Below are 56,881 nucleotides of genomic sequence, written 5' to 3'. Positions count from 1 at the left end.
TCGAGCATCACGTCCGCGCCGAAGCGGGTGGCGCCGACGCCCAGCCCGGTGTAGCCCAGCGCGTAGGCCACCCGCCCGCCGTGGGCGGTGCCGAAGAAGGCCGAGAAGCGGGAGCAGGTGTCGATGGCGCCGCCCCAGGCGTGGCTGAAGCGGAGCCCTTCGAGCTGCGGGAAGCAGCGGAAGAAGTGGTGGGCGAGCTTGCGGTAGGTGGCCGGGTGGTGGTCGTACTCGGCCCGTACGCCGCCGCCGTAGCGGTGGATGATGTCGTAGCCGCCCCACAGGATGCGGTGGTCGGCGGTGATGCGGAAGTAGTGGAAGTGGTTGGCGCTGTCGCTGAGGCCCTGCCGGTTCTTCCAGCCGATGGCGGCGAGCTGTTCGGCGCTGAGCGGCTCGGTCATCAGGGCGTGGTCGTAGACCGGCGCGATGTACGGGCGCACCCGCCTGACCAGCGACGGGAAGGCGTTGGTGCCCAGTGCCGCATGCCGGGCGAAGACCCGGCCGTACGGGGTGCGGACGGCGATGCCCGCGCCGCGCGAGGAGAGTCGGGTGCCCGGCGTGTGCTCGTAGATGCGGACGCCCAGGGAGAGGCAGGCCCGCTTGAGGCCCCAGGCGAGCTTGGCCGGGTGGAGCATCGCGACGCCCGTGCGGTCCCACAGGCCGGCGAGGAAGGTGGGCGAGTCGACCTCGGCGCGGACCGCCTCGCGGTCGAGGAACTCCCGTCCCTCCAGGCCGAGTTGCGCAGCCTCCTCGGCCATCTCGCGGAGTTCGGCGACCTGGTGCGGGGCGGTGGCGACGTCGATCTCGCCGGTGCGCTCGAAGTCGCAGTCGATGCCGTGGCGGGCGACGGCGTCCTCGATCCCGTCGAGGTTGCGGGCGCCCAGCTCCTCCAGCTCGGCGAGTTCGCCGGGCCAGCGGGACAGGCCGTTGCCCAGGCCGTGGGTGAGCGAGGCGGCGCAGAAGCCGCCGTTGCGCCCGGAGGCGGCCCAGCCGACTTCCTGGCCCTCGATGAGGACGACATCGCGCTGCGGGTCGCGCTCCTTGGCGAGCAGCGCGGTCCACAGCCCGGAGTAGCCGCCGCCGACGACCAGCAGATCGCAGCGCTCGTCGCCGACGAGGGCGGGCAGGGCGTGGGGGCGGGCAGGGTCCTCCAGCCAGAACGGCCGGGGGGTGGCGTCGGCCAGCGCGTGGACGGGGGACGCTTCGGACGGATACGGCACGTCAGCTCGTGCCATGGTTCTCAGCTCCTCTGGCGGCGTTTCTTGCCGGCCGTCCGGCCGACGAAGACGCAGAGCACGGCGACCAGGAACATCGCCGTACCGATGACGTTGATCTGAACAGGAGTGCCCCGCTGCGCCGATCCCCAGACGAACATGGGGAAGGTCACGGTGGAGCCCGCATTGAAGTTGGTGATGATGAAGTCGTCGAAGGACAGCGCGAAGGAGAGCAGCGCGCCGGCCGCGATCCCGGGCGCCGCGATCGGCAGCGTGACCCGCAGGAACGTCTGCACCGGTGTGGCGTAGAGGTCCTGGGCGGCCTGCTCCAGCCGCGGGTCCATGCTCATCACCCGGGCCTTGACGGCGGTGACGACGAAGCTCAGGCAGAACGTGATGTGCGCGATGAGGATCGTCCAGAAGCCGAACTGGATGCCCATGTTGAGGAAGAGGGTCGCCAGGGAGGCGGCCATGACGACCTCGGGCATGGCCATCGGCAGGAAGATCAGGGTGCCCACGCCTCCGCGGGCGCGGAAGCGGTAGCGGGCCAGCGCGAACGCGATCATGGTGCCGAGGACGGTCGCCCCGACGGTGGCCCAGACGGCGATCTCCAGGCTGAGCCCGAGCGAGCCGCACATGTCGGCGACGCCGCACGGATCGGTCCAGGCGTCCGTGGAGAACCGCGTCCACTGGTAGTTGAAGCGGCCGTTGGGCTTGTTGAAGGAGAAGACCATCACGACGAGGTTGGGCAGGATCAGATAGCCCAGCGTGCCCAGGCCCGCGATCGTGACGATGTGGCGGCGCAGCCACCGCAGGGCCCGGTTCGGGGGGCGGACCGCGGTGGCTCGGGTGGTCTCGTGGACGGCCATCAGACCAGGTCCTCCGTCCCCGACTTGCGGATGTAGAGCGTGACCATGGCGAGGATGGCCGCCATGAGGATGAAGGAGAGGGCGGCGGCGGTCGGGTAGTCCAGGACGCGCAGGAACTGCGACTGGATGACGTTGCCGATCATCTTCTGGTCCGTGGAGCCCAGCAGTTCGGCGTTGATGTAGTCGCCGGCGGCCGGGATGAAGGTCAGCAGGGTGCCGGCGACGACGCCGGGCATGGACAGCGGGAAGGTGACCCGGCGGAACGTCGTCGCCGGGCGGGCGTAGAGGTCGCCGGCGGCCTCGTGCAGCCGCGGGTCGATGCGCTCCAGCGAGGTGTAGAGCGGCAGGACCATGAACGGCAGGAAGTTGTACGTCAGTCCGCAGACCACCGCGAGCGGGGTGGCCAGCACCCGGTGCCCCTCGGTGATGCCGAGGGCGCTGGTGACGTCCAGGACGTGGAGGTGATTGAGGGCGCCGACGACCGGTCCGCCGTCGGCCAGGATCGTCTTCCAGGCCAGCGTGCGGATCAGGAAGCTGGTGAAGAACGGGGCGATCACCAGGATCATCACCACGTTCCGCCAGCGCCCGGCCTTGAAGGCGATCAGATACGCCAGCGGGTAGCCCAGCGCCAGGCAGAGCACGGTGGCGACGGCGGCGTACGCCACCGAGCGGACGAACTGCGGCCAGTATTCGGCGAGGGCGTCCCAGTAGGTGGCGACGTGCCAGGTGACCTTGAAGCCCTCTTCGAGGGAGCCGGTCTGGAGGGAGGTCGACGCCTGGTAGACCAGCGGCGCGGCGAAGAAGACGATCAGCCACAGGATGCCGGGCAGCAGCAGCCAGTAGGGGATCAGCCGCTTGCGGACCGGGGTCGTGCGGATCTCCAGGGAGTCGGCGGTATCTGGGCGCTCCGGTGGCGCGGGGGTTTCGGTGGTCGTCACGCGGCCTCCTCGTCGAGGTCCGCGCCGGCGTCGATATCCTGGTCCGCGTCCAGCGCGAAGGTGTGCGCCGGGTTCCAGTGCAGCACGATCTCCGCGCCGGGCACGAGCCGGCCGTCGCGCTCGATGTTCTGCTCGTAGACGGCGAGTTCGCCCAGCCCCGGCACGTCGACGACGTACTGGGTGGAGACGCCGATGAAGCTGGCGTCCTTGATGCGGCCGGGCAGCCGGTTGCGGCCCTCGGCGAGGGTCCCGGCGGCGTCGGCGTGCGCCAGGGACACCTTCTCGGGCCGGACGCCGGCCAGCACCTTGTCGCCGCTGCGGGCCGGGGCGCTGCACCGCCGGGCGGGCAGCCGGAGCTTGGCGTCGCCGGCCCTGAGGAGCAGTTCCTCGCCGCCCGCCTCGACGACCTCGGCCTGGATGAGGTTGGAGGTGCCCAGGAAGTTGGCGACGAAGGTGGTGGCGGGGTTCTCGTACAACTCGGCGGGGGCGCCGAGCTGTTCGACCCGGCCGCCGTTCATCACGGCCACGGTGTCGGCCATCGTCATGGCCTCCTCCTGGTCGTGGGTGACATGGACGAAGGTGATGCCGACCTCGGTCTGGATGCGCTTGAGCTCCAGCTGCATCTGTCGGCGCAGCTTGAGGTCGAGGGCGCCCAGCGGCTCGTCCAGCAGCAGCACCTCGGGGTGGTTGATCAGCGCCCGCGCGACCGCCACCCGCTGCTGCTGGCCGCCGGAGAGCTGCTGCGGCCTGCGGCGCGCCATCGGGCCGAGCTGGACGAGGTCGAGCATCTCCTCGACCTGCTTCTTGACGGACTTGATGCCGCGGCGGCGCAGTCCGAAGGCGACGTTCTCGTAGATGTCCAGGTGCGGGAAGAGCGCGTAGTTCTGGAAGACGGTGTTGACCTGGCGCTTGTAGGGCGGCAGGACGGTGACGTCCCGGCCGGAGAGTTCGACGGTCCCGGTGGTGGGCTCCTCCAACCCGGCGATCATGCGCAGAGTGGTCGTCTTGCCGCAGCCCGAGGCGCCCAGGAGGGCGAAGAAGGACCCGGCGGGGACGGTGAGGTCGAGCGGGTGGACGGCGGTGAAGGAACCGTAGGTCTTGCTGATCCCGCGGAGGCGGACGTCGCCGCCGCTGCTCCGGGGGGTCTCGGTGTGGGTCATGTGGGTCGTCCCGTGGGTCGGAGGGCAGAACGGCTCGGGCCGGGCCTGGTGCGCGGCTCAGGCGCCGGTGAGGTCGGAGAACTTCTGGTTGAACGCCCGGTTCTCCTGAGGGGTCAGCGCGCGGAAGGAGTGGGATCGGGCGATCATCTCCTGGTCCGGCAGGATCAGCGGGTTCTCCGCCAGCTCCTTGTCGATCTTGGCGAGTTCGCCGCGTACGCCGTCGACGGGGCAGGCGTAGTTGATGAACGCGGCGAGCCGGGCCGCCACCGCCGGCTCGTAGAAGTAGTCGATGAGCCGTTCGGCGTTCTCCTTGTGGCGCGCCTTGCCGGGCACCATCAGGTTGTCGGTCGACGTCATGTAGCCGGCCTTGGGGACGGCATAGCCGATGGCGGGGTTGTCGCTCTGGAGCTGGACGACGTCGCCGGCCCAGGCCACGCACGCGGCGAGGTCGCCCTTTTCCAGGTCGCTGGTGTAGTCGTTGCCGGTGAAGCGGCGGATCTGCTTGCGGTCGACGGCTTTCTGGAGCCGGGCGAGGGCCGCGTCGAAGTCGTCGGCGGTGGCGTCCTCGGGCCGCTTGCCCATGTCCAGCAGGGTCAGCCCGATGGTGTCGCGCATCTCGGAGAGGAAGCCGACCCGGCCGGCGAGCTGCGGGTCCTCCAGCAGCTGGCCGACCGAGTCGACCGTGCGTCCGCCGGTGGCCCTCTTGTTGTACGCGATGATCGCGGGGATGCCCTGCCAGACGTAGGAGTGCTTGCGGCCCGGGTCCCAGGACGGATTGCGGTACTGGGCCGCCAGGTTGGCCGAGGCGTGCGGCAGTTGCGACCGGTCGAGCGGCTGGATCCAGCCGAGGGAGATCATCCGGGCGCACATCCAGTCGGTGAGCACGATCAGATCGCGGCCGGTGTCCTGCCCGTTGGCGAGCTGCGCCTGGACCTTGCCGAAGAACTCGTCGTTGTCGTTGATGTCCTCGGTGTAGTCGACGGTGATCCCGGTCCGCCGCCGGAACGCGTCCAGCGTCGGATGGTGCTTCCCGTCGTCGCTGACGTCCATGTACTGCGTCCAGCTGGAGAAGTGGATCCGCTTCTCCGCCGCCGAGTGGTCCACGGTGAGCGCCGCGTCGGTACGGCCCGCGGGGGCGATTCCACAGGCCGACAGGGCGGCGGCGCCGCCCGCCACGGCCGCCAGGGCGCCGCCCGCGCGCAGCAGCGAGCGGCGGGTCACGGCCAGCCGGCCGTCGGTGAGACTGCGGCGCATGGCGGTGAGCTCGACCGCGGAGAGGGGGGCGGGAGGCACCAGGGGTGCGGGCTGCTCGTGGTGGTCCATGCGCGGTGCCCTTTCAGGGGTTGTGCCCGGCGCTCGGCCGGTGGGGACGGTGCCGCACGGCGCCGGCCGCGGGCGGTGCGGGCGCCCGGGAGGGGCGCCCGCCGGCGAGGCGGCTACCCGCGGTCCCCGAAGATCGTGCGGTGCCAGTCCTTCCTGGCCACCGCGGTGTTGTCGTACATGACGTGCTTGACCTGCGTGTACTCCTCGAAGGAGTACGCCGACATGTCCTTGCCGAAGCCGGACGCCTTGGCGCCGCCGTGCGGCATCTCGCTGATGATCGGGATGTGGTCGTTGACCCAGACGCAGCCCGCGTTGATCTCGCGGGTGGCCCGGCCGGTGCGGTAGACGTCGCGGCTCCAGGCGGAGGCGGCCAGTCCGTAGGGGGTGTCGTTGGCGAGCGCGATGCCCTCGTCGTCGCTGTCGAAGGGCAGCACGGCCAGCACCGGCCCGAAGATCTCGGACTGCACGATCTCGCTGTCCTGGGCGGCCCCGGCGATCAGCGTCGGCCGGTAGTACGCCCCCTTGGACAGCGCACTGCCGCTGCCGAAGTCGGGCGCCCCGCCGCCGGTGACGACGGTGGCGTACCCCCGGGCGCGCTCGACGAAGCCGGCCACCCGGTCCCGTTGGGCGTGCGAGATCAGCGGCCCGAGGTCGGTCGACGGGTCGAACGGGTCGCCCAGCCGTACGGTCGCCATCAGATCGGCGACCCCGCTCACGAACGCGTCGTAGAGCGGGCGTTGGACATAGGCCCGGGTGGCGGCGGTGCAGTCCTGGCCCGTGTTGATCAGCGCCCCGGCGACCGCGCCGTGGACCGCGGCCTCCAGGTCCGCGTCGTCGAAGACCACGAACGGGGCCTTGCCGCCCAGTTCCAGGTGGATCCGCTTGACCGTCCCGGTGGCGATCTCGGCGACGCGCCTGCCGACCCCGGTCGAGCCGGTGAAAGAGGTCATGGCGACGCCGGCGTGGCCGACCAGGTGCTCGCCGGCGTCCCGGCCCGCCCCCGAGACGATGTTGAGCACCCCGTCCGGGAGCCCCGCGCGCTGTGCGGCCTGGGCGAACAGCAGCGAGGTCAGCGGGGTGATCTCGGCGGGCTTGAGGACGATCGTGTTGCCCGCCGCGACGGCCGGCAGCACCTTCCAGGCGGCCATCTGGAGCGGGTAGTTCCAGGGCGCGACGGAGCCGACGACGCCGATGGGTTCCCGGCGGATCACCGAGGTGTGGTCGCCGCTGTATTCCCCGGCCGCCTTGCCTTCGAGGTGGCGTGCGGCACCGGCGAAGAACGCGGCGTTGTCGATCGACCCCGGGACGTCGAACTCCTTGCTGAGCCTGATCGGCTTTCCGCAGTTCAGCGATTCGGCGGCGGCGAGGTCCTCGGCGTCCTCGGCGAGCGCCGCGGCGAAGCGGTGCAGGGTGTCGGAACGCTCGCCCGGCGTGGCCCGCGACCATCCGGGAAACGCCTCCCGCGCAGCCGCCACGGCGGCGTCCACATCGCCCGTGCCTGCGAGTTCGTAGTGGAGGACGGTCTCTCCGGTGGCCGGGTCCACGACGTCCTGCATGCGGCCGGAAGTGCCGCCGCAAAGACGGCCGGCGATGAATTGCGCGCCCTCGGCGAATCGCTCGGTCACATCGAATCGCTGGTCCATGGTGCTCTCCTCCGCCGGGCGCCGGGGCCGCGCAGCGGCACAGCCAGGCGTAGCTATTTCCGGATTCGATGGCCGATCTTGACAGAGCTGAAGGCGACCAACAAGTGATTCCGTTGTTGCCTTTTGGTTACGCGACGAATTCTGCGAATTCAGGGGTCCGGGACCCCGACACGTTGTCAGTGCCCGCTGACAGAATCTCGGCATGCTGCACGACACCACGGGGATCATGGCCGGGCGCACCGCGGACGGACCGCGCTCGGTCGAAGAACTGAGCGCACTGTCCGCCGCCGGCAAGCGCGTCAGATATGTCCACTTCTGGGGTCATCGCCCGCTGCGCGACGGCCGTATCGGGGCGAGCTGTTTCAGCCAGTGGTGGCCCTCCCCCTTCACCGTCGACGGGGTCCGCTATGCGACCGCCGAGCACTGGATGATGGCCGGCAAGGCCCGTCTGTTCGGCGACGCGGAGGCGGAGCGGCGCGCGATAGCCGCCCGCCATCCCAAGGAGGCCAAGGACGCCGGGCGGAGCGTGGGCGGTTTCGACGAGGCGCGCTGGCAGCGCCACCGCTTCGCCCTCGTCCTCGAAGGCAGCCTGCACAAATTCGGCCACCACGCCGATCTGCGGGAGTTCCTGCTGGGCACCGGCTCCCGGGTCCTGGTGGAGGCCAGCCCTCTGGACCGCGTCTGGGGCATCGGCCTCGCCGCCGACGACGAGCGCGCCGGCGACCCGGCCCGCTGGCGCGGTCACAACCTCCTCGGCTTCGCCCTCATGGAGGCGCGCCAGAGGCTGGCGGAAGGGGAAACCACCGCCCCCATACGATGACCGGACCGCACTGTCCGCGCCGCCCCTCATCCAGGAGGAACCGTTGTCCGACCTCGACGCCTTCATCGCGGGCCTGCCCAAGGCGGAGCTGCATGTCCACCACGTCGGCTCGGCCTCGCCGCGCATCGTCGCCGAGCTGGCCGCCCGGCACCCCGACTCCGCCGTGCCCAGCGACCCCGAGGCGCTCGCGGACTACTTCACCTTCCGCGACTTCGCGCACTTCATCGAGGTCTACCTCTCCGTCGTGGACCTGATCCGCGACGCCGAGGACGTGCGGCTGCTGACGTACGAGGTCGCCCGCGACATGGCCCGCCAGCAGATCCGCTACGCCGAGCTGACCATCACCCCGTTCAGCTCGGTCCGCCGCGGCATCCCGGACGCCGCGTTCGTCGAGGCCATCGAGGACGCCAGGAAGTCGGCCGAGGCCGAGCTGGGAGTGGTGCTGCGCTGGTGCTTCGACATCCCCGGCGAGGCCGGCCTGGAGGCCGCCGAGGAGACCGCCCGCATCGCCTGCGAGCTCCAGCCCGAGGGGCTGGTCTCGTTCGGCCTCGGCGGACCCGAAATCGGCGTACCGCGGCCCCAGTTCAAGCCGTACTTCGACCGGGCCATCGCCGCCGGGCTGCGCTCCGTCCCGCACGCCGGCGAGACCACCGGCCCCGGCACGATCTGGGACGCCCTCCGCGACCTGCGCGCCGAGCGCATCGGCCACGGCATCAGCGCCGCCCAGGACCCGCAGCTGCTGGCCCATCTCGCCGAGCGCCGCATCGCGTTGGAGGTCTGCCCGACGTCCAACATCGCCACCCGCGCCGTCCGCACACTCGACGAGCACCCCCTCAAGGAGCTGGTCGACGCCGGCGTCCTGGTCACCGTCAACAGCGACGACCCGCCGATGTTCGGCACCGACCTGAACACCGAATACGCCGTCGCCGCCCGCCTCCTGGAGCTGGACACCACGGGCCTGACCGCCCTCGCCAAGAACGCCGTGACCGCCTCGTTCATGGACGACGCGGCCAAGGCCCGGCTGGCGGCCGAGATCGACGCCTACGCGCGCAGCTGGCGCGGCTAGGGCTTGTCGGGTGGGTCATCGCCGGTGCCGCGCGGGCGGGGCAACCCCCCTCTGCGCGGCGCCGGTTGGGGCGGCGACCGGTGCGCGGGTCAGTTCCGGACCAGCCGCCGTGCCACCCCGTGCGAGACGACCGTGGCCGCGCCCGCGGCGGCCACGCCCCGGACGGCACTGGCGACGGTCGTCGGGCGCAGCCGGCCGGCACGCCGCAGCCGGCCGCGCGCCCAGAGCGTGAAGGGGATGACGAGCACGGGCGAGGTGGCGGAGCCCGGGGTGTAGCCGCGGGTGGCCGCCGCCTGTGCGAGATGCATCAGGCCGTGCAGCCCGAAGCCGTCCAGCGTGCTCTGGAAGAACGCGGACCGGCCGCCCGTGCGGTGTCCGCGGACGGCCGCGGCGGCCACGATGACCGCCATCACACCGACCGCCGCCGCGAACTCCCGCTCGGTGACGCCCTCCATGGCCTGCCAGACCCGCTCCGGCACCCGGGGGAAGCGCTTCCGCAGGGCCGGTACGTTCTCCCGGACCCAGCGCGGCCCGAACGCCACCTCCTCCGCGTCGTGCAGCGCCCATGCGGCGAACAGCCCCAGCGTGACGGCGGGCGCAATCCCGTCGACCGGTATCCCGTCGACGGGCGGCGCGGACGGTTCGGGGACCTTCGGCTTGACCACAGAGATCGGCATAACCGCCAAGTCTGGCACGCCGGTTGGCCCCCGCGGCCACCGGCCCGCCCCCCGGCGACGGGCTCCTACAGCCCCACGATCGCGTTCCACTCCTTCGCGAACTCGGTCCGCTCCCCGGCCGTGATGTCCCGTGCGATGGCCAGCCGCCTGCGCAACTGCGCGCCCGGGAAGATCAGCGGGTCCTCGGCGAGCTTGGCCCGGTCCTTGTCCTTCGACGAGGCCAGCACCTCCCGCGCGGCCGGCACCGGGCACACGTAGTTGACCCAGGCGGCCAGCTCCGCCGCGACCTCGGGCCGGTAGTAGTAGTCGATCAGCCGCTCCGCGTTCCGCTTGTGGGCCGCGAGGTTGGGGATCATCATGCTCTCCGCCCACAGCTCGGCCCCCTCCTCCGGCACCACGAACTCGATGTCCGGGTTGTCCGCCTGCAACTGGATCACATCGCCGGAGTACGCCTGCGCGGCCAGCACATCACCGGAGTCCAGGTCCTTGATGTAGTCGTTGCCGGTGAAGCGGCGGACCTGGCCCCTGCGGACCAGGCCGCGGACCTGGTCGATCATCCGGTGGAAGTCGTCGGCGGTCCAGCGGGTGATGTCGACGCCGTTGCCCTGGAGCAGCATCGCGAACGCCTCGTCGAGCCCGGACAGCAGGGTGACCCGGCCGCGGAGGTCGTCCTTCCACAGGTCGGAGGTGTGCTTGATCTCCCGGCCGAGCTTCCTGCGGTTGTAGGCGATGCCGGTGATCCCGGACTGCCAGGGCACCGAGTGCATCCGGCCGGGGTCGAAGTGCGGCGTGCGCAGCAGCGGATCGAGGTACTTCGCGACGTTCGGCTGGGCCTTCCGGTCCATCGTCTCGACCCATCCCAGCCGGACGAACCGGGCGCACATCCAGTCGCTGACGACGATGAGATCGCGGCCGGTGGCCTGGTGGTTCATCAACGCGGGGCTGATCTTCCCGAAGAACTCGTCGTTGTCGTTGATCTCCTCGGTGTACGTCACCGAGGTCCCGGTGCTCTTCTGGAACGCGTCCAGGGTGGGCCGGCGCTGCTTGTCGTGGTCGTCGACGTCGATGTAGAGCGGCCAGTTGGCGAAGACCAGCCTGCGGTCCTGCGCGGAGCGGTCCGGGCTCTCGCGGTCGGCCGCGTCGACATACGCCGGCGGCACCCCGCACCCCGTCATGGCGGCCAGCGCCCCGGTCACACCGATTCCGCCCATGCCCCGAAGCAGCGAACGCCGCGAAAGATCAGCCATGGCGAGCACTCTCACGTGCCACGGGCGGAGGCGGCAAGAGACAGAGCGTCAGTTGCCGGGCCTCCGCCCGCGACGGTGTGTCGAGCGTCCCGTGCCGCCCGACGGCGGGGATCCCCCGGGTCCGCCGGCGGCTCAGCCGCCCAGCGAGGTCATCACGTGCTTGATCCGGGTGTAGTCGTCGAAGCCGTAGGACGAGAGGTCCTTGCCGTAGCCGGACTTCTTGAACCCGCCGTGCGGCATCTCGGCGACCAGCGGGATGTGGGTGTTGATCCACACGCAGCCGAAGTCGAGGCCCTTGGACATCCGCATCGCCCGGGCGTGGTCCTTGGTCCACACCGAGGACGCCAGCGCGTACTCGACGCCGTTGGCCCACTCCAGCGCCTGCGCCTCGTCGCGGAAGGACTGGACGGTGATGACCGGCCCGAAGACCTCGTTCTGGACGATCTCGTCGTCCTGCTTGAGGCCCGAGACGACGGTGGGCGCGAAGAAGTAGCCCTTCTCGCCGACCTGTTCGCCGCCCGCCTCGATCTTGGCGTGCGCGGGCAGCCGCTCGATGAAGCCCTTGACCTGCGCGAGCTGGTTGGCGTTGTTCAGCGGGCCGTACAGCACGTCCTCGTCGTCGACCGCACCGGTCCTGGTCTCCGAGGCGGCCTTGGCCAGCGCGGCGACGAACTCGTCGTGGATGGACTCCTGGACGAGCACGCGGGTGGCGGCCGTACAGTCCTGGCCGGCGTTGAAGTAGCCGGCGATGGCGATGTCCTCGACGGCCTTGGCGATGTCGGTGTCCTCGAAGACCACGACCGGCGCCTTGCCGCCCAGCTCCAGGTGGACCCGCTTGAGGTCCTTGGAGGCTGACTCGGCGACCTGCATACCGGCGCGCACCGAGCCGGTGATCGAGGCCATCGCCGGCACCTTGTGCTCGACCATCAGGCGGCCGGTCTCCCGGTCGCCGCAGATCACGTTGAACACGCCGCGGGAGTGGCCCAGTTCGTCCAGCACACCGCCGATGATGTCGGCGATCAGCACCGTCGAGGCGGGGGTGGTGTCGGAGGGCTTGATGACCACGGTGTTGCCCGCGGCGAGTGCCGGGGCGAACTTCCACACGGCCATCATCATCGGGTAGTTCCACGGCGCGACCTGGGCGCAGACACCGACCGGCTCCCGCCGGATGATGGAGGTGAAGCCGTCCATGTACTCGCCGGCCGAGCGGCCTTCGAGCATCCGGGCGGCACCCGCGAAGAAGCGGATCTGGTCCACCATCGGCGGGATCTCCTCGGAGCGTACGAGGGCGATCGGCTTGCCGCAGTTCTCGGACTCGGCGGCGATCAGCTCCTCGGCGCGCTCCTCGAAGCGGTCGGCGATCTTGAGGAGGACCTTCTGGCGCTCGGCGGGGATCAGGTCGCGCCAGGCGGGGAATGCCGCCTCGGCAGCCGCCATGGCCGCGTCCACGTCCGCGGAGCCCGACAGAGGGGCAGTGGCGTAGGGCTCGCCCGTCGCGGGGTTGACCACCTCCGTGGTCCGGCCGTCGGCGGCGTCCCGGAACTCCCCGTCGATGTAGTTGCGCAGACGACGCAGTGCGGTGGTCACTGTGCGCCCCCTTCAGTCAGATATCCGGTGGTTGGATACCCACCCTAGCCGCGACGGCGACGTTTTCAACACACCCAGGCCGATCGAACAACGGAATCAGTGAAATCTCGATCGCTACACAACTGATTTCATCGATTTGGGGTTGCCATACAGTCGAACCTCGTGCACAGTGAACGACGTGGCCACTCGTGACAGAAACGGCACCCCGTCGATCGACTCCGTCTCCCTGGCGATCATCGAGCAGCTCCAGGAGGACGGGCGCCGTCCGTACGCCGCGATCGGCAAGGCCGTCGGCCTGTCCGAGGCGGCGGTACGCCAACGCGTACAGAAACTGCTCGACCAAGGCGTGATGCAGATCGTCGCGGTCACCGACCCCCTCACGGTCGGTTTCCGTCGGCAGGCAATGGTCGGCATCAATGTCGAGGGTGACCTCGACCCTGTGGCCGACGCCCTGACGACCATGGAGGAAGTCGAGTACGTCGTCATGACGGCAGGCTCCTTCGATCTCATCATCGAGATCGTCTGCGAGGACGACGACCACCTCCTGGAAATGATCAACAAGAGGATCCGCACGCTTCCCGGCGTTCGATCCACCGAGAGCTTCGTGTACCTCAAGCTCCGGAAGCAGACCTACACCTGGGGAACGAGATAGCACATGAGCGAGCACAGCGAGCGAATCATCAAGAGGTGCGCGCTGCACGAATGCCAGCCCGCCGAGCGAAGCGAGGCTTGCGCATGAGCGCCGACCTCTCCAAGACGGCGTACGACCACCTGTGGATGCACTTCACCCGCATGTCGTCGTACGAGAACGCCCCCGTGCCCACGATCGTGCGCGGTGAGGGCACCAACATCTACGACGACAAGGGCAAGCGCTACATCGACGGCCTCGCCGGCCTCTTCGTGGTCAACGCCGGCCACGGCCGGGTCGAGCTCGCCGAGACCGCCTACAAGCAGGCCCAGGAACTGGCCTTCTTCCCGGTGTGGTCGTACGCGCACCCCAAGGCCGTGGAGCTGGCCGAGCGCCTGGCGAACTACGCCCCGGGCGACCTCAACAAGGTCTTCTTCACCACCGGCGGCGGCGAGGCGGTCGAGACCGCCTGGAAGCTGGCCAAGCAGTACTTCAAGCTCACCGGCAAGCCGATGAAGCACAAGGTCATATCCCGTGCGGTCGCCTACCACGGCACCCCGCAGGGCGCCCTGTCGATCACCGGCCTGCCGGGCCTGAAGGCCCCCTTCGAGCCGCTGGTCCCCGGCGCGCACAAGGTCCCGAACACCAACATCTACCGCGCTCCGATCCACGGCGACGACCCCGAGGCCTTCGGCCGCTGGGCCGCCGACCAGATCGAGCAGCAGATCCTCTTCGAGGGTCCGGAGACCGTCGCCGCGGTCTTCCTGGAGCCGGTCCAGAACGCCGGTGGCTGCTTCCCCCCGCCCCCCGGCTACTTCCAGCGGGTCCGCGAGATCTGCGACCAGTACGACGTGCTGCTCGTCTCCGACGAGGTCATCTGCGCCTTCGGCCGCCTCGGCACGATCTTCGCCTGTGACAAGTTCGGCTACGTCCCGGACATGATCACCTGCGCCAAGGGCATGACCTCGGGCTACTCCCCGATCGGCGCCTGCATCGTCTCCGACCGCCTGGCCGAGCCGTTCTACAAGGGCGACAACACCTTCCTGCACGGCTACACCTTCGGTGGCCACCCGGTCTCCGCCGCCGTCGGCATCGCCAACCTCGACATCTTCGAGCGCGAGGGCCTCAACCAGCACGTCCTCGACAACGAGGGCAACTTCCTCAGCACGCTCCAGAAGCTGCACGACCTGCCGATCGTCGGCGACGTCCGCGGCAACGGCTTCTTCTACGGCATCGAGCTCGTCAAGGACAAGGCCACCAAGGAGTCCTTCAACGACGAGGAGACCGAGCGCGTCCTCTACGGCTTCCTCTCGAAGGCCCTGTACGACAACGGCCTCTACTGCCGCGCCGACGACCGCGGCGACCCCGTCATCCAGCTGGCCCCGCCGCTGATCGCCGACCAGAGCGTCTTCGACGAGATCGAGCAGATCCTGCGCTCCGTCCTCACCGAGGCGTGGACCAGGCTCTGACCTTCGCGCCACCCCTTGGTTCGCTACTACACAACTGAGCATCTGGCGGCCCAGATTCACTCACTTCAAGCCATACGAGTGAATCTGGGCCGTTGTGCCTGCCGAGCACCGAATGTCGAGGGTCGCGAGTCCTTACCGTGCCAGTGACCGATACCCTCCGTGGTCGTTCACCCGGCCGGGGGAAGGACCAGCGAACAAGCAAGAGGTGCGCAGATGGTGGCCCCGCCTGACAACGACGTGCTCTGGGCTCGCGACCTGCACCACATGCACGGCGGCACCACCGCCCTCACCGGAGTCTCCCTCGGCGTCCGGGAGGGCGAGATCGTCGCCGTCACCGGCCCCCGCGGCAGCGGCAAGACCACCCTCCTTCACTGCCTGTCCGGACAGATCGTCCCCACCGAGGGCGAGGTCTGGTTCAACGGCGCCTCCGTGCACACCCTCTCCTCCCCCAGCCGCGAACGGCTGCGGCTCGACCGGTTCGGCTGGATCGACACCGAACCCCACCTCGTCCCCGAACTCACCGCCTGGGAGAACGCTGCCCTCCCCCTCCTGCTGCGCGGCGCCGGCCACCGCTCTGCCAAGAACACCGCCGTCGAATGGCTGGACCGCCTCGACGTCGGCATGTGCGCCCGCCGCCGCCCCGCACGGCTCGACCAGTCCCAGCTCCAGCGCGTCGCCATCGCCCGCGCCCTCGCCACCACCCCGCAGGTGCTCTTCGCCGACGAGCCGACCGCCCCGCTCCACAGCGCCGACGGCACCCAGGTGCTGCGCACCCTGACGACCGCGGCCCGCTCGCACCAGATCACCGTGATCCTGGCGACCTACGACCCCCAGGTCGCCGCCCTCGCCGACCGCGCCCTCTCCCTCCTCGACGGCCGCCTCTCGGGCGCCGTGCCCGCCACCGCCGACTCCTCCGATGAGGAAAGCAGGGCAGCGTGCTCGCTCTCCGTCTAGCCCGCGGCTCCCACCCCCTCGTCCTGCTGCGCCGTCTCTTCGTCACCGCCGCCTCCGCCGGCACCGGATTCCTGCTGCTGTCCGCCCTCGGCCACGCCGCCGGCCACCCCACCACCGCCGGCGATTCCCTGACCCGCCTGCTGTGGTGCGCCGCCCCACTCGCCGCCACCGCACAGCTCGCGGTCTCCGTCGCCCGTACGGACCCGGCCGCCCGCCTCCAGCGCGGCATGACCGCCGCCGGCCTGGGCCCGTTGCGGCTCACCCTGCTCGCCGCGGCCTCCACCGCACTGTCCTGCGTCCTCGGCGTCCTCCTCTCTCTGCTCGTCTTCCTCCACCTCCGCGGCGACCTCGGCGGCTCCACCGCCGACAGCGCCCACTCCGACCTGCTCGGCTCCGGCCACCCGGTGCCGCTCGCCGGATCCGTCATGCTGCTGGCGGCCGTCCCGCTCGCCGCCGCCGCGGCGACCGCCGTCTCGCTGCGCCCCCGCAACGACGCCGGCTACGCCGACAGCGAGGCACACTCCACCGCAGCCCCCACCGGCCTCCCGTGGGGCGTCGCCCTGACCGCGGCGGGCCTGGCGATCGAGGCGTACACCAGCCCCGCCACCGACACCCACGGCGGGAAGCTCCCCCTCCCGGGCCAGCTGATCGGCAGCGCCCCGGGCGTCCTGGCCGGCTGGGCGCTTGCCTCCTTCGGACTCGTCCTGGCCGGCCCCGGCCTGGTGCATCTGTCCGGACAACTGCTGTGCGCGGGGCGCCCCGGCGCGCTGCGACTGCTGTCCGGACGCGTACTCCAGGAGGAGTCGCACCGCCTGGGCCGCCCGCTCGGTGTCCTGTGCGCGGTGGCCTCAGGGACCTACGCCGCCGTCACCGTGTACGGAACTGCTCCCTCCCATCCCGTCGGACCGCTGACCACCATCGGCACATCGGTCATCTTTGCCTGCGTCACCGCCAGCGCACTGGCCGCCGCACTGGAGTCCCGGTCGGCCCGCGCCCGCACCACCGCCGCCCTGCGCCGCCTCGGCGCACCCGTTTCCGTCCTCCACCGCGCCACAGCACTGCGCGCCCTCGCGCTCACGCTGGTGCTGGGCCCGCTGACGTGGACCGTCGCCGAGATGGCCACCTTTCCGCTGGTGCACTGAGGGCACTGCGGGCACTGCGGGCACTGCGGGGCACCGAAGGCCGTCCGGCTCAGCCGGTGGCGGATCGGTCAGGACGGTGGGGCGACAGTCCGGCAGGGGAACGGCGCTGCGGTTCGGTCGTGGCGCTGCATGCACATCGGTGCGCTGCGGGCCACCGCGTGCGGTGTCGTAGGGGGCGGTGCGGTGCGAAGTGACCGCCGGTCGGCGTCTACGCAGCCTGAAGCATCGGCCTCAGCGGGCGAGGGCGGTGACCTCGACCTCTATTCGCCAGTCCGGCTGGGCCAACGACGACACTTCCAGGAGGGTGTCGGCAGGATAGGGCTCGGACAGGAACTCCTCGCGCAGGGCGATGACTTGGTCGAGGCCGGCTGCCATGTCCGTCACGAAGATGCCCACCTTCACCACATCGGCGAACGAGGCGCCGGCCGCCGCGAGCACCCGCTCGACATTCGCGAACGCCTGCCGTCCCTGAGCCAGGAAGTCGTCCGAGACGGTCCGCCCCTGCTCGTCGATCCCCGTCTGCCCGGAGACGTGGATCAGGCCGCCCGCTTTGATGGCCTGCGAGATCTTGTACGGCTCATACCAGTCCGGCGTGGTGGCGATCCGCTCGATCTCCTGCGCACTCCCGGCCGCAGCGACACCGGTCGTCGACATGACTCTCCCCCTCAACGATCCATGCGCAAGCATCCCTTGCATGCACATACATAATTTTCTGCTGCATGTACGCTGCTGTCAAGAGCTCGGCGAAGAACGCACAGCAGGAAGACCACACGGCAGCCCGGCAACGGGAGAAGGCAGAAGGCGATGGACGCGGAGCACTGGGACCGGTTCGGCGCGCTGCACACGCGTGTCGAGCAGGAGCTGGCGAAGGCCCTTCAGCAGCACCACAGCCTCGGCCTCTCCGAGTACCGCGCACTGGCCCGGCTCGCGGAGGCCGACGAGGGCGAGCTGCGCATGCAGGAGCTCGCCGACCTCATCGGCCTCAATCAGAGCTCGGTCAGCCGGCTGGCCTCGCGTCTGGAGTCGTCCGGCCTGACCCGCCGGGACCTGTGCGCCGACGACCGGCGCGGCGTCTACAGCGTGATCACCGACGAGGGCCGGGACGTACAGAACAGAGCGCGCCCGACGTACGACAGCGCCTTGCGCTCCGCACTCGATGCCGCGGCCGAAGACGGGCTGCTCGCACCCCTGGTGCAGTCACTGCGGACCTAACATGGCGGGCGTGCGGTCGAATTCAGAGCCCCCGGTGTCCCGCAGCCCCCGCGAGCGGGGCCAGGAGATCGACTCCATCACGGCGTTCGACCGGGTCGCCGCTTCGGGCAGCCTCGCCGGATACCGCGTTCGGTCCCTCGATCTGACGGACCGCACCTTCGCGCTGCTCAGTACGGATACCGCGGAGTCCGTCTTCCTCGGCTGCGCCATGGAGCCGGACGCCGCCGCGAAGGTACGTGCCGGGGGCGCACTGGTCTTCCCGCCGGTACCGGGCCTGCCGGTCGATCCGTATCGCGGCAGCCTGTACGCACCGGACGAGCTCTTCGAGGGGCTGGTCGACGCCGGTTACGACGCGACCCCGGACGCCCGTGCGTACCACTGGTACCAGGAGACCAAGGCGGGCGGCGATGTGTTCGCCTCCATACTGCGGAGCATCCACGACGATGCGGTGTCGGACGCCCTGGACGAGCATCTCGCGGGTTCGCGCGTGGTCGGGATCATGGGCGGCCACTCCCTGGAGCGCGGCTCCGCCGCCTATGCGGGCGCGGCCCGGCTCGGCCGCCGGCTCACCCGAGACGGCCTGACCGTCGCGACCGGCGGCGGCCCGGGCGCCATGGAGGCGGCGAACCTCGGCGCCTACGCCGCGCCCTTCGAGGACGGCATGCTCGACTCGGCGCTGGAGCTCCTGTCCAAGGCGCCGTACTTCAGGCCCTCCGTCACCGACTGGGCGCGGGCCGCCTTCGACGTGCGCCGGAGCCGGCCGGGCGGCGGCGCCTCCGTCGGCATCCCCACCTGGTTCTACGGCCATGAACCGCCGAACCCCTTCGCGTCGCATATCGCGAAGTACTTCGTCAACGCGCTCCGTGAGGACGGCTTGCTGGCCCGGTCCCATGCCGGCGTGGTGTTCCTTCCGGGTGCGGCGGGGACCGTTCAGGAGATCTTCGACAACGCGACCCCGAACTACTACCGGTCGCGCGGCGAACCGACCCCCATGGTGCTGGTGAACCGCGAGCACTGGACCGAGGAGCTGCCGACGTGGCCGCTGCTCCGGGCGCTGGCGGCCGACCGCCCCATGGCGGCACGGATCGCCCTGGTGGATTCGGTGGACGACGTCCCGGAGGCGTTGGCACGCCTCGCGGCGGAGGCCGGTCCCTGACGGCGACCTGTTCCTGATCCTTCGACCGTCGAGAGATCTATTTGCCCGCCGAGGCAACTCCCGTCCCGAAATGCGCGTCTGCCAGGCCAGGTAATGAACAGGTAATGCAGTGCGCGAACGGAGCTCTTGGTGATCATCGGCCTTCTGACGGCCGTAGCGGCATCCGCCTGCTACGGCACGGGTTCGGTCCTACAGGCGGTGGGGTCGCGTAAGTCCGCCCGCCGGGAGGCGGCCAAGGCGTCCACCACCGGTGTCACCCAGCACGGCGGCCCCAGCCTGTCGTCCACCGCGAAGGCCGCTGTGACCTGGGAGTTCATGGTCGGTACGGTGCTGGACTTCATAGGCTTCGGGCTCGGCGCACTCGCCGCCCGGCTGCTGCCCCTCTTCCTCTCGCAGACCGTGATCAGCGCGAACCTCGTGATCACGGCCGTCCTGAGCATCAGGCTCCTCAACATCCGGCTCACCCGCCCCGAATGGGCCTCCATCGGCGTCGTCTGCTCGGCACTGGTGCTGCTGGCCACCGCCGCGGGGCCGGAGGGCAGCGGCGACACCCCGATTGCGACGCACTGGTGGCTGCTGGTCGCGTCCGTCGTGATCATCGGCGGCGGCACCCTGGTCGTGCGACTGCTCGGCGGGCGGGCCGCGATCCTCGCAGGCCTGCTCTCCGGCCTGGGCTTCGGCGCCCTCGGCGTCGGCGTGCGGGTGCTGAACGGTATCGATCCGTTCCATCTGCCCTCCCTCCTCGGCGACCCCGCGCTGTACGCGATCCTCGTCGCGGGCATCGGCGGGATGTACCTGCACACCGTCGCGCTCCAGATCGGTTCGGTGAACGGAGCGACGGCGGCGCTGGTGGTGGGCGAGACCGTGGTCCCCGGCATCCTCGGGGTGCTGTGGCTCGGCGACTCCTCCCGTCCGGGCTTCGCCTGGGTCGCCGTCCTCGGATTCGTGGTCGCGGTGGCCGGGGCCGTCGGGGTCGCGTGGTTCGGCGAGCCGGAAACGGAGCCCGGCGCGACCGAGGCCGACGGTGCGGTCGCGGAGGTCGCCGCCACTCCGGCGGACAGCACGAGTCGAGCAGCTGCCTGACGCGGTGAACGACGGCCGGGGTGGCGGCGAGCCGGCCCGGCCTTGCCCCGCACCCGGCGAGCAGGCGCGCCGACACGGTCATCCCGCCGAGGCGTCCAGCACCACCACGTCCTCGGCGGCGAAGGAAACCCCTACCCGCGCTCCCGTCTCCGGCGCCTCGCGGAGCGGGCAGGCCGCCTCCATCTGCGGCCCGCCCGCCGGCTGAAGCAGCAGTGCCACATGGGTGCCGCGGAACGTGCGGGCCGCGACCGTGCAGGGCAGTCCGTTCTCCGCGGACGTCAGCCGTACGCCGGCGGGGCGTACGAGCAGGCGGCACGGACCGTCCGAAGTGCCCTCCGGCACCGGCACCTTGCCCCAGGGCGTGACCGCGGCTTCGCCCTGCACCGTCGCCTCGACCACGTTGTCGAAGCCGAGGAACCGGGCGACGAATTCCGTGGCGGGCCGCTGCCAGACGTCGAGGGGGCTGCCGCTCTGCGCGATCCTGCCGTCCTGCATCACCACGACCCGGTCGGCGAGCGCGAAAGCCTCGCCCTGGTCGTGGGTGACGGCGAGCACCGTGGTACCCAACTCCCGGAAGAGCCGCCGCAGTTCGACGACCAGCCGTTCACGCAGTCCGCGGTCCAGCTGGCCGAGCGGCTCGTCGAGCATCAGCAGCCGGGGGCGGGGGGCGAGGGCACGGGCCAGCGCGACCCGCTGCTGTTCACCACCGGACAGCGAGGCGACGGCCCGCCGCTGGGCGCCGGGGAGCCCGACGAGGTCGAGCAGTTCGGCGACCGTACGCTCCTGCTCGGCGCGCGCGGAGCGCCGCATCCGCAGCCCGAAGGCGACGTTCCCCGCGACATCCCGCTGCGGGAAGAGCTGGTGGTCCTGGAACATCAGGCCGACCCCGCGCCGGTGCGTCGGCACCCCCGCCTGGTCCCGCCCCTCCAGCAGCACGTCGCCCGCATCGGCCTGCTGGAGACCGGCCACCACGCGCAGCAGTGTCGACTTGCCGCTGCCGCTGGGCCCGAGGACGCACACGATTTCCTGCGCGGCGACATCCAGGTCCACCGCGTCGAGCGCCGGGCGCCCGCCGGGTGCGCCGAAGCGGACGGTCACCCCGCCCAGCCGCAGCAGTTCCCGTGCCGTGCTTCCGGCCTGCGCCGTCATCTAGAACTCCCCGGAGTGGTCGATGGGGGTCCCCCCGGCCGAGCCTGTTCGAGGCTGGGGGCGGATGCGCTCCAGGGCCAGCAGGGCGCCGGCGCACACCACCATCAGGATGGTCGACAGGGCCATCGCCTGCCCGTAGTTGAGTTCCCCGGCACGCCCCAGCAGCCGTGCCACGGCCACCGGCAGCGTGGGGTGGTCCGGCCGCGCGATGAAGACGGTCGCGCCGAACTCCCCGAGCGAGACGGCGAAGGCGAAGCCCGCCGCGATCAGCAGCGCCCGCCGCACCATCGGCAGGTCCACCTCGCGCCAGACCCGCCACGGCGAGGCGCCGAGAACGGCCGCCGCCTCCCGCAGCCGCCCGTCGACCGCCCGCAGCACGGGCAGCATCGTCCGGACCACGAACGGCACGCCCACCAGCGCCTGTGCGAGCGGCACCAGCCACCAGGAGTCGCGCAGATCCAGGGGAGGCTTGTCGAGGGTGATCAGAAAGCCGAAGCCGACGGTCACCGCGGAGACTCCCAGCGGCAGCATCAGCAGCGCGTCGAAGCCGCGGACGAGCCGGCCGGCCATCGAGGTCCGCCGGGCGGGGCCGGTACGCGGCGCGGGACGCGTCAGGGCCGCTGCGGCCAGCCCGCCCACCAGCACGGCGATCACGGTGGCCGCCGCGGCGTAGGCAAGGGAGTTCCCCACGGCGTCGAGCGGCGCGACGGCGAAGGTGCTGTCGGCGGCTGCCGCGGAGCGGAGCGTCCGGTAGAAGACCAGCCCGTAGCCGCCGGGCCCGGCGAAGGACCGCTCGACGAGGACGGCCAGCGGCAGGACGAGCAGCACGGCGATGACCACGAGCGTGCTCCACAGGAGCGCCCACTGTCCCCGCCCGCGCGGTCGGCGTGCGGTCTGCGACGCGTCCACCAGCCGCAGCGCGGATTCCCGCCGGCGCACGGTCCAGGCGTGCAGCGCCAACAGCCCCAGCACCGCCGCGAACTGGACCAGCGTCAGGACGGCGGCCGTCGGCAGATCCAGGAAGTCGGCGGTCTGCCGGTAGATCTCCACCTCCAGCGTCGAGAAGGTGGGCCCGCCCAGAATCTGCACGACGCCGAACGAGGTGAAGGTGAAGAGGAAGACCATCAGCGCAGCCGCCGCGACGGCGGGCCCCAGAGCGGGCAGTGTCACCCGCCGCCAGGCCGCGAACCGTCCGGCGCCGAGCACGCGCGCCGCCTCTTCCTGCCGTGGATCGAGCTGGCTCCAGAGCCCGCCGACGGTGCGGACGACCACCGCGTAGTTGAAGAAGACATGTGCCAGCAGGATCGCCCACACCGAGGTGTCCAGCCGCACGCCCCACAGGTCGTCCAGCAGCCCGCCCCTGCCGACCAGCGCGAGGAACGCCGCGCCGACGACGACGGTCGGCAGCACGAACGGCACTGCCACCACCGCCCGGAGCAGCTGTTTGCCGGGGAAGTCGAAGCGCGCGAAGACATAGGCGCCGGGCAGCGCGATCAGCAGGGTCAGACCGGTCGAGGCGGCTGCCTGCCAGAGGGTGAACCACAGCACATGGAGGACGTCCGGGTCGCTCAGTACGGTGCCGAGCCGGCCGAGTTGCCACTGTCCGCCGTCCTTCAGCCCCCGTCCGACGATCGCGACGACGGGGTAGGCGAAGAACAGCGCGAAGAAGGCGAGCGGCACGGCCATCAGGCCGAGCCGCACCGCCGTTCCCCGCGCGGGCCTCCGGAGGCGGGCGCGGGCTACTTCAGGACGAGCGAGGACCACTGCTTGATCCACTGTTCACGGTTCTTGGTGATCGTCTCCGGGGCCAGCGTCGTCGGCTTGTCGATCGTCGCGCCGTACTTGGTGAACAGCTCCGGCACCTTGGCGTCCTTGCGCGCCGGGTTGACGAACATCTGGAGCGGCATGTCCTCCTGGAACTGCTTCGACAGCAGGAAGTCCAGCAGCGCCTTGCCGCCCTTCTCGTTCTTGGCGCCCTTGAGCAGACCGCCGAATTCGATCTGCCGGAAGCAGGTGCCGGTCGCGACACCGGTCGGGGCCTCCTTGGGCGCCGGGTTCTTGTCCATCACCTCGGCGGGCGGGCTGGAGGCGTAGGAGACGACCAGGGGCTTGTCCCCCTTGCCCTTGCCGGCCGCGGAGCCCGAGAACCGCTCGTTGTACGCCTGCTCCCAGCTGTCGACGACCTCGACGCCGTTGGCCTTGAGCTTCTTCCAGTAGTCCGGCCAGCCGGCGTCGCCGTACGTCGCGGCGGTCCCGAGCTGGAAGGCGAGCCCCGGAGAGGACGTCGCGGAATTCTCCGTGACGAGCAGCCCCTTGTACTGGGGCTTGAGCAGATCGTCGAAGGTCTGCGGCGGCGCGATCTTGTGCTGGGCGAAGTAGGCGCGGTCGTAGTTGACGCAGATGTCGCCGTAGTCGAGGGGCGTGACGCGGTGCGCGTCCTTGTCGAGCTGGAGGTCGGCCGGGACGCTGTCCAGCCCCTTCGCCTGGTACGGGCTGAAGATGCCCGCCTTCAGGCCGCGCGAGAGCAGGGTGTTGTCGATGCCGAAGAAGACATCGCCCTGCGGGTTGTCCTTGGACAGGATCGCCTGGTTGACGGCCTTGCCGGCATCCCCGCCCTTGAGCACCTTGACCTTGTAGCCGCTCTCCTTCTCGAACGCGGCCAGTACGGACTTCGAGGCGTTGAACGAGTCATGGCTGACGAGCGTGACGGTCTTGGCGTCCGCGCCACCGGCACCGCCTCCTGAGGTGCCGCATGCGGCGAGTGCGGTCATGCCGGCCGCGGCGGCGAGCGCTGCCGCGGTGATCCTGCTGGTGGTGCTCACTGATTTCCTCCTGGCTGGCCAGGAAGAGACGCGGCCCTGCCCGGTGTCCGCCGCTCGTGACGTCGGGTGACGTACGGCAACGCACGGTGGGCAGGGCGCAACAGCATGAGTGACGACCGAACTTCCTACCCGGAATGACCCGGGCGAGGTTCAAGGGTCTGCGGGCGCCGTACGACTACGACGTTTCCGCACTCTCAGCGCTGTGGCGCTCCCCTGTCGGAATGTGCATTTGTTCGAGCACACCGTACCAGCGGGCGTTCAGCGCTCCGAGGCGGCGAGCTGCCCGCAGGCGCCGTCGATCTCCTGGCCGCGGGTGTCCCGGACGGTCACCGGAACGCCATGCGCCTCGATGGCCCGTACGAACGCCAGCTCGTCCTCGGGCCGCGAGGCGGTCCACTTCGAACCCGGCGTCGGATTGAGCGGAATGAGGTTCACATGGACGCGCTTGCCCTTGAGCAGCCGCCCCAGCAGGTCACCGCGCCACGCCTGGTCGTTGATGTCGCGGATCAGCGCGTACTCGATCGAGATGCGGCGGCCGGACTTCTCGGCGTACTCCCACGCCGCGTCCAGCACCTCGCGCACCTTCCAGCGGGTGTTGACCGGCACGAGGGTGTCGCGCAGCTCGTCGTCGGGCGCGTGCAGCGACACCGCGAGCCGGCACTTGAAGCCCTCGTCGGCGAACCGCAGCATCGCCGGGACCAGCCCGACGGTCGAGACCGTGATGCCGCGCTGGGACAGCCCCAGCCCGTCCGGCTCGGGGTCGGTCAGCCGCCGGATCGCGCCGACCACCCGCTTGTAGTTGGCGAGCGGCTCGCCCATCCCCATGAAGACGATGTTGGAGAGCCGCGCCGGACCACCCGGCACCTCGCCGTCGCGCAGTGCCCGCATCCCGTCGACGATCTGGTGCACGATCTCGGCGGTGGAGAGGTTGCGGTCCAGGCCCGCCTGTCCGGTGGCGCAGAACGGGCAGTTCATTCCGCAGCCGGCCTGCGAGGAGATGCACATGGTGACCCGGTCCGGGTAGCGCATCAGCACCGACTCGACGAGCGTGCCGTCGTGCAGCCGCCACAGGGTCTTGCGGGTGGTGTCGTCGTCGCACGAGATGTGCCGCACCACGTTCATCAGATCCGGCAGCAGCTCCGCCGCCAGCTTCTCGCGCGCCGCCGCCGGGATGTCGGTCCACTCCGCCGGGTCGTGCGCGTAGCGCGCGAAGTAGTGCTGCGACAGCTGCTTCGCCCGGAACGGCTTCTCGCCGATCGCGGCCACCGCCTCGCGGCGCTCGACGGGGCTGAGGTCGGCGAGGTGCCGGGGCGGCTTCTTGGCCCCTCGGGGGGCGACGAATGTCAGTTCTCCCGGGGCCGGGCGTGCCATGGGTGGAATCTCCTCTGTACGACGAGGCCGGGCGTCCTCCGCTGTCGCGGAGCCAGGGGCCGGACGGAGCCGGAGCCGGAAGACCTCACGGATCACCCCCCGCGGTCGCGGGGCGCAAAGGGCGCATCGCCCGCGAGCGACGCGCCCTTCAAGGGTAACCGGCGCCGGTCAGCCCGATCCCACGAAGATCACGAACAGCAGCCAGACCACCGGCGCGGTCGGCAGCAGGGAGTCCAGGCGGTCCATGATGCCGCCGTGGCCGGGCAGCAGGGTGCCCATGTCCTTGATCCCGAGATCGCGCTTGATCATGGATTCGCCGAGGTCGCCGAGGGTCGCGCTGGCCGCGACCGCGAGACCGAGCAGCAGCCCCTGCCACCAGGCACCGCCCTTGATCAGGAACTCCATGCACAGCGCGCCCGCCACCATCGCGAACAGCACCGCACCGACGAGCCCTTCACGGGTCTTGCCGGGGCTGATGCGCGGCGCGAGCTTCTTCCTGCCGAACCGCCAGCCGACCGCGTAGGCCCCGGTGTCGCTGACGACCGTCAGCAGCAGGAACGTCAGCACCCGCTGCGGCCCGTCGTCCCCGGCCGCGAGCATCAGCGCCACGAACGTCGCCAGGAACGGCACGTAGAACGCCGCGAAGACGCCCGCCGTGACATCCCGCAGATAGTTCTCGGGCGCCTCGGTCATCCGCCACACGAGGACGGCCAGCGCGGTCAGCGCCATCGCCACCCACGCCCCCTCGGCCCCGCGGACGTATCCGGCGACCACCATGGCGGTGCCGCCGACCGCGAGCGGCACCAGCGGCACCCGGATGTCCTTGCGCTCCGACAGCCGCGAGGTCAGCTCCCACAGCCCCACGACGACAGCGATCGCTATCACGCCGATGAACACCGGCTTGTAGACGAAGAGCGAGGCGAGGATGACCGCGCCGAGGCCGGCGCCGACCCCTATGGCGGCGCGCAGATTGCGCCCCGCGCTCTTCTTCTTCGGTTTCTCGGGGTTCGGCGCGCTGTCGGACCCGGGGAGAGAGGTGGGCATGGGCTCCTGCGGCCTGTCGTCGCGGAACGGGGGGCCGCTCAGCCGAGCAGCCCCCCGGTCGTCCCGGATGTCCCGATGGTCGTCCTGGTGTCCGCCCGGCTCGGGCACGATGGGCATGGGCCGAGTCTGCGCCGCGTCGCCCCGGTCGTGCACGGGACCCGCCGGGACGGGGGGCGCCACCCCGCGCAGCGAGGCGGCCGGTCCGTGATCGGGCGGTCCCCATTGGCCGGTTCCGGGCGGGGCCCCCCAGGATGACTCGTTCATCAGACCTCTAGGAGCTCGGATTCCTTGTGCTTGAGGAGCTCGTCCACCTGCGCGACGTACTTCGCGGTGACGTCGTCGAGCTCCTTCTCGGCGCGGCGTACCTCGTCCTCGCCGGACTCCTTGTCCTTGACGAGCTTGTCGAGCGCTTCCTTGGCCTTGCGACGCACGCTGCGGATCGAGATCTTCGAGTCCTCGGCCTTGTTCTTGGCGACCTTGATGAACTCGCGGCGGCGCTCCTCGGTGAGCTCCGGGAACGTCACACGGATGATGTTGCCGTCGTTGCTCGGGTTGACACCGAGGTCCGAGTCACGGATCGCCTGCTCGATGTTGCGCAGCGCGCTCTTGTCGAACGGGGTCACCACGGCCATCCGCGGCTCCGGCACCGAGAACGACGCCAGCTGGTTGATCGGCGTCATGGCGCCGTAGTAGTCCGCCACGATCTTGTTGAACATGGCCGGGTGCGCACGCCCGGTGCGGATCGCGGCGAAGTCCTCCTTGGCGACCACGACGGCCTTCTCCATCTTCTCCTCGGCTTCGAGGAGGATCTCTTCGATCACCACTTGCTCCTGGTCTTTTCGGTAAGAAGCAGAGCCTCGCCCCTGCCGCGCGTCTTCTCCTGCACGGTGTCCGACCGGCAGGCGGTTGTCCATCCCCGTACCGAGGTCTTCCCACGGCCGGGAGTTGCCGCCCGTGCGGGCCGATGCCCGTACGGAATCACGGCAGTTGGGGCCGTCAGGCCCGGGTGTTCTGATCGCTGACGAGCGTGCCGATCTTCTCACCCTTCACCGCACGCGCGATGTTGCCCTCGGCGAGCAGCTCGAACACGAGAATCGGGAGCTTGTTGTCCCGGCACAGCGTGACGGCGGTGGCATCGGCGACCTTCAGATCGCGGGTGATCACCTCGCCGTATTCGAGGGCGTCGAACTTGACCGCGTCCGGGTTCTGCTTCGGATCGGAGTCGTAGACACCGTCCACACCGTTCTTGCCCATCAGCATGGCCTCGGCGTCGATCTCCAGGGCGCGCTGGGCGGCGGTGGTGTCGGTGGAGAAGTACGGCATGCCCATACCGGCGCCGAAGATGACGACCCGGCCCTTCTCCAGGTGGCGCACCGCGCGCAGCGGAATGTACGGCTCCGCGACCTGGCCCATGGTGATGGCGGTCTGGACGCGGGAGTCGATGCCCTCCTTCTCCAGGAAGTCCTGGAGGGCCAGGCAGTTCATGACCGTACCCAGCATGCCCATGTAGTCGGAGCGGGCCCGGTCCATGCCGCGCTGCTGGAGTTCGGCGCCGCGGAAGAAGTTGCCGCCGCCGATCACGATGGCGATCTCGTAGCCGTCGCGGACCACCGCGGCGATCTCGCGGGCGATGGCGTGCACGACATCGGGGTCGACACCCAGTCCTCCGCCACCGGCGAACGCCTCGCCCGACAGCTTCAGAAGGAAGCGCCGCCTGCCGCCGTTACCGGCTTTGTGTGTGTCCGCGCCGTCGGCACCGTGATTCATTGAGCTCTCCTCGTGCACATACGAAGAAGGCCACTGCCGTGGGTCTGGTCCAGATCCCTGTGCGGCAATGGCCTCCTCGTCACATCTGCGGCCGGCCGTTGAGCGGCCGACTGCGTACGACCCTAGCGGGGTCGTAGGTCATTCGCTGCCTTCGCGGCAGGCTCTCAGATGCCGACCTTGATGCGCGAGAAGCGCTTCAGGGTGACACCGGCCTCCTGGAGGACCTTCTCGACGGACTTCTTGTTGTCGAGCGCGTACGGCTGACCGAGCAGCGTCGCGTCCTTGAAGAAGCCGTTGATGCGACCCTCGACGATCTTCGGCAGCGCAGCCTCGGGCTTGCCCTCGGCGCGGGTGGTCTCCTCGGCGACGCGACGCTCGGCCTCGACGACCTCGGCCGGGACGTCCTCCTTGGAGAGGTACCGCGGGGCGAAGGCGGCGATGTGCTGCGCAATGCCCTTGGCGATCTCGGCGTTCTCCTTGTCGAGCTCGACGAGGACACCGATCTGCGGCGGCAGGTCAGGCATGGTGCGGTGCATGTACGCCGACACGTAGCCGCCGGAGAACTGCGCGAAGCGGTCCAGGACGATCTTCTCGCCGAGGTTCGCGTTGGCCTCGTCGACGTACGCCTGGACGGTCTTGCCGGCCTCGATCTCGGAGGCGAGCAGGGCCTCGATGTCGGCCGGGTTGGTCTTGGCGACGTGCGCGGCCAGGGCGCTGGCGACGGACTGGAACTTCTCGCCCTTGGCGACGAAGTCCGTCTCGCACTTCAGCTCCAGGATGAGGCCGGAAGCGTTGTCGGCGGCGATCACGGAGACCACAGCGCCGTTCTCGGCGGAGCGGCCCTCGCGCTTGGCGACGCCCTTCTGGCCCTTGACGCGCAGGACCTCGACGGCCTTGTCGACGTCGCCCGCGGCCTCTTCCAGGGCCTTCTTGCAGTCCATCATGCCGGCGCCGGTGAGCTCGCGGAGCTTCTTGACGTCAGCGGCGGTGTAGTTCGCCATGGTCTGTGAGTCTCTTCTCGAAATCGCGAAAGTCGAAAGATCTACGGGTGGACGGCGGGGGCGGCGCTCGTGGCGCCCTCCCCCGCCGTCATCAACCGGTCTTGAGGTCAGCCCTGCTCGGCCGGCTTCTCGGCCTCGGCGGCCGGGGCCTCGGCCTTGGGGGCCTCGTCGTCGGACTTCTTCTCGCCCTCGAGCAGGTCGCGCTCCCACTCGGCCAGCGGCTCGGCGGCAGCCTTGTCGCCGGGCTTCTGGTCGCCGGTGGCGGCACCGGAGCGGGCGATGAGGCCCTCGGCGACGGCGTCGGCGATCACGCGGGTGAGCAGGGTGACGGAGCGGATCGCGTCGTCGTTACCCGGGATCTTGTAGTCGACCTCGTCGGGGTCGCAGTTGGTGTCGAGGATCGCGACAACCGGGATGTTGAGCTTGCGCGCCTCGCCGACGGCGATGTGCTCCTTCTTGGTGTCCACGATCCAGACGGCGCTGGGCACCTTCTGCATCTCGCGGATACCACCGAGGGTCTTCTCCAGCTTGGCCTTCTCGCGGGAGAGGACGAGGAGCTCCTTCTTGGTGAGGCCGGAGGCGGCCACATCCTCGAAGTCGATCTGCTCGAGCTCCTTCAGACGCTGCAGGCGCTTGTAGACCGTGGAGAAGTTGGTCAGCATGCCGCCGAGCCAGCGCTGGTTCACGTAGGGCATGCCCACGCGGGTCGCCTGCTCGGCAATGGCCTCCTGGGCCTGCTTCTTGGTGCCGACGAACATGACCGAGCCGCCGTGGGCAACGGTCTCCTTGACGAACTCGTAGGCGCGGTCGATGTACGACAGCGACTGGAGCAGGTCGATGATGTAGATGCCGTTGCGCTCGGTGAAGATGAAGCGCTTCATCTTCGGGTTCCAGCGGCGGGTCTGGTGCCCGAAGTGGACGCCGCTCTCCAGCAGCTCCCGCATCGTGACGACGGCCATGGCCGTACTCCTTGTTGTTTCTCGGTTCCACCACGGCCGGTCGGCCGCGATGCCTGACGCCCCGACGCGCCTGCCAGGGGAGGAACCGGGCGGAACCTTCCGAGGACCGAGGAGCGCGGCCGTCGTGCTGCCCGAAAGGGACTGGTGCACTGATGGCGGGGCGTGCGAAGTCGACCCGGTGACCCGGATCGCCACCAGAAGTGTACGGGACGGGCGATGCACCGGGCGACACGCACCATTTCGTGCCCCGGGCGAGTGACGCCGTTATCCACAACCGGCTCGCGGTCCACAGCTTTCGACCAAGATCCCCACGCCCGTCAGGACTGCGCCATGGTCAGGGCATGAGACGACACCCCAGCCCGGCGAAGCGCCGACCCTTCTCGTTCCTGCGACCGCCGCGGACCTACCCGCAAAGGCCCGCCGCCCTCCACCGACCGCGTTCCGGCCCATCAGGACACCGGCCCGGCATCCCCCGCCACACATCGCGACACGGACCGCCGCACCGGGTCGCGACTCCGGACCCGCCACCACCTGGGGCACGGCGAACAGACGAGCGCAGCCGCCTCCCTTCGATGCCGCGCGCACCGGGTGCCGTGCCCGCCAGGTACGCCGTGCACACGAGGTGCATGGCTTCACTGAGCGCCACAACGGCGGTGGCCGCGGCAGTGTGCATGCCGATGGCCGCAGCTGCGTTCAAGGCTGATGCCCCGGACCTCGTGGCGAAAAGTGCTACGGCACACGCCACACGAATCACCCCGGAAGGCCCGGCACCGCCGGCGGCTGCTGACCGTTCCTGGCCGGTGGACGGCCCGGCGGGGCAGCCGCCCACCGTCCTACGCGGGTGGGAGCCGCCCCCTGCACCCTGGGCGGCAGGCCACCGCGGCGTCGACCTGGCGGCGTCCGCCGGCGCGGTCGTACGGTCAGCCGCGCCCGGCCAGGTCGCCTTCACCGGAACCGTCGCCGGCCGCGGAGTCCTGACCATCGAGCTGTCCGGCTCGGGACGCCCACCCTTGCGCACCACCTACGAACCGGTCCGCGCCACCGCACACACGGGGCAACACGTCATGGCGGGCCAGCCGGTCGGCGTGCTGCAACGCGGCACGTTCCACTGCCGCGCCCCGTGCCTCCACTGGGGCCTGCTCCGCGGGAAGTCCTACCTGGACCCGCTCTCGCTGCTGCCACCTGCCATGCTCCACGGCGGCCCATCGCGACTGCTCCCGGTCTTCGGCATCCCCGAACCCACGATCCCCGCGGTTCCTGAGCGGACGGAATCGAAGCGCAGGCATCCGGGACGACCGGCCCCCACGGCTCACGAGACCACAGACGCACCGACAGGGGCGGCCCTCGTAGGAACGATCGCGCTCGCGACCGCCGCACTGTGGGCCCTGGGCCGCCATGCAGCGGGCAACCGGAGCGGGCCAACCAGGCGTGACGACGCCGGCGCCCGGACCTCGGACGGGAAACGCCTACGGAACGGCGAGACGACGGAATGGAAGGGATGAGATGCCGGACGGGAGGTGACGCCGACGCCAGGAGAGCCGCGAGAGGAGCAGCGAAGAACACGGCTGAGGCGCGGCACAGCCGTGCATCAGTGACCGGGTGAGCCCCTGCGGGCTGCGGGCTGCGGGCTGCGGGCTGCGGGCTGCGGGCTGCGGGCTGCGGGCTGCGGGCTGCGGGCTGCGGGCTGCGGGCTGCGGGCTGCGGGCCCAACGAGGTGGCGGAGGAGGAGGGCGCGGGAGGGGTGGGGTGGGGGGCGGGGGGGAGCCCCCAGCAGGACCCCCGGGGGCCTCAGCCGCCGACGCCCCGGAGGGCCATGGCCACTGCCGCCTCCGTGATCTCGTCCGGGTTCTCCGCGGCGCCGAGTTCGATGCGGCGGACGGCGGCGTCGACGACGCCCTGGAGGAGCATGGCGGCGAGGCGGGGTTGTTCATGGCCGAGGGCGGCGAGCGCCTCGACGATCATGGCGATCAGGCCGCCGTGTGCCGCGCGGATCTTCTCCCTCGCCCCGGCGTCCAGCTCGCCGGCCGAGATGGCGACGACGGCTCGGTGGCGGCGGTCGCCGACCAGGGCCAGCTGCCGGCGCACATACGCCTCGACCTTCCCCTCGGGCGTTTCGGCGCCTTCCATCGCTGCCTCGACCTCCGCCACCCATACGGGGAAGTCGACCGCGCACAGTTCCTCGACGACGGCCGCCCGGGAGCGGAAGTACTCGTACACGGAGGAGCGCGCGAGGCCCGTGCGCTCGGCGAGGGCGGGGAAGGTCAGCGCTTCCGTTCCGCCTTCGGACAGCAGGGTGCGGGCGGCGTCCAAGAGGGCGCCGCGCTGCATCGTCCGGTGCTCGGCCACCGAGGCCGCTCGAATCCTGGGCACGCCCCCACTCTACGGATGGCCCCCGCGTTGCGGCACTCCGCGTCGCCACACGGGGTGACGGCGGGCGGCATCGGCCGGCGTGCCGCGGCCCGCTCAGCGTCCGACATCTGCCAGTTTCGCCCGGAGCTGGAGCACGGATTTGGTGTGAATCTGGCTGACCCTGCTCTCCGTGACGCCGAGGACGTTGCCGATCTCGGCGAGGGTGAGGCCCTCGTAGTAGTAGAGGGTGACCACGGTCTTCTCGCGTTCGGGGAGCGTGTTGATGGCCCGGGCGAGCAGCCGCCGCAGTTCGCGGTCCTCGGCGATCTCGACGGGGTTCTCGGCGGCGGTGTCCTCCAGCGTGTCCATCAGGCTGAGGCGTTCGCCACCCTCGCCGCCGACGTGGAGGAGTTCTTCGAGCGCCACGACGTTCGCCAGCGACAGCTGGCTGAAGACGCTGTGGAGTTCCTCCAGTGCGATGCCCATCTCGCCGGCGACCTCCGCCTCGGTGGGGGTGCGGCGGAGTTGCGCCTCGAGGGTTGCGTACGCCCGCTCCACGGCTCGGGCCTTCTGCCGTACGGATCGCGGGATCCAGTCCAGGGCGCGCAGTTCGTCGATCATGGCGCCGCGGATGCGGGTGATGGCGTACGTCTCGAACTTGATGGAGCGTTCGGGTTCGAACTTCTCGATGGCGTCGATCAGTCCGAAGACGCCGGAGGAGACGAAGTCGGCCTGCTCGACGTTGGGTGGGAGTCCGACGCTGACGCGGCCGGCGACGTACTTGACCAGCGGTGAGTAGTGCAGGATCAGCTGCTCCCGCAAGCGTCCGTCGCCCGACGCCTTGTAGGAGCGCCACAGCTCGTCGAGCGAGGTGGGCGGGTTGGGGCGCACGCTGCCGCGCGCGGCGGGTGGTACTGCCGCACGGTCAGACCCGGAGGTGTGCTGGGGCATTCGTCGCCTTGAGCCGTTCTGCCGAGACACGGGTAGATGGATGAGTGAGGTTTGAATTGTTGTGAGCGTAGCGTGACCGCGGCATCGCGGTGTGCGAGGAAAGCGGGTTGGGTGTGCGCAGATGCGTTCCGCCGCCCGCACCTCGGGGTTACCTCGTACGGCGTGGCGACACCCGGACGGGGTGCCGGGGGCGCGTTCCCGGAGGGCCGTGCGGACGGACGCGGTGAAGCGGCAGGCAGGACCCCGTGCGTCCGTTGCGCCACATCGCCGTCTCCCAACGGGTCGGCCTCGCGCACCGAAGCGAGGCAAACCTGGATTCTGCGGTCATTCCCCTCACCCTTTCACCCGTTCGCGCCAGGTCAAGTACCGCCTCGCCGGGAACCTTCGGCGGAGTCGGCGCGTCGCGCCAACTCCCAGCGCTCACCGCACCTTTGAACGAATCCGAGGGACTGCAACTCGAAGAGTTTTCCCTGGGTGGTGTCGCGCGGTGTGCCCGACTCCCGCGCCAGTTGGGCGGTATCCGCGGGGCCGCGGGCGGGCAGTGCGTCCAGTACGCGGACGGCGACCGGATCCAAGAGGTCGCGGGCGAAGGTCGGGCCGTGCCGTTCGGGTGCGAGATCGCCGATGCTGCCGACGAGTTCGATGACCTCGTCGGCGTCGGTGACCACCGTGGCCTCGCCGCGCAGGAGTTGATGCACGCCGGCGGACAGGCCGCTGGTGACCGGCCCCGGCACGCCCATCGTGAACCTCCCGAGGGACAGCGCGCGCCGTGCGGTGACCAGTGAGCCGCTGCGGAGTTCGGCTTCCACGACGACGGTGCCCCGGGTGAGCGCGGCGATCACGCGGTTGCGCAGGACGAAGCGGCTGCGGGTGGGGTGGTCGCCTGGCGGTAACTCGGCCACGATCAGCCCCTGTTCGGCGATCCGGCCGAGCAACTCGGTGTGTCCGCGCGGATAGGCGTAGTCGACGCCGGAGGCGAGGACGGCGATGGTCGGGCCGTCCGCGGCCAGTGCGCCGCGGTGCGCGGCGCCGTCGACGCCGTACGCGGCGCCGGAGACCACCGTCCAGCCGCGCTCGGCGAGTCCGGCGGCGAGGGTGGTGGCGAGGTGGGCGCCGTATTCGGTGCAGGACCGCGCTCCGACCACGGCGACCGAGCGCAGCGCCCACAGCCGCAGCCCGGCGGCACCGCGTACCCAGAGGCCGATGGGGCGGCCGTCGCCGAGGTCGTCGAGCTGGCGGGGCCATTCCTCGTCGCCGGGGCAGATGAAGCGGCCACCGAGCGCGGCGACGGCCGCGAGGTCCGCGGCGGGGCGGGCCCGTGCGGCGCGCAGTCTGAGGCCCGCGACCTTGGTGGGGCTCGCGCCGGCGGGAAGGCTCGCGTCGTCCTCGGAGAGTGCGTGCCAGAGGGCCACCGGGCCCATCTCGCGCAGCCAGCGGCCTGCTGTTGCGTCGCCTGGTTCGAGGATGCGGGTGAGGGCGGCGCGGGCGGCCCGCTGCGGTTCGTAGGTCTCTCGCCGGGCCGTGCCACTGTCGGTTGTCGGTTTCGCTCCCTTCGCCTCGTGGGCCGGCCCCGTGGGCGCACATGTGTCGAGATCCGGGGCGGAGCGCGTACCGGGGGCGGGGGTGCGCGGGGTGTCCGCCGTTGCCCCGCTCGTGACGAAGCCCCATTCATCCGTCCCGTTCATCGCTCACCTCGGGTCGTCCGCCGGTCTGCCGCTTCGTGCGTACGGTTGCCGTCTCCGCGCCGGCTGCGGTCGTCACCGTGCCGCGGCGTACGCCGGTGCGGAGTTCCAGGGCCCAGTTGACGTCCTCCCGTGTGGGGCGGTCGCGGCCCGCGAGGTCGGCAGCGGTCCAGGCGACGCGGAGGACGCGGTCGAGGCCTCGGGCCGTCAGGAGGCCGCATTCCAGGTCGCGTTCGGCGTGGGCGAGCGCGCCGTGGTGTACCTGCCAGCGGGTTCTCAGTTCGTGGCCCGGTACCTCGCTGTTGGTGTGCCAGGGGGTGCCGGCGTAGCGGGCCGCGGCACGTTCGCGGGCGGCGTGGACGCGGTGGGCGACGTCGGCGGTGGATTCGGCGCCGCGGCCGAGTGCGAGCAGTTCGGAGCGGGCGACCGGTTCCACGGCGATCCGCAGGTCCACCCGGTCCATCAGCGGTCCGGAGAGCCGGGCCCGGTAGCGGCGGATCGAGGAGGGCCGGCATTCGCAGCCGCCGGCGGTGGTGCCGTGCCGGCCGCAGGGGCACGGATTTGCCGCGAGGGCGAGGAGGAAGCGGGCGGGCAGGCGCATCATGCCGGCGGCCCGGGCGACGACGACCTGGCCGGATTCCAGGGGCTGGCGTAACGCGTCCAGGACACGCGGGCTGCATTCGGCGGCCTCGTCCACGAAGAGCACGCCGTGATGGGCGAGCGATACGGCTCCTGGCCTGGGCAGGCCGGTCCCGCCGCCGACGAGGGATGCCATGGTCGCGGAGTGGTGCGGGGCGCAATAGGGCGGGCGGTGGACCAGTGGCTGTCCTGGTGGGAGGGTTCCGGCGACCGAGTGCACGGCGGTGACCTCCAGTGATTCCTTGGGCGTCAGGGGTGGCAGTAGTCCGGGGAGGCGCTCGGCGAGCATGGTCTTGCCGGCGCCCGGCGGGCCTTTGAAGAAGATGTGGTGGCGTCCGGCGGCGGCTACTTCCAGGGCGCGGCGGGCGCCGTGCTGGCCTGCGACCTCCGCGAGGTCGGGGGCGTGATCGCCGGGCGGCAGGCCCGCGCCGACGCCGGTGCCGGGCATGGTGAGCCCGGCGAGGAGCGGGTCGGGGCGGCCTTCTTCGAGGGGGTTCTCCTCGTCCGGCACGGGTTCGTCGGCGAGGACCGCGATGAGCTGGCGCAGGCTGCGGATGCCGAGGACGGAGACGCCGGGGACGAGGGAGGCTTCGGCGACGGTCTGTTCCGGTACGACGACCTGGCGGTATCCGGCGTCGGCGGCGGCGAGGACGGCGGGCAGCACGCCGCGTACGGGCCGGACGCGGCCGTCGAGGCCCAGTTCGCCGATCATCATCAGGTCGGTGAGTTCACGGGGGTCCAGGCGCTCGGCGGCGCCGAGGACCGCGCAGGCCACGGCGAGGTCGAAACCGCTGCCGCTCTTGGGCACGGAGGCGGGGCTGAGGCCGACGGTGAGCTTTTTCTGCGGCCACTCGGCGCCGGAGTTCACCACGGCGGCACGCACCCGGTCGCGGGATTCGACCAGGCTCTTGTCGGGCAGCCCGACGAGGGTGAAGGCGGCGACGCCGGGCTCCAGGTCGGCCTGGACCTCGACGACGACTCCTTCGACGCCGACCAGGGCGACGGAGCAGGTGCGGGCGAATCCCATCACGCCACCCCCCGGACGTGTTCGACCGCGGGGGCGCCGCGGGCGGGCAGCAGGATGCCGATGACGTCGATGCGTACGCCGCCGGGCGGTGGGCCGCCGTGCCGCTCCAGCCAGCGTTCGGCCAGCAGCCGGAGCCGGGCGGCCTTCGCGGGCCGCACCGCGGCCATGGGGTGTTCGTAGGAGCCCGCCCGGCGGGTCTTGACCTCGCAGATCACCAGGGCGTCGCCGTCGGCGGCGACGATGTCGATCTCTCCGTCGCGGCAGCGCCAGTTCCGGTCGAGGATCCGCATCCCGGCCTCGGTGAGGCGCCGGGCCGCCAAGTCCTCGCCGTACCTGCCCAGTGCGCGCCTGCGGGTGCGGGGCCGGGACGTCGGCCGGTCCGGTGCGCGGGCTGCCCTGCTCCGCGCGCCGGATCTGGCCCGTGCGTTTTCCCTGGTGCCTGTGGGCTTCCCGGTCCCGGGGCGCTGGCGGGTCCGTACGCCGGGGACGGCTCCGGAGCCGTCCCCGGTCCCTGTGCCCTCGACGGTCTTTGCGCCGTCCCGGGTGCCCGCGCCGTCCGCGGTCGGTCCGCTGTCCAGGGTCCGTGCGGCGTCTCCGGCCTTCCTGCCGGTCTGTGTGGCGTTCATGCGGTACCACCTCCGGCACCGACTGTGACGCCTCCGCGCAGATCTTTTGGATCTTGGTGGATAACGGATCGGTTGTGGACAACTCCGTCACCCGCCGGGGCGACCGGGACCGCTCCCCGGCAGGCGATCCACAGGTCCGCCCCTCAGCCGTCAGCTCCCCGGGAGATCCAGATCACTCTTGTTGAGCTCTTCGATATTCACGTCCTTGAACGTGAGCACTCGCACCTGCTTGACGAAACGGGCCGGTCGGTACATATCCCAGACCCATGCGTCGGCCATCGAGACCTCGAAGAACACTTCACCCTGGACCGAGTGCACCTGCATCTCGTAGTCGTTGGTGAGGTAGAAACGACGCTCGGTCTCGATCACGTACTTGAACAGCCCGACGACGTCGCGGTACTCCCGGTAGAGCTTCAGCTCCATCTCGGTCTCGTACTTTTCGAGGTCCTCGGCGCTCATGGCAGATCCCCTTCAGCCGTGCGTCCCCCTATTGTGCGTCAGACCCTCTCGGTCTCCAGGAGCACTGGCGCACTCGGGGGGCCTTCGTCGAGCAGTGTGCGCAGCAGCCCGGCGAGTCTGGTCGGATACACCGTCTCATGCGTCGCCGACAGTTCCTCCGAAGTCCACCATCTCAGCCCCGAGACGCTGCGTCGCTCCAGGTCGGTGTGGCCGCCGGTGTCGGTGGCGGTCCGGTCGGTCCGCCCCAGGTAGTACCACTCGTCCTGCTCCCAGCGTCGCCCGTCGAACGGAAACGCGCAGCGGCGCTTCCACAGGACGGGGCCGAGGACCGCGTCGGTGATGCCCGTCTCCTCGGCGAGCTCGCGGTGTGCCGCCTCCTCGCGAGTCTCGGTGCCTTCCACGCCGCCGCCGGGGGTGAACCACCAGGTGTCGCCGGGGTCGTCCGGTTCGAAGCCGTGCAGCAGCAGGATCCGGTCGTCCGGGTCGAGCAGGACGACGCGGGAGACCTGCCGCGCCTCGGCCGGCTCGTCGGCGGTCACCGCCCGTTCCGGTTCCTGCGCCCGCCCGGCGGTCAGCTCCTGCTCCCGCTCCCGGTCAGCCACGCCGGCGTCCCTTCCTCCGCGCGATCGGCCCGTATGCCGCACCTCCGAGGATGAGCACCGTGCCCGCGACGACCGCCAGGGTGATGGGCTGGATCGGCCCCGGCCGGGAGGTGCCCCCGGGGAGCGCGGCGAAGGCCGCGGGGCGCTCCATCACGCCGACGCTGCCGAGCGGCCAGGCGCGGGCGTCGACCCGGGCCTCGACGGCGCTGCTCGGTACGGAGCCGTGGTCGCCGTCGGTGAGGTGGACGCGCGAGTCGAGGGAGTCGCTGCGGTGATCGCCCAGCAGGAAGAGCTGGCCGTTGGGGACCGTGGCCTTGAAACCGACGGGTGAGGCGGGGCCGCCGCCCTGCCGATACGGTTCTTCGACGGGGGTTCCGTTGATCGTGAGCAGCCCCTGCTTGGTGCAGCAGGCGACCTTGTCGCCGCCGACGCCGACGACCCGCTTGACCATCGGCAACTCGCCCCAGGCCGAGTCCTGGAAGACGACGATGTCGCCGCGGCGTATCTCGGAGCCGTTGACCTTCTCCGCCAGTACCCGGGCTCCCACGGAGATCGTCGGCGTCATCGAATCGGTCGGCACCGTGTAGGGGCGGTAGGTGAGCGCCCCCCAGACGAAGCCGCCCAGGAACAGCACACAGCCGACGGCCACGGCCAGACCGGACAGCACACTGCCCGTGGTCCGGCCGCGGCCGTCCGTCCTGCGTTCTGTACTGCTGCTCATCCCAGCGCTCCCACCCCGCGGAACCGGCCCGCGTCGAACGATCCGGGACGGCACCTTACCTGGGGTTACGCCCTCCGGTCAGCCTCTGGCGACGCCACAACACAATCGGCACCGCTCCGGTCAGACCCAGCGCGGCCGGAGCCGCGGCCATTGCCTTGTTGATCCCGGCCTGGTCGAAGGTGTCCGGTACGGGGAGGGTTGCCCAGCGGTTGATGGGCCAGGCGATGGTGAAGGCCCGGCCGACGACCTCGTCCTCGGAGACCGTGCCGTTGCCCTTGAGGTTCTGGTGGTAACGGGAGTCGAGGGAGTCGTCGCGGTGGTCGCCCATCACCCAGATCCGGCCCTTGGGGACGTGGATCGGGCCGAAGGGGCGGTCACCGCACGGGGTGGCGCCGGGGAAGACGTAGGAGTCCTCCTTGAGAGCCTTGCCGTTCACCTTGACCGGGCCGGTGCCCTGGCACTCGACCGTGTCGCCGCCGACCGCGATGACCCGCTTGATCAGGTCCTTCTCCTCGGCCGAGGGCATCAGCCCGATGAAGCTGAGGACCTTCTGGACCGGGTTGGGCTGCGGGGTCGGCGTCTCGTTGAGCCAGCCGCCCGGGTCGTGGAAGACGACGACCTCGCCGCGCTGCGGCTTGGACCCGAACCACGGCGTGAGCTTGTCCACCAGGACCCGGTCCCCGCGCTGGAGGGTGTCCTGCATGGAGTCGGACGGGATGGAGAACGCCTGCACCAGAAACGTTTTGATCAGCAGCGCCAGGAGCAGGGCGATGCCGATGAGGATCGGCAGCTCCTTCCAGAAGGCACGCGGCTTCTTGCCCTTGGTCACGCTGCCGCTCGCCTCCTCGTCGGCCGCTGTGTCCGACTGCTTCGATAGATCCGTCTGCGGCCGGTCCGCCGGCGCGGACCGCCCTGACTGTGACTGTGGCTGATGCACGGAACTCGCCGCCGACCGCGCGGTCTCACCGCGCCCTGCCGGCTCTTCGGGCTCTTCGGTTCCGGACCGCGCACCGACCGCCAAGTCCCCCACATCTGCTCCTTACTCCGCGCTCTTGCCCGCCCGTCAACCGGTGCAGGCCCACCACTCCCATAACGAGCGGGAGTTCCGCAGGGGTCGGGAGTACGGTCAAACTCTCGGGTGACAGCCTATGCGGCACGTACGCTGCCGCCGCCTTCGCGCCCGGCGCGTCGTGCACCGTTGCGAAGGTGTCGGGCTCTTCGAGCATCCGCCAGTGGCTGAACGGCCAGGCGATGACCACGGCTCGGCCCACGACGTTGTCCTCCGAGACCGTGCCACGGTACGGCTCGTCCAGGTGGTAGCGCGAATCCGCGGAGTTGGAGCGGTGGTCGCCCATCACGAAGATCCGCCCGGTGGGGACGTTGACCGTGAACGTCAGCTGGGAGGGCGGGTTTCCGGGGTGGATGTACGGCTCGGTGAGCGGCGTCCCGTTGACCGTCACCCGGCCCTGTTTGTCGCAGCAGCGGACGGTGTCGCCGCCGACGGCCACCACCCGCTTGATCAGGTCCTGCTCGTTGGCGGACGGCAGCAGCCCGATGAAGGTCATGAAGTCCTTGAACGGGCCGGGGTCGCCGGACGTCTGGTTCTGCTCTCCCTTGAGCCAGCCTCCGGGGTCCTTGAAGACGACGACGTCGCCGCGATGGGGCTTGGCACCGAACCAGGGGGTGAGCTTGTCGACCAGGACGCGGTCCCCGATCCGGATCGTCTGCTCCATGGAGCCCGACGGGATCACGAACGCCTGGACGAGGAAGGTCTTGAGGACCAGGGCGATGGCCAGTGCCACGCCGACCAGGATGGGGATTTCCTTGATGTAGGAGCGGCGTCTGCGGCGCTTGATGCGCCGGGCCTGGCGCCGGCGTTCGGCCCGGCCGCCGGTCGCCCGGCGGGTCGGCTGCGGGCCCTCGGTGTCCTCGCGCTCCCCCGGGCCGCCGTACGCGGCGCCGGCGCCGCGGCCGGGCCTCTGCGTGTCCTGGCGCCCGTGACGCGGGCGTCCCCGGTTACCCATGCGGGCCTGCCGCGGCCGGTATGCCGTCGAAGGACCGCGGTGTGCCGATGGTGCGCCAGCGGCTGAACGGCCAGGTGATCAGGTCCGCACGGCCGATGACCCTGTCGACCGGGACGGTGCCGCCGCCGGCCTCGCCCAGGTGGTCGCGGGAATCGCTGGATCTGGCGCGGTGGTCGCCCATGACCCACAGCTTGCCCACCGGCACCACGGTGTCGAAGGGCACGGCGGACGGTGCGTCCCCCGGGTAGAGATAGCTCTCGCTCACCGGCTCACCGTTCACTTCGATCCGCCCCCGTTTGTCGCAGCAGGTCACCTGGTCCCCGCCGATACCGATCACGCGCTTGACGTAGTCGGTGTCGGCGGCCGGGGCCAGGCCCAGCGCCGAACCGGCCCCGCGCAGCAGCCCCGTGACGGGATTCTCCTCCTGCTCCCTGTGAACGAAAGACCCCATGCCGTCGAAGACGATGACATCGCCGCGCCGCGGTTGGTTGCCGAAACGGTACGCCAGCTTGTTGACCAGCACCCGGTCCCCGACCTTCAGGGTGTTCTCCATGGAGGTGCTGGGGATCAGGAAGGGCTGCGCGACGAAGGTGCTCAGCAGGAACAGGAATGCCAGGCAGATGGCGAAGAGGGTGACCGGCCGGTACCGCAGGCGCGCCACCGAGGTGAGAAAACGCGCGGAGCGCGACCGCTGCTCCGGCCCCTGGTCGGGGGCGGGAGAGGGGTCGCGCTCCGTGAGTTGTGCGTCGGTGTCCATCGGGGCGAGAGCCTATCCGGCCGGGCCCGGACGCCGGACGTGAGCGTGGCCTCGCGGTGCACCGGGGTGGAAATCCGTGCCCCGGTGCGGCGCGGGTCAGTTGTCGCGCTTCTCCTTGATCTTCGCGGCCTTGCCGCGGAGCTCACGGAGGAAGTACAGCTTGGCGCGACGGACGTCACCGCGGGTCACGACCTCGATCTTCTCGACGATCGGGGTGTGCACCGGGAAGGTGCGCTCGACGCCGACGGAGAAGCTGACCTTGCGGACCGTGAAGGTCTCGCGCACGCCGGAGCCCTGACGGCGGATGACGACGCCCTTGAACTGCTGCACACGGGAGCGGTTGCCCTCGATGACGCGGACGTGGACGTTGACGGTGTCACCCGGGCGGAAAGCCGGGACGTCGCTGCGCAGGGAAGCGGCGTCGACGTTGTCGAGAAGGTGCATGGCCTACTGCTTTCTTCGCTGATGCCACAGGTCATCAGCGGGATATCGGAAAGGTTGTTTCGGATGCCGTTCCGTCGGACGGGCGTCGTTCCCCCTGTGGCAGGGGCGCGCGCCGGACGCACACAGCAGCGGCCTATTCTTCCACGGCCTGACTCGCCCGCCCAAATCGGCCCCCCGCGTTCTCCGACCAACCCAGTACGGAGAGGATTTCCCGATCCTTCTTGTCGAAGGCGGCGGGGTCGGCACGCTCGATCAGATCGGGGCGGTTGAGGTCGGTGCGGCGGAACGCCTCGTCGCGGCGCCAGCGGGCGATCTTTCCGTGGTGGCCGCTGAGCAGCACGTCGGGGATGGTCCGGCCGCGCCACTCGGGGGGCTTGGTGTAGACGGGGCCCTCCAGGAGGTCGGCCATCGCTCCGGGGGCGAAGGAGTCGTCCTCGTGGGAGGCGGCGTTGCCCAGGACGCCGGGCAGCAGCCGGGCCACCGCCTCGACCATGACAAGCACGGGGGCCTCGCCACCGGCGAGGACGTAGTCGCCGATGGAGACCTCGCGGACGTCCAGCCGGTCGCCGTACTCCTCGATGACGCGGCGGTCGATGCCCTCGTAGCGGGCCGGGGTGAACACCAGCCAGGGTTTGGCGGAGAGTTCGACGGCGAGCTGCTGGGTGAAGGGGGCGCCACTGGGGGTGGGCACGACGATCACGGGTTCGCCGTCGCCGGAGGCGATGATCTCGTCGAGCGCCTCACCCCAGGGCTCGGGCTTCATGACCATGCCGGGGCCGCCGCCGTAGGGGGTGTCGTCGACGGTGTGGTGCTTGTCGTGGGTCCACTGCCGCAGGTCGTGGATGCGGACGTCGAGTTGCCCGCGGGCGCGGGCCTTGCCGACGAGCGAGACGTTCAGCGGTTCGAGGTATTCGGGGAAGATCGTGACGACGTCGAGCCGCATCAGCTGTCCTCGCGGCCGGAGGCGATCTCGGCCTGGTTCTCGTCGAGGAGGCCGGGCGGCGGTTCGACGACCGCGCGCTGCTCCTCCAGGTCGATCTCGGGCACGATCTCGCCGACGAACGGGATCATGACCTCGCTGCCGTCGGGCCGTTCGACGATCAGCAGGTCCTGGTAGGGCAGATGGGAGACCTCGGTGATCCGGCCGACGGCGGTGCCGTCGCGGGTCACGACGTCGAGGTCGATCAGCTGGTGGTCGTAGAACTCCTCGGGGTCCTCGGGGACTTCCTCGGGGTCGACCTCCGCGATCAGCAGGGTGTTCCGCAGCGCCTCGGCGGCCGTGCGGTCCGTGACGCCCTCGAAGCGCAGCAGCAGCCGGCCGCTGTGGACGCGGCCGGTGGCGATGGTGAGCGGTCCGGTGGAGGACGGCTCGGTGACGAGGACGGCGCCCGGCGCGAGCCGCAGTTCCGGCTCGTCGGTGCGCACCTCTACGGTGACCTCGCCCTTGATGCCGTGGGCGCGGCCGATCCGGGCGACTACCAACTGCACTGTGCTCCCCTTTGCGGCAGAACCGCCGCCGCTTTTGCGGATGTGGCTGAGGACCGTCGCCGGCGCCTCACGTGATGGTGGTGATCGTGGGTCCACGATCACATACGGACGCGGGCCGGGGACGACCCGAAGGCCCTCCCCGGCCCGAGCCGGTGTTCAACTTGTCAGCGAACTTGGTCGACGTCGACGAGGTCGACGCGGATGCCCCGGCCGCCGATGGCGCCCACGACGGTCCGCAGCGCACGGGCGGTACGGCCGTTGCGACCGATCACCTTGCCGAGGTCGTCGGGGTGGACCCGGACCTCCAGCACGCGCCCGCGGCGCAGGGTGCGCGAGGCTACCTGCACATCATCGGGGTTGTCGACGATGCCCTTGACGAGGTGCTCAAGGGCCTCCTCAAGCACGCTCAGTCCTCGGTGGGCTCAGAGGCCGGCTTGGCAGACTCGGCCGCGGCCTCGTCCGCCTTCTTGTCGGCCTTCTTCGCCTTCGGGGTGATGGCCTCACCCTTCGGCTCGTCGCCGGACGCCTTGGCGGCGGCCTCGAAGAGGGCGCGCTTGTCGGCCTTCGGCTCGGCGACCTTCATCGGCGCCGGGGCGGGCAGGCCCTTGAACTTCTGCCAGTCGCCGGTGACCTTGAGGATGGCCAGTACGGGCTCGGTCGGCTGCGCGCCGACACCCAGCCAGTACTGCGCGCGCTCCGAGTCGACCTCGATGCGCGAGGGGTTCTGCACCGGGTGGTACAGACCGATCTCCTCGATGGCCCGGCCGTCACGGCGGGTGCGGGAGTCGGCGACGACGATGCGGTAGTGAGGCGAACGGATCTTGCCCAGACGCTTCAGCTTGATCTTGACTGCCACTGGAGTGGTGTCTCCTGGTCTTGACGTGGTTGGGCACAACGGGATGCCACGTGGGGTTGCGGTACTCGGGTGCCCGATGGACGCGTCAGCCGGAGGAGAGAGGGGTCCTGTGCGACTGTCGAGTACAGCCATCCATTGTGCCACACGCCCTGGGGTCAGCCGACCGCGGCTACCTCGGGGATACGGAAGGGTTTGCCGCAGCCGCCGCAGACGATCGGCGCCTGGGCCAGCACGGACGGTACGACCCGGACATTGCGTCCACAGTCGCAGACGGCCTTGACGCGCACGCCGCCCCCGGAGGAACCGTGCCGGGCGGCCGGGCCGCGGAAGCTGCGGGCGGTGTCCGTGGCGGTCGCGGCGCTGTGGGCCTTGAGGGCTCTGGTGAGCCGCTCGATGGTGGGGCGGTAGCGCCTCCTGGCCTCGGGATTGAGCGCGACCAGCGAGAAGCCGCTGCTGGGGTGCGGCTCGTCGGCATGGTCCAGGCCCAGCTCCTCGGCGATCGCCAGGAACCGGCGGTTGTGGTAGCGGCCTGCCCTGGAGGTGTCGCGGATGCCGCGGGCGGCGGCGATGCCGTGGACTGCCTCATGGAGCAGCCGTTCGAAGGAGAGCTCGGCGCCACAGGCGGACGAGGACTCTCCGATCAGGGACTCGGGCGCGGCCAGGTCCGGCAGCTCGGGGTGGTGCCGTTGAATATCGGCCCAGGCGAGCGCCAGCTCGGCGGCGAGAACAGGCGGTGTCGTGCTCACGTCGTGACAACGAGCCGAGGTCGTCCAGTGTTCCGATTCCGGGGCATCCCAAATAATTTGCACGTACCGGTCAGTTTCCGCTCATGGGCCGTGCCGTGGGGCCGGTGCCCCGATCTGCGGAGAAGGCACCCGCCGGACGGCAAGCCGGTACGTACCGCCGCGTACCCCCGCGTACGCCGCATGGCGTAAGCCGGTCGTCAGCCGGGGCAACTATCGCGCGGCGATGTTACCGACGGCATCGACCGCCCCGCCCCTCCACCGTAGGGCAGCGCGACCCGCCCGGGCGCGGGGCCCGGCCGGTGCCCGAGCGCCGGGTGGCGCGTGCTGCCGTGGCGGGACCGCGCTCCCCGGGGCACCCTGGAACGGCGCTCCGGGGTGCGGGCCCGGCGCACACGGGGGCGCGCGGGAGACAACCCCGGCGCACCCTCTGGACGGCCGGACGGATGCGCAGTTGTCTGGATTGCGGGGGCGCACAACGCTCGGAAACGGGGGCGGACGGTACTGATCAGCTTCGGGTTCTCGGCGAATAGGGGCGCTTTCGATGTCACCCACGCTCGTGCGGCACCAGCTTCCGAACACCGGGTCCATGCGCTGTGACGACCCGCCCGCGCCGGCCGGCGCCCGGGCGCGCGCCCGCGACTGGGCGGAAATCCAGGAGCGCATGCTGGTCCCCCTCTACGAAGCCGCGTACGACCGTCTCGGCGTCGGACCCGGCACCCGGCTGCTCGGGCTGGGCTGCGGCTCCGGGCTGGCGCTGCTGCTCGCGGCGGCGCGCGGCGCCCAGGTGAGCGGCGTGGACGCGGACGAGTGCCGGCTGGAGCTGGCCCGCGAGCGGCTCACGCCGGACGGGATGCCGGAGGTGACCCGGCTGGTCAGCGGCGGGCTGGCGGACGCGGCACCGGCGGACGCGGCGTTCACGGTGGTCACGGCGTTCCACCCGGTGGGCTGCGGGAGCAGCGCCGACGGGCTGACCGCATCGCTGGCCGCGGCGGCGGCGCTGGCGGAGCGCGGCAGCGCGGTGGTGCTGGGCGGCTGGGGCCCGGTGGAGCGGTGCGCCACGTCCGGGGTGCTGCGGGTGGCGCAGCGGCTGGCCGATTCCCCGGCCCGTTTCGCCGCCGGCTCCGCGGGATGGCGGCTGGCCGGGCGGGACGATCTGGAGGAACTGGCCGACCGGGCGGGGCTGCGGCCCGACGGGTCGGGGCGGGTGGCGTGCCCGTTCGGCTACGCGGACATGGCGAGCGCGGTGCGCGGGCTGCTGTCGACGGGGCTGTTCGACGCGGCGCTGGAGGCCACCGAGCCGCGGCAGGTGGAGAAGGAACTGGCGGAGGCGCTGCATCCGCATCAGCGGGCGGACGGGACGGTGTGGATGCCGAATGTGTTCCGCTACCTGATCGCGCGCACCCGTTAGGCCCGGCCTCGGCAGAGTGCGAACGGCCTTCCCTGGAGGCCCGGTTGGCGCCGCGCATCCGGCTCTTCCAGGAGGGCGGCAGGGGCTGTCCGGAGGTCGCGGCGTTCGCGACCGCGGAACGGAGTGAATCCGCGTGGGGGCACCCCGGGGGTGTGACCCCAGGGGTGGCGTGATCCCAGGGTGAGGTCCCGTACCCACGGTGAGATCCCGTAGGCGGCGACGCGGCGGCACCTTGTGGGGTGCGCTCCTCTTAAGCCGCCGCCCACCCCGCGCCTTAATTGTTTCCCCGCCGCCCACCCCCCTTCGGGGGGCGGGTGGGTGGGCGAAGGGCTCAGGGCGGCTGCTGCGCGGGCGAAGAAGCGCGAGACAGGAAAGGCACGCGCAGAGAAGAAAGGCACTCAGGGAAGAGAGGCACGCGAGGAAGGCCCGGCCGGAGCGGCAGCAGGGTGGAGCGGCTCAAGAGGAGCAGCCGAAGAAGAGCGGCCGAAGCGGGCGGCTCAAGAGGGCGGCCGAAGAGGAGCAGGAAGGCGGCATGCGGCAGCCGCCCTGCCCCAGAGGGCAGGGCGGCTGCCGCAGCGAGAGGGGAAGGCTGCCCCGAGGAGCCGGAACGCAGGCCGGACGGCGAGCCGACCGGTCCCCCAGCCCGCGAACGTGCCGACCCGGTCCCTCAAGCCCACGAACGCGCCGACCGGCCCCGTCAGCCCACGAACATGCCGACGGGCCCCTCAACCCATGAGGTTGCCGACCGACCCCTCAGCCCACGAACTTCCCGACCGACCCCTCAGCCCATGAACTTCTTGAATTCCTCGGGCAGTTCGAAGTTCTGCGGGTCCTGGGCGGCGCCCTGCGGGAGGCCCAGCGGGTTGCCGGCCGCCGCGGCCTCGCGGCGCGCCGCCGCGGCCTCTTCGTCGGCCTTGCGCTTCATCGGGTTGCCGCTCTTGCGCTTGCCCTTGGCCTGCTTGATCTGCTTCTTCTTCCGCGCGGCACCGCCGCCCATGCCCGGCATCCCGGGCATGCCCGGCATACCACCGCCCTGGGCCATCCGCGACATCATCTTGCGGGCGTCGAAGAACCGCTCGACGAGGTTCTTGACGGTGCTGACGTCGACACCGGAACCCCGGGCGATACGGGCGCGGCGCGAGCCGTTGATGATCGTCGGGTCCTGGCGCTCGCCCGGCGTCATCGACTTGATGATCGCGGCCGTGCGGTCGACCTCGCGCTCGTCGAGGTTGTTGATCTGGTCCTTCATCTGCGCCATGCCGGGCAGCATGCCGAGGAGCTTGGAGATGGAGCCCATCTTGCGGACCTGCTCCATCTGGGCCAGGAAGTCGTCCAGCGTGAATTCCTTGGGGCCCTTCGCCAGCTTGGCCGCCATCTTCTCGGCCTCTTGCTGGCTGAAGGTCTGCTCGGCCTTCTCGATGAGCGACAGCATGTCGCCCATGCCGAGGATGCGGGACGCCATGCGGTCCGGGTGGAACGCGTCGAAGTCGTCCAGCTTCTCGCCGTTGGAGGCGAACATGATCTGCTTGCCGGTGACGTGCGCGATGGAGAGCGCGGCACCGCCTCGGGCGTCGCCGTCCAGCTTGGAGAGCACCACGCCGTCGAAGCCGACGCCGTCGCGGAACGCCTCGGCGGTGTTGACCGCGTCCTGACCGATCATCGCGTCGACGACGAACAGGACCTCGTCGGGGCTGACCGCGTCGCGGATGTCGGCGGCCTGCTGCATCATCTCGGCGTCGATACCGAGGCGGCCTGCGGTGTCGACGATCACGACGTCGTACTGCTTGGTGCGCGCGTGCTCGATGGAGTCCTTGGCGACCTGGACGGGGTCACCGACACCGTTGCCCGGCTGGGGGCCGTAGAAGGCTACGCCAGCGCGCTCGGCGACGACCTGGAGCTGGTTGACGGCGTTGGGGCGCTGGAGGTCGCAGGCGACCAGCAGCGGGGCGTGGCCCTGCGACTTGAGCCAGCGGCCGAGCTTTCCGGCCAGGGTCGTCTTACCGGCACCCTGGAGGCCCGCCAGCATGATGACCGTCGGCGGCGTCTTGGCGAACCGCAGCCGGCGGGTCTCGCCGCCGAGGATGCCGATGAGCTCCTCGTTGACGATCTTGATGACCTGCTGGGCCGGGTTCAGCGCCTGCGAGACCTCGACGCCGGAGGCGCGTTCCTTGACGTGCTTGATGAAGGCGCGGACGGCGGGGAGGGCGACATCGGCCTCCAGAAGGGCGATACGGATCTCGCGCGCCGTGGCGTCGATGTCCGCCTCGCTCAGGCGGCCCTTGCCCCGGAGGTTTTTGAAAGTACTCGCCAAGCGGTCGGAAAGCGTATCGAACACGGCGGTCGTCGATCCTCGGGGTCGGGGGCGGGGTGCAGTCGGCTTCTAGGGTATCCGGCTGTGCAAGCGAACCGTCCCGGACCCGCTCCCGGCCGTTCTACCGGGCGCCGCCGGACAGGCGCCGGACGGGCCCGGGACGGAGCGCTACCGGAGCGCCTCTTCCAGCGCCTTCGCCAGATCGGCCGCCTCCCCTTCCGACAGCAGCGTCCCGTCGTCCCGGGTGACGTAGACCGTGTCCACCGCGTTCGCCCCCAGGGTGCTCACATGGGCGCTGCGCACCCAGACCCCGGACGCCTCCAGCGCCCGGCCGATCCGGTGCAGCAGCCCGTGCGCGTCCTGGGCGCGGACCTCGATGACGGTGGCCGTACGGGAGCTGCCGGTGGCGACGGTGACGCGTGGCGGCGGGGCCAGTACGGCGCGGGAGCGGCGGGCGTAGGCGCGTTCGCGTTCGGCGAGGCGGGCGGGGACGTCGAGGGAGCCGTCGAGGGCGCGGACCAGGTCGGCGCGGAGCCGGTCGGCCTCGGGGAGCGAACCGTATTCGGCGGCCACCCGCCAGCTGAGCAGCAGGACCGGGCCCTCGCCGACGGGGTCGAGGGCGCGCAGGTCGGCGGCGCGGACCGTGAGCCGGTGCAGGGCCAGCACGCCGGCCGCGGCGGGCAGCACGCCGGCCTGGTCGGGGACGGCGATCAGGAGTTCCACGCCGACCGGTTCCCGGGCGGCGGCCGTGCCGTCCTCCGCGGCCTGCGGTGCGCTCTCGGGCCGGGCGTGCAGCGACAGCACCGGGCCGCCGGTGCGCGCGGCCTCGATGGCCAGCCGCTCCTGTTCGGCGGTCGGGCCCTCCGTTTCGCGGGGGTCGGCGGCGGGCTCCCCGGCGAGCCGGTCGGCGACGCGGGCGACCAGGTCGGTGACCAGGCCGTCGCGCCAGGAGCTCCAGGCGGCGGGCCCGGTGGCCAGCGCGTCGGCCTCGGTGAGGGCGTGCAGGAGTTCCAGGGTGCCGGGGCTGCCGACGGCCTCGGCGACCGCGGCAACGGTCTCGGGATCGTCCAGGTCGCGCCGGGTGGCGGTCTCGATGAGCAGCAGGTGGTGCCGGACGAGGGTGGCGATCACGGCGGTGTCGCTGCTGTCGAAGCCGAGCCGGGACGCCACGTCGCGGGCGATGGTCTCGCCGGCCACCGCGTGGTCGCCGGGCCAGCCCTTGCCGATGTCGTGCAGCAGGGCGGCGGCGAGCAGCAGGTCGGGGCGGTGCACCCGGCGGGTCAGCGCGGCGGCCCGTACCGCGGTCTCGACCAGGTGGCGGTCGACGGTCCAGGTGTGCACGGCGTTGCGCTGCGGGCGGCAGCGGACGCGTTCCCAGTCGGGCAGCAGCCGGCCGATGACGCCCTCGGCCTCCAGGGCCTCCCATACGGGCACGGTGTGCGCGCCCGCGCCGAGCAGCGTCACCAGCTGTTCCCTGGCCTCGGCGGGCCAGGGCACGGGCAGCGGCGCGGTGGCGGCTGCTGCGGCGCAGCGGCGGATCGCGTGGGTGGCGAGCGGGAGTCCGGCCTGGGCGGCGGCGGCTGCGGCGCGCAGGACCAGGACGGGGTCCCGTTCGGGGCGCGCGGTGCGGGCCAGTACGGCCTCGCCGTCGAGTTCCACGACGCCCTCGGCGAGCGGCGAGCGCTCCCCCTTGGCGGCGGTACGGCCGGGCAGCAGCCCGCGCAGCGTCGGTTTGACGGACCGGGCGCGCAGTACCCGGCCGACCTCGCGCCAGGTGACGTCGGCGGCGTAGGAGATGGTGCGGGCGGCTTCGTAGGTCTGCCGCAGCAGCGCGTCGGCGTCGAGCATGCCGAGGGCGCCGGCGACCTGGTCCTGTTCCTGGAGGGCGAGCCGGTCGGTGGCGCGGCCGGTGGTCAGGTGGAGGGCGTCGCGGGTGTCGAGGAGCCGGCTGCGGGCGGCTTCGAGGCCGCCGCGCGGGGCGTCCGCGAGCCAGGAGGCGGCGATGGCGCGCAGGGCGGTGGCGTCCCGCAGTCCGCCCCTGGCCTCCTTGAGGTCGGGTTCGAGGAGGTACTGGAGTTCGCCCTGGCGTGCGGCGCGCTCCTGGCACAGCTCGTGGAGTTCGGGGAGCCGCTTGGGGGCGCTCTCCCGCCAGCCGGCGTAGGCGGCGGTGCGCACCGCGGCGGTCAGCTCGGGGTCGCCGGCAAGGTGGCGGGCGTCCAGCAGGCCCAGCTGCACCTTGAGGTCCTCGCGGGCCGCCTTGCGGGCCTCGGAGGGGGTGCGTACGGAGTGGTCGAGGTCCAGGCCGAGGTCCCAGACGGGGTACCAGAGGCGGTCGGCGAGGGCGGCGAGGTCCGCGGTGGCGGCCCGGCCGTCGTGCAGCAGCAGGAGGTCGAGGTCGCTGCGCGGGGAGAGTTCGCCGCGGCCGTAGCCGCCGACGGCGACCAGCGCGGTGCCGCGGACACCGGCCGTGCCCGCCGCCCCGGTCAGCAGGGCGGCGAGCCAGTCGTCGGTGAGTCGGGCGAGGGCGGCGCGGCGGTCGGGGCCGGTGGGGGTGTCGTCCTGGAGAAGCCGTAGCCGGGCGGCGGGGTAACCGCCTTCGGGGGCGCTGGGCGGCGGGGCCGTGGCCCCGCCTGCGGTGTCCTCGGCGCTCTCGGTCAACTCGGCTTCTCCTTGGTCGTGTTGTGCCCCCACCGGGCTCCCCCGCCGCCGTGCTGCGGCTACAGCGCGTCGGGTCCGCGCTCGCCGGTCCGGACCCGGACCGCCTCGTCCACGGGGACGCTCCACACCTTCCCGTCGCCGATCTTGCCGGTGCGGGCCGCCTTGACCACGACCTCCACCAGCTCCTCGGCGTCCGCGTCCTCCACGAGCACCTCGATCCGGATCTTCGGCACCAGGTCGACGGTGTACTCGGCGCCGCGGTACACCTCGGTGTGCCCGCGCTGCCGTCCGTAGCCGCTGGCCTCGGTGACGGTCAGACCGTGCACGCCGAATGCCTGGAGGGCGTCCTTCACTTCGTCCAGCCGGTGCGGCTTGATTACTGCCGTGATGAGCTTCACGCGTCCACCTTCTTGGTCGGGGTCTCGCCGAGGGGCGTGGTCTTGCGGGCCGCCGTGCCGCCGCCCGCGCCGGCGAAGTCGTACGCGGTCTCGGCGTGCGCGGCCTGGTCGACGCCGGCGATCTCCTCGTCCTCGCCGACCCGGAAGCCCATCACCAGGTCGATCGCCTTGGCAAGGACGTACGAGACGACGAGGGAGTACAGGAGTACGCAGACCACGCCGACGGTCTGCTTGCCGAGCTGCGCGAAGCCGCCGCCGTAGAGGAGGCCCTTGGCGTCGCTCTGCACGCCGCCGGTGGCGAAGATGCCGATGAGCAGGGAGCCGATGACGCCGCCCACGAGGTGGACGCCGACGACGTCGAGCGAGTCGTCGTAGCCGAACTTGTACTTGAGGCCGACCGCCATCGCGCACAGCACGCCGGCGATCACGCCGATGGCGATGGCGCCGAGCGGGCTGACCGCACCGCATGCCGGGGTGATCGCGACGAGTCCGGCGACCGCGCCGGAGGCCGCGCCGAGAGTGGTGAACGAGCCGTGCCGGATCTTTTCGTAGGCGAGCCAGCCGAGCATCGCGGCGGCGGTGGCGACCTGGGTGTTGACGAAGGCGACCGCGGCGACGCCGTCGTCGTTGTTGAGCCAGGAGCCCGCGTTGAAGCCGAACCAGCCGAACCACAGCAGGCCCGCGCCGAGCATCACCAGGGGCAGGCTGTGCGGGCGCATCGGGTCCTTCTTGAAGCCGATCCGCTTGCCGACGACGAGGATGACGCCGAGGGCCGCGGCACCGGCGTTGATGTGGACGGCGGTACCACCGGCGAAGTCGATCACGCCCAGCTTGAAGAGCCATCCGCCGTCGGCCCACACCCAGTGGGCGACGGGGAAGTAGACGATGGTCACCCACAGGGCGATGAACAGCGCCCAGGCGGTGAACTTCACCCGGTCCGCGAGCGCCCCGCTGATCAGCGCGGGCGTGATCACCGCGAACATCAGCTGGAAGACCGCGAAGACGTAGACGGGGATGGAGGTGGTGCCCCACAGCTGGGTCAGGCCGATGTGGCCCATGCCGGCGAAGGCGCTGTCCCAGCCGATGACGCCGCCGTTGTCCTTGCCGAATGCGAGTCCGAAGCCGTACAGCACCCACAGGATCGTCACGATGCCCAGGCTGATGAAGCTCATCATCAGCATGTTCAGGACGCTTTTGACCCGGACCATGCCGCCGTAGAAGAAGGCGAGGCCGGGGGTCATGATCATCACCAGTGCGGAGCAGATCAGCATGAACCCGGTGTTGGCCGGGCTGAGCGTCGCTTTGTCTGCCGCGATCGTCAGGATGCCTGGGGGCATCGGCGTCTCCTCGTCGTCGATGCGGCCCGTGCGGGGTGTGGGGTTGGGCCGACTTCGCGATGAGGTTGTCGCAGCGCCGTTTCGGCCAAACCTTGCCGGTGTTTCACCGGGGTGACGAAGGCGCCCTCCGTGTTACACCCCGGTGAACTCCGAGATCGTCCCGGCACCACGTGTTCAGCCCGCGGAAACCATCCCTCAGCCGGCCTCCGCCGTCTCCGGGAGCTGGCGGGACAGCTCGTCGCCCAGTTGGATCACCGCGGCGACGCCCCCGTACTCCCGCGCCGCGGTGTCCACCGTCTTGCGCAGCCGGGTGTTGACCCGTTCGGAGCGGACCTGCCGGGCGAAGGGGATCGCGCGCTGCGCCATCTCCGCGCAGGCTTCCGGCTCCTTCTGGAGCAGATGGACGGTCGCCATCCCGATCAGGTTGAGCGCGTACGAGCGCTGGTGCTCGGGGTCCTGGCCGAACAGCTCCACGGCGCGCCGCATCACGGGCTCGGCGAGCGAGGCGTAGGTGGGGCTGCGGCCCGCCACGTAGGCGAGGTCGCGGTAGGAGTGGGCGTTCTCGGCGTTCAGCTCGGCCTCGGAGAAGAAGCGGATCCAGTCCGGCTCCGGCTCGCCGGGGGTGACGTCGGAGAAGGTGTCCTCGGCCATCCGCACCGCCCGCTTGACCTTGCTGGGCTGGCCCATGCCGGCGTACGCGCGCGCCTCCATCGCATACAACATCGCCTGGGTGCGCGGTGTGGCCGTCTCCCGGCTGCCGTACTGGGCGAGGTGGATCAGCTCCAACGCATCGTCGGGCCGGCCGAGATGGATCATCTGCCGGCTCATGCTGGAGAGGATGTAGGAGCCCAGGGGGCGGTCGCCGGCCTCTTTGGAGGCGTGCAGCGCCAGCACGAAGTACTTCTGGGCGGTGGGCTGGAGCCCGATGTCGTAGCTCATCCAGCCGGCCAGCTCGGCGAGTTCGGCGGCGACCTTGAACAGCCGCTTGGAGACCTGGGGCGGCTGCGGCTCCTGGAGGAGGTCGGTGACCTCGTGAAGCTGGCCGACCACCGCCTTGCGCCGCAGCCCGCCGCCGCACTGCGCGTCCCACTGCCGGAACATCGCGGTCGTCGACTCCAGCAGCTCCAGCTCGGGCTTGGAGAGCCGGGCCGGCCGCCGGGCCCGGTCCTGCTGCGGCTCCGCGTCGCCCGCCGCCGCGGGCACCGGCACCAGCCAGCGCTGCATCGGCTCGATGAGGGTCGGGCCGGCGGCCAGCGCCAGGGAGGTGCCCAGGAAGCCGCGGCGCGCCAGCATCAGGTCGCTGCGCGAGAACTCGCTGATCAGGCTGACCGTTTGGGGCCCGGCCCAGGGCAGGTCCACCCCGGAGACGGACGGCGACTGGTGCGCCGAGCGCAGTCCCAGCTCCTCGATGCCGACCACACAGCCGAAGCGCTCCGAGAAGAGCTCGGACAGGATCCGGGGGATGGGCTCGCGCGGCTGCTCGCCGTCCAGCCAGCGGCGCACGCGGGAGGTGTCGGTGCTGATGTGGTGGGCGCCCATCTGGCGCGCCCGCCGGTTGACCTGTCGCGCCAGCTCGCCCTTGGACCAGCCGCTGCGCAGGAACCATGAACCCAACTGTGCGTTGGGACGTTTGACGGCGTCGGTGCCGCCCGTGCTGTTGGAGCCGGCGGTGCCGCCAGTGCCGCCCACAGGAATGCCCCCATTCCGATAGCGCTTTTCTGCGAACTGCGAACCACCCACAGGATGCCGCCTGTTGCGGCGCCCGTTGCGGGGGTACATCTACCCGACCGCGGATTCCGGCCACACCTCCGGCCGCGGTCCTACTGGCGCGTTGCCACCGGCATACCCGTGCGAACGATGCCTCTCCGGGGTTCGTGCACCGAAAGTAATCCTACGATCACGCCCGTCGCGAGGGCGACCGCCGAAACGCCACCATTCGCCACCCCTTTGAATGAACTCCCCGGCCTGCTCTCGCGATTGACTTGACACAGGCCGAAGAGGGCCGGGCGGAGCGAAGCACGCGAAGGCGTGCGCGACGCATCGCACCACCCGGCGCGCGACGGCTCACCACCGGCACCGCGGACCGTCGACGGAGCGTGAGCACCAGCGTGAACACCTCCTCCTCGTCAATGCGCCGCCTCGTAACCACTCGCACGCACCACCCGTTGGAGGGGGCATGGACTTCACGATCGGCGCCATCCGGGACATCCGTTCCGGCTCGCGCCGCCGCGCCCGCTCGACCGAGAGCACGGCGGTGGCGGAGTACACCGGGCTGTGGGGCTGGGACGTGGCGCCGGGCGCCCGCGCGGTCCGCACCGGCAGCCGTACGGACTGCTCGTGCGGCGCCGCCGGCTGCCCGTCGCCGGGCGCCCATCCGCTGTCGTTCGGCCAGGAGTTGGCGGCCGGCGCGCCCCTGGAGAAGGCAGCCGCGGCCTGGGCGGACACCCCGGGGGCGGCGGTGCTGCTTCCCGTAGGGCGGTCCTTCGACATCCTCGACGTGCCCGAGGAGGCGGGCCGCGGGGCGCTGGTGCGGCTGGAGCGGATGGGGCTGCCGCTCGGGCCGGTGGCCGCCACCCCGACGGGCCGGGCGCTGTTCTTCGTCGCCCCCGGGGCGGCCGGCGCGCTCCCCGACCTCCTCTACCGCACGGGCTGGGACGACGCCGATCTGGACCTGCGCCCCCTGGGCCGCGGCGACTACATCACCGCGCCGCCCTCGGACTTCGGCGGCCACGGCCCGATGCGCTGGCTGCGCCCGCCGACGCTGGACTCGGCCGGCTGCCCGCCGCAGGCCCGGCTGCTGCTCGGGACGCTGGCGTATGTGTGCAACCGGTCGGCGGGCAGCCGCGCGACCGCCCACGGGGCGGACTGTCCCCGGCCGCCGGTCTGAGCCGGGCAAATCGTTTCGTCGTTGGTGTGATCCGGACGCTGCCCCTGAGGGGCGGCGCCCGGCGCCGTACTGCCGGCGTGCCCTGCTGCTGGCATGCCGTACAGCCGTAGTGCGGTACGCGCCGCGCGTGCCCGCGGGGAAAGGCGTGCGTGCCCGCGGGGAAAGGCGTGCGTGCCCGCGGGGAAAGGCGTGCGTGCCCGCGGGGAAAGGCGT

At 71.1% G+C, this 56,881-nt stretch carries 53 protein-coding genes (1 of these 53 running past the window's edge); 12 read left to right on the top strand and 41 right to left on the bottom strand.

Features of this window, described 5'->3' with window-relative positions:
* From IEZ17_RS03305 to IEZ17_RS03280, 6 genes are all read right to left on the bottom strand, one after another.
* Window positions 1-1,232, bottom strand: partial view of an NAD(P)/FAD-dependent oxidoreductase gene (locus IEZ17_RS03305; protein ID WP_189296092.1) — the 5' portion only. Its footprint begins 199 nt before the window's first position; 1,232 of the gene's 1,431 nt are visible here — the first part of the coding sequence; the start codon lies at window positions 1,230-1,232; the stop codon falls past the left edge of the window.
* Window positions 1,233-1,237: 5 nt separating this feature from the next.
* On the bottom strand, window positions 1,238-2,080 hold the full coding sequence (locus tag IEZ17_RS03300) for an ABC transporter permease (protein WP_189296090.1): 843 nt from the start codon (window positions 2,078-2,080) through the stop codon (window positions 1,238-1,240).
* The gene (locus IEZ17_RS03295) at window positions 2,080-3,018 is read right to left on the bottom strand and encodes an ABC transporter permease (RefSeq protein WP_189296088.1); all 939 of its coding nucleotides are present in this window, start codon (window positions 3,016-3,018) and stop codon (window positions 2,080-2,082) included. The genes IEZ17_RS03300 and IEZ17_RS03295 overlap by 1 nt, the downstream gene beginning before the upstream one ends.
* Window positions 3,015-4,178, bottom strand: a complete 1,164-nt coding sequence (locus tag IEZ17_RS03290) for an ABC transporter ATP-binding protein (RefSeq protein WP_189296086.1) — start codon at window positions 4,176-4,178, stop codon at window positions 3,015-3,017. Before IEZ17_RS03290 ends, IEZ17_RS03295 begins: the two co-directional genes overlap by 4 nt.
* Window positions 4,179-4,235: 57 nt before the next feature.
* Entirely contained in the window at window positions 4,236-5,501 is a 1,266-nt protein-coding gene (locus tag IEZ17_RS03285) for a polyamine ABC transporter substrate-binding protein (RefSeq protein ID WP_189296085.1), read from the bottom strand.
* A 113-nt stretch (window positions 5,502-5,614) separates the two neighbouring features.
* Window positions 5,615-7,144: a gamma-aminobutyraldehyde dehydrogenase gene (locus tag IEZ17_RS03280; RefSeq protein ID WP_189296084.1), complete on the bottom strand. Its 1,530-nt coding sequence runs from the start codon at window positions 7,142-7,144 to the stop codon at window positions 5,615-5,617.
* A 202-nt stretch (window positions 7,145-7,346) separates the two neighbouring features.
* Between IEZ17_RS03280 and ybiA the strand changes: the two genes are divergently transcribed.
* Window positions 7,347-7,964, top strand: a complete 618-nt coding sequence (ybiA, locus tag IEZ17_RS03275; protein WP_189296083.1) for a riboflavin biosynthesis intermediates N-glycosidase — start codon at window positions 7,347-7,349, stop codon at window positions 7,962-7,964.
* Window positions 7,965-8,007: 43 nt separating this feature from the next.
* Window positions 8,008-9,030 (top strand): adenosine deaminase, encoded by a 1,023-nt coding sequence (locus IEZ17_RS03270; protein WP_189296082.1) that lies wholly within the window; start codon window positions 8,008-8,010, stop codon window positions 9,028-9,030.
* 89 nt (window positions 9,031-9,119) lie between these two features.
* On the opposite strand, the gene IEZ17_RS03265 is transcribed toward IEZ17_RS03270, so the two are convergent.
* From IEZ17_RS03265 to IEZ17_RS03255, 3 genes are all read right to left on the bottom strand, one after another.
* The gene (locus tag IEZ17_RS03265; RefSeq protein WP_189296081.1) at window positions 9,120-9,707 is read right to left on the bottom strand and encodes an HXXEE domain-containing protein; all 588 of its coding nucleotides are present in this window, start codon (window positions 9,705-9,707) and stop codon (window positions 9,120-9,122) included.
* Window positions 9,708-9,772: 65 nt separating this feature from the next.
* Window positions 9,773-10,954 carry an ABC transporter substrate-binding protein gene (locus tag IEZ17_RS03260; protein WP_189296079.1) on the bottom strand — a complete coding sequence of 394 codons (1,182 nt, stop codon included), beginning with the start codon at window positions 10,952-10,954 and terminating at the stop codon, window positions 9,773-9,775.
* Between the two features lie 132 nt (window positions 10,955-11,086).
* Entirely contained in the window at window positions 11,087-12,541 is a 1,455-nt protein-coding gene (locus tag IEZ17_RS03255) for a gamma-aminobutyraldehyde dehydrogenase (protein ID WP_189296077.1), read from the bottom strand.
* A gap of 178 nt (window positions 12,542-12,719) precedes the next feature.
* Between IEZ17_RS03255 and IEZ17_RS03250 the strand changes: the two genes are divergently transcribed.
* From IEZ17_RS03250 to IEZ17_RS03235, 4 genes are all read left to right on the top strand, one after another.
* A complete protein-coding gene (locus tag IEZ17_RS03250; RefSeq protein WP_018087114.1) occupies window positions 12,720-13,193 on the top strand; it encodes an Lrp/AsnC family transcriptional regulator in 474 nt (157 codons plus the stop codon).
* An 83-nt stretch (window positions 13,194-13,276) separates the two neighbouring features.
* Window positions 13,277-14,638 (top strand): aspartate aminotransferase family protein, encoded by a 1,362-nt coding sequence (locus tag IEZ17_RS03245; protein ID WP_189296075.1) that lies wholly within the window; start codon window positions 13,277-13,279, stop codon window positions 14,636-14,638.
* Between the two features lie 213 nt (window positions 14,639-14,851).
* Complete coding sequence (locus IEZ17_RS03240) at window positions 14,852-15,592, top strand: ABC transporter ATP-binding protein (protein WP_189296073.1); 741 nt, start codon at window positions 14,852-14,854, stop codon at window positions 15,590-15,592.
* Window positions 15,574-16,734: a hypothetical protein gene (locus tag IEZ17_RS03235; RefSeq protein WP_189296071.1), complete on the top strand. Its 1,161-nt coding sequence runs from the start codon at window positions 15,574-15,576 to the stop codon at window positions 16,732-16,734. Before IEZ17_RS03240 ends, IEZ17_RS03235 begins: the two co-directional genes overlap by 19 nt.
* A 231-nt stretch (window positions 16,735-16,965) precedes the next feature.
* On the opposite strand, the gene IEZ17_RS03230 is transcribed toward IEZ17_RS03235, so the two are convergent.
* On the bottom strand, window positions 16,966-17,388 hold the full coding sequence (locus IEZ17_RS03230) for a RidA family protein (RefSeq protein ID WP_189296069.1): 423 nt from the start codon (window positions 17,386-17,388) through the stop codon (window positions 16,966-16,968).
* A gap of 150 nt (window positions 17,389-17,538) precedes the next feature.
* On the opposite strand from IEZ17_RS03230, the gene IEZ17_RS03225 reads away from it, so the two are divergent.
* The 3 genes from IEZ17_RS03225 (at window position 17,539) to IEZ17_RS03215 (ending at window position 20,185) form a co-directional block, all read left to right on the top strand.
* Entirely contained in the window at window positions 17,539-17,946 is a 408-nt protein-coding gene (locus IEZ17_RS03225) for a MarR family winged helix-turn-helix transcriptional regulator (RefSeq protein ID WP_189296067.1), read from the top strand.
* Window position 17,947: 1 nt separating this feature from the next.
* Window positions 17,948-19,102 carry an LOG family protein gene (locus IEZ17_RS03220; protein ID WP_189296065.1) on the top strand — a complete coding sequence of 385 codons (1,155 nt, stop codon included), beginning with the start codon at window positions 17,948-17,950 and terminating at the stop codon, window positions 19,100-19,102.
* A 129-nt stretch (window positions 19,103-19,231) separates the two neighbouring features.
* Complete coding sequence (locus IEZ17_RS03215; RefSeq protein WP_189296063.1) at window positions 19,232-20,185, top strand: DMT family protein; 954 nt, start codon at window positions 19,232-19,234, stop codon at window positions 20,183-20,185.
* Between the two features lie 78 nt (window positions 20,186-20,263).
* On the opposite strand, the gene IEZ17_RS03210 is transcribed toward IEZ17_RS03215, so the two are convergent.
* From IEZ17_RS03210 to rpsB, 9 genes are all read right to left on the bottom strand, one after another.
* Window positions 20,264-21,334, bottom strand: coding sequence for an ABC transporter ATP-binding protein (locus IEZ17_RS03210; protein ID WP_189296061.1), 1,071 nt, complete (start codon window positions 21,332-21,334; stop codon window positions 20,264-20,266).
* Complete coding sequence (locus IEZ17_RS03205; RefSeq protein WP_189296059.1) at window positions 21,335-23,035, bottom strand: ABC transporter permease; 1,701 nt, start codon at window positions 23,033-23,035, stop codon at window positions 21,335-21,337. It lies immediately after the preceding gene.
* A gap of 38 nt (window positions 23,036-23,073) precedes the next feature.
* On the bottom strand, window positions 23,074-24,156 hold the full coding sequence (locus IEZ17_RS03200) for a thiamine ABC transporter substrate-binding protein (RefSeq protein ID WP_189296056.1): 1,083 nt from the start codon (window positions 24,154-24,156) through the stop codon (window positions 23,074-23,076).
* A 258-nt stretch (window positions 24,157-24,414) separates the two neighbouring features.
* The gene (rlmN, locus tag IEZ17_RS03195) at window positions 24,415-25,527 is read right to left on the bottom strand and encodes a dual-specificity RNA methyltransferase RlmN (RefSeq protein ID WP_189296054.1); all 1,113 of its coding nucleotides are present in this window, start codon (window positions 25,525-25,527) and stop codon (window positions 24,415-24,417) included.
* 168 nt (window positions 25,528-25,695) lie between these two features.
* A complete protein-coding gene (locus tag IEZ17_RS03190; RefSeq protein WP_189296052.1) occupies window positions 25,696-26,835 on the bottom strand; it encodes a phosphatidate cytidylyltransferase in 1,140 nt (379 codons plus the stop codon).
* Window positions 26,835-27,392, bottom strand: coding sequence for a ribosome recycling factor (gene frr, locus IEZ17_RS03185; RefSeq protein ID WP_159507848.1), 558 nt, complete (start codon window positions 27,390-27,392; stop codon window positions 26,835-26,837). The genes IEZ17_RS03190 and frr overlap by 1 nt, the downstream gene beginning before the upstream one ends.
* A 175-nt stretch (window positions 27,393-27,567) precedes the next feature.
* A complete protein-coding gene (pyrH, locus tag IEZ17_RS03180; protein ID WP_180985332.1) occupies window positions 27,568-28,338 on the bottom strand; it encodes a UMP kinase in 771 nt (256 codons plus the stop codon).
* A 164-nt stretch (window positions 28,339-28,502) separates the two neighbouring features.
* Window positions 28,503-29,339 (bottom strand): translation elongation factor Ts, encoded by an 837-nt coding sequence (tsf, locus tag IEZ17_RS03175; protein WP_189296050.1) that lies wholly within the window; start codon window positions 29,337-29,339, stop codon window positions 28,503-28,505.
* 107 nt (window positions 29,340-29,446) lie between these two features.
* A complete protein-coding gene (rpsB, locus tag IEZ17_RS03170; protein ID WP_043266319.1) occupies window positions 29,447-30,298 on the bottom strand; it encodes a 30S ribosomal protein S2 in 852 nt (283 codons plus the stop codon).
* An 800-nt stretch (window positions 30,299-31,098) separates the two neighbouring features.
* Here rpsB and IEZ17_RS44115 point away from each other — a divergent pair.
* Entirely contained in the window at window positions 31,099-31,800 is a 702-nt protein-coding gene (locus IEZ17_RS44115) for a peptidoglycan DD-metalloendopeptidase family protein (protein WP_308427577.1), read from the top strand.
* A gap of 286 nt (window positions 31,801-32,086) precedes the next feature.
* Here the strand turns inward: IEZ17_RS44115 and IEZ17_RS03160 are convergent, their stop codons facing one another.
* The 17 genes from IEZ17_RS03160 to IEZ17_RS03080 form a co-directional block, all read right to left on the bottom strand.
* A complete protein-coding gene (locus tag IEZ17_RS03160) occupies window positions 32,087-32,626 on the bottom strand; it encodes a TetR/AcrR family transcriptional regulator (protein WP_189296248.1) in 540 nt (179 codons plus the stop codon).
* Between the two features lie 135 nt (window positions 32,627-32,761).
* Entirely contained in the window at window positions 32,762-33,598 is an 837-nt protein-coding gene (gene whiG, locus IEZ17_RS03155) for an RNA polymerase sigma factor WhiG (protein ID WP_189296046.1), read from the bottom strand.
* Between the two features lie 359 nt (window positions 33,599-33,957).
* Window positions 33,958-35,283, bottom strand: coding sequence for a DNA-processing protein DprA (gene dprA, locus IEZ17_RS03150; protein ID WP_229851717.1), 1,326 nt, complete (start codon window positions 35,281-35,283; stop codon window positions 33,958-33,960).
* Complete coding sequence (locus tag IEZ17_RS03145; protein ID WP_189296044.1) at window positions 35,267-36,946, bottom strand: YifB family Mg chelatase-like AAA ATPase; 1,680 nt, start codon at window positions 36,944-36,946, stop codon at window positions 35,267-35,269. Before IEZ17_RS03145 ends, dprA begins: the two co-directional genes overlap by 17 nt.
* On the bottom strand, window positions 36,946-37,287 hold the full coding sequence (locus IEZ17_RS44110) for a YraN family protein (RefSeq protein WP_189296243.1): 342 nt from the start codon (window positions 37,285-37,287) through the stop codon (window positions 36,946-36,948). The genes IEZ17_RS03145 and IEZ17_RS44110 overlap by 1 nt, the downstream gene beginning before the upstream one ends.
* Window positions 37,288-37,722: 435 nt before the next feature.
* Window positions 37,723-38,031, bottom strand: coding sequence for a DUF2469 domain-containing protein (locus IEZ17_RS03135; RefSeq protein ID WP_003980220.1), 309 nt, complete (start codon window positions 38,029-38,031; stop codon window positions 37,723-37,725).
* Window positions 38,032-38,069: 38 nt separating this feature from the next.
* Window positions 38,070-38,570, bottom strand: coding sequence for an NUDIX hydrolase (locus tag IEZ17_RS03130; RefSeq protein ID WP_189296241.1), 501 nt, complete (start codon window positions 38,568-38,570; stop codon window positions 38,070-38,072).
* Window positions 38,571-38,625: 55 nt separating this feature from the next.
* The gene (gene lepB / locus IEZ17_RS03125) at window positions 38,626-39,354 is read right to left on the bottom strand and encodes a signal peptidase I (RefSeq protein ID WP_189296042.1); all 729 of its coding nucleotides are present in this window, start codon (window positions 39,352-39,354) and stop codon (window positions 38,626-38,628) included.
* A gap of 55 nt (window positions 39,355-39,409) precedes the next feature.
* Complete coding sequence (lepB, locus tag IEZ17_RS03120) at window positions 39,410-40,183, bottom strand: signal peptidase I (RefSeq protein WP_373299716.1); 774 nt, start codon at window positions 40,181-40,183, stop codon at window positions 39,410-39,412.
* Window positions 40,184-40,316: 133 nt separating this feature from the next.
* Window positions 40,317-41,378 (bottom strand): signal peptidase I, encoded by a 1,062-nt coding sequence (gene lepB / locus IEZ17_RS03115; protein ID WP_189296039.1) that lies wholly within the window; start codon window positions 41,376-41,378, stop codon window positions 40,317-40,319.
* A complete protein-coding gene (gene lepB / locus IEZ17_RS03110; RefSeq protein ID WP_189296037.1) occupies window positions 41,371-42,135 on the bottom strand; it encodes a signal peptidase I in 765 nt (254 codons plus the stop codon). The genes lepB (IEZ17_RS03115) and lepB (IEZ17_RS03110) overlap by 8 nt, the downstream gene beginning before the upstream one ends.
* A 96-nt stretch (window positions 42,136-42,231) precedes the next feature.
* Window positions 42,232-42,579 carry a 50S ribosomal protein L19 gene (gene rplS / locus IEZ17_RS03105; RefSeq protein ID WP_189296035.1) on the bottom strand — a complete coding sequence of 116 codons (348 nt, stop codon included), beginning with the start codon at window positions 42,577-42,579 and terminating at the stop codon, window positions 42,232-42,234.
* Between the two features lie 133 nt (window positions 42,580-42,712).
* Window positions 42,713-43,522 carry a tRNA (guanosine(37)-N1)-methyltransferase TrmD gene (trmD, locus tag IEZ17_RS03100; RefSeq protein ID WP_189296033.1) on the bottom strand — a complete coding sequence of 270 codons (810 nt, stop codon included), beginning with the start codon at window positions 43,520-43,522 and terminating at the stop codon, window positions 42,713-42,715.
* A complete protein-coding gene (gene rimM, locus IEZ17_RS03095; protein WP_189296031.1) occupies window positions 43,522-44,067 on the bottom strand; it encodes a ribosome maturation factor RimM in 546 nt (181 codons plus the stop codon). Before rimM ends, trmD begins: the two co-directional genes overlap by 1 nt.
* A gap of 164 nt (window positions 44,068-44,231) precedes the next feature.
* Window positions 44,232-44,471, bottom strand: coding sequence for an RNA-binding protein (locus IEZ17_RS03090; protein ID WP_003980229.1), 240 nt, complete (start codon window positions 44,469-44,471; stop codon window positions 44,232-44,234).
* A 2-nt stretch (window positions 44,472-44,473) separates the two neighbouring features.
* Window positions 44,474-44,923 (bottom strand): 30S ribosomal protein S16, encoded by a 450-nt coding sequence (rpsP, locus tag IEZ17_RS03085; protein ID WP_189296029.1) that lies wholly within the window; start codon window positions 44,921-44,923, stop codon window positions 44,474-44,476.
* A 155-nt stretch (window positions 44,924-45,078) separates the two neighbouring features.
* The gene (locus tag IEZ17_RS03080; RefSeq protein WP_189296027.1) at window positions 45,079-45,669 is read right to left on the bottom strand and encodes a hypothetical protein; all 591 of its coding nucleotides are present in this window, start codon (window positions 45,667-45,669) and stop codon (window positions 45,079-45,081) included.
* Window positions 45,670-46,210: 541 nt separating this feature from the next.
* Between IEZ17_RS03080 and IEZ17_RS03075 the strand changes: the two genes are divergently transcribed.
* The gene (locus tag IEZ17_RS03075; protein WP_189296025.1) at window positions 46,211-47,077 is read left to right on the top strand and encodes a methyltransferase domain-containing protein; all 867 of its coding nucleotides are present in this window, start codon (window positions 46,211-46,213) and stop codon (window positions 47,075-47,077) included.
* 781 nt (window positions 47,078-47,858) lie between these two features.
* Here IEZ17_RS03075 and ffh read toward each other — a convergent pair.
* From ffh to nsdA, 5 genes are all read right to left on the bottom strand, one after another.
* Complete coding sequence (ffh, locus tag IEZ17_RS03070) at window positions 47,859-49,412, bottom strand: signal recognition particle protein (protein ID WP_189296023.1); 1,554 nt, start codon at window positions 49,410-49,412, stop codon at window positions 47,859-47,861.
* 144 nt (window positions 49,413-49,556) lie between these two features.
* Window positions 49,557-52,046 (bottom strand): [protein-PII] uridylyltransferase, encoded by a 2,490-nt coding sequence (locus tag IEZ17_RS03065; protein ID WP_189296020.1) that lies wholly within the window; start codon window positions 52,044-52,046, stop codon window positions 49,557-49,559.
* Between the two features lie 59 nt (window positions 52,047-52,105).
* Window positions 52,106-52,444 carry a P-II family nitrogen regulator gene (locus tag IEZ17_RS03060; RefSeq protein ID WP_189296018.1) on the bottom strand — a complete coding sequence of 113 codons (339 nt, stop codon included), beginning with the start codon at window positions 52,442-52,444 and terminating at the stop codon, window positions 52,106-52,108.
* On the bottom strand, window positions 52,441-53,781 hold the full coding sequence (locus tag IEZ17_RS03055) for an ammonium transporter (RefSeq protein ID WP_189296016.1): 1,341 nt from the start codon (window positions 53,779-53,781) through the stop codon (window positions 52,441-52,443). Before IEZ17_RS03055 ends, IEZ17_RS03060 begins: the two co-directional genes overlap by 4 nt.
* 195 nt (window positions 53,782-53,976) lie before the next feature.
* Window positions 53,977-55,470, bottom strand: coding sequence for a transcriptional repressor NsdA (nsdA, locus tag IEZ17_RS03050; RefSeq protein ID WP_189296014.1), 1,494 nt, complete (start codon window positions 55,468-55,470; stop codon window positions 53,977-53,979).
* Between the two features lie 487 nt (window positions 55,471-55,957).
* Here nsdA and IEZ17_RS03045 point away from each other — a divergent pair, with 487 nt between their 5' ends.
* Entirely contained in the window at window positions 55,958-56,668 is a 711-nt protein-coding gene (locus tag IEZ17_RS03045) for a bifunctional DNA primase/polymerase (protein ID WP_189296013.1), read from the top strand.
* The last annotated feature ends 213 nt before the right edge of the window (window positions 56,669-56,881 follow it).

It is taken from the genome of Streptomyces albospinus (assembly GCF_014648695.1).
In the GTDB taxonomy this organism is placed as follows: domain Bacteria; phylum Actinomycetota; class Actinomycetes; order Streptomycetales; family Streptomycetaceae; genus Streptomyces; species Streptomyces albospinus.
This window is presented reverse-complemented; position numbering and strand designations above follow the sequence as displayed.

What these genes read in the sequence shown, in the direction of transcription:
- IEZ17_RS03300 (WP_189296090.1), bottom strand. Translation starts at nt 2,080, where the DNA reads ATGGCCGTCCACGAGACCACCCGAGCCACCGCGGTCCGCCCCCCGAAC.
- IEZ17_RS03290 (WP_189296086.1), bottom strand. Translation starts at nt 4,178, where the DNA reads ATGACCCACACCGAGACCCCCCGGAGCAGCGGCGGCGACGTCCGCCTC.
- IEZ17_RS03285 (WP_189296085.1), bottom strand. Translation starts at nt 5,501, where the DNA reads ATGGACCACCACGAGCAGCCCGCACCCCTGGTGCCTCCCGCCCCCCTC.
- IEZ17_RS03280 (WP_189296084.1), bottom strand. Translation starts at nt 7,144, where the DNA reads ATGGACCAGCGATTCGATGTGACCGAGCGATTCGCCGAGGGCGCGCAA.
- ybiA (WP_189296083.1), top strand. Translation starts at nt 7,347, where the DNA reads ATGCTGCACGACACCACGGGGATCATGGCCGGGCGCACCGCGGACGGA.
- IEZ17_RS03265 (WP_189296081.1), bottom strand. Translation starts at nt 9,707, where the DNA reads ATGCCGATCTCTGTGGTCAAGCCGAAGGTCCCCGAACCGTCCGCGCCG.
- IEZ17_RS03260 (WP_189296079.1), bottom strand. Translation starts at nt 10,954, where the DNA reads ATGGCTGATCTTTCGCGGCGTTCGCTGCTTCGGGGCATGGGCGGAATC.
- IEZ17_RS03245 (WP_189296075.1), top strand. Translation starts at nt 13,277, where the DNA reads ATGAGCGCCGACCTCTCCAAGACGGCGTACGACCACCTGTGGATGCAC.
- IEZ17_RS03240 (WP_189296073.1), top strand. Translation starts at nt 14,852, where the DNA reads ATGGTGGCCCCGCCTGACAACGACGTGCTCTGGGCTCGCGACCTGCAC.
- IEZ17_RS03230 (WP_189296069.1), bottom strand. Translation starts at nt 17,388, where the DNA reads ATGTCGACGACCGGTGTCGCTGCGGCCGGGAGTGCGCAGGAGATCGAG.
- IEZ17_RS03225 (WP_189296067.1), top strand. Translation starts at nt 17,539, where the DNA reads ATGGACGCGGAGCACTGGGACCGGTTCGGCGCGCTGCACACGCGTGTC.
- IEZ17_RS03220 (WP_189296065.1), top strand. Translation starts at nt 17,948, where the DNA reads ATGGCGGGCGTGCGGTCGAATTCAGAGCCCCCGGTGTCCCGCAGCCCC.
- IEZ17_RS03210 (WP_189296061.1), bottom strand. Translation starts at nt 21,334, where the DNA reads ATGACGGCGCAGGCCGGAAGCACGGCACGGGAACTGCTGCGGCTGGGC.
- rlmN (WP_189296054.1), bottom strand. Translation starts at nt 25,527, where the DNA reads ATGGCACGCCCGGCCCCGGGAGAACTGACATTCGTCGCCCCCCGAGGG.
- IEZ17_RS03190 (WP_189296052.1), bottom strand. Translation starts at nt 26,835, where the DNA reads ATGAACGAGTCATCCTGGGGGGCCCCGCCCGGAACCGGCCAATGGGGA.
- pyrH (WP_180985332.1), bottom strand. Translation starts at nt 28,338, where the DNA reads ATGAATCACGGTGCCGACGGCGCGGACACACACAAAGCCGGTAACGGC.
- tsf (WP_189296050.1), bottom strand. Translation starts at nt 29,339, where the DNA reads ATGGCGAACTACACCGCCGCTGACGTCAAGAAGCTCCGCGAGCTCACC.
- rpsB (WP_043266319.1), bottom strand. Translation starts at nt 30,298, where the DNA reads ATGGCCGTCGTCACGATGCGGGAGCTGCTGGAGAGCGGCGTCCACTTC.
- IEZ17_RS03160 (WP_189296248.1), bottom strand. Translation starts at nt 32,626, where the DNA reads ATGCAGCGCGGCGCCCTCTTGGACGCCGCCCGCACCCTGCTGTCCGAA.
- whiG (WP_189296046.1), bottom strand. Translation starts at nt 33,598, where the DNA reads ATGCCCCAGCACACCTCCGGGTCTGACCGTGCGGCAGTACCACCCGCC.
- dprA (WP_229851717.1), bottom strand. Translation starts at nt 35,283, where the DNA reads ATGAACGGGACGGATGAATGGGGCTTCGTCACGAGCGGGGCAACGGCG.
- IEZ17_RS03145 (WP_189296044.1), bottom strand. Translation starts at nt 36,946, where the DNA reads ATGGGATTCGCCCGCACCTGCTCCGTCGCCCTGGTCGGCGTCGAAGGA.
- IEZ17_RS03135 (WP_003980220.1), bottom strand. Translation starts at nt 38,031, where the DNA reads ATGAGCGCCGAGGACCTCGAAAAGTACGAGACCGAGATGGAGCTGAAG.
- lepB (WP_189296042.1), bottom strand. Translation starts at nt 39,354, where the DNA reads ATGAGCAGCAGTACAGAACGCAGGACGGACGGCCGCGGCCGGACCACG.
- lepB (WP_189296039.1), bottom strand. Translation starts at nt 41,378, where the DNA reads ATGGGTAACCGGGGACGCCCGCGTCACGGGCGCCAGGACACGCAGAGG.
- lepB (WP_189296037.1), bottom strand. Translation starts at nt 42,135, where the DNA reads ATGGACACCGACGCACAACTCACGGAGCGCGACCCCTCTCCCGCCCCC.
- rplS (WP_189296035.1), bottom strand. Translation starts at nt 42,579, where the DNA reads ATGCACCTTCTCGACAACGTCGACGCCGCTTCCCTGCGCAGCGACGTC.
- trmD (WP_189296033.1), bottom strand. Translation starts at nt 43,522, where the DNA reads ATGCGGCTCGACGTCGTCACGATCTTCCCCGAATACCTCGAACCGCTG.
- IEZ17_RS03075 (WP_189296025.1), top strand. Translation starts at nt 46,211, where the DNA reads ATGTCACCCACGCTCGTGCGGCACCAGCTTCCGAACACCGGGTCCATG.
- IEZ17_RS03055 (WP_189296016.1), bottom strand. Translation starts at nt 53,781, where the DNA reads ATGCCCCCAGGCATCCTGACGATCGCGGCAGACAAAGCGACGCTCAGC.
- IEZ17_RS03045 (WP_189296013.1), top strand. Translation starts at nt 55,958, where the DNA reads ATGGACTTCACGATCGGCGCCATCCGGGACATCCGTTCCGGCTCGCGC.